General features: G+C 73.7%; 47 protein-coding genes (2 of these 47 running past the window's edge). 17 read left to right on the plus strand and 30 right to left on the minus strand.

Annotated features, from left to right (window positions below; genetic code table 11):
• Nucleotides 1-2,342: the 3' portion of a hypothetical protein gene (locus ACZ6S8_RS26560; protein WP_469459817.1), read on the plus strand. Its footprint begins 1,489 nt before the window's first position; only the last 2,342 of its 3,831 coding nucleotides appear in the window; its start codon lies off the left edge, out of view; the stop codon is at nt 2,340-2,342.
• Nucleotides 2,343-2,416: 74 nt separating this feature from the next.
• Here the strand turns inward: ACZ6S8_RS26560 and ACZ6S8_RS26565 are convergent, their stop codons facing one another.
• Complete coding sequence (locus tag ACZ6S8_RS26565; protein WP_469459819.1) at nt 2,417-2,854, minus strand: hypothetical protein; 438 nt, start codon at nt 2,852-2,854, stop codon at nt 2,417-2,419.
• Nucleotides 2,855-3,008: 154 nt separating this feature from the next.
• Between ACZ6S8_RS26565 and ACZ6S8_RS26570 the strand changes: the two genes are divergently transcribed.
• Nucleotides 3,009-3,731, plus strand: coding sequence for an SIR2 family NAD-dependent protein deacylase (locus ACZ6S8_RS26570; RefSeq protein WP_469459821.1), 723 nt, complete (start codon nt 3,009-3,011; stop codon nt 3,729-3,731).
• 87 nt (nt 3,732-3,818) lie between these two features.
• Here the strand turns inward: ACZ6S8_RS26570 and ACZ6S8_RS26575 are convergent, their stop codons facing one another.
• The 8 genes from ACZ6S8_RS26575 to ACZ6S8_RS26610 all read right to left on the minus strand — a co-directional run bounded on the left by ACZ6S8_RS26575 (nt 3,819) and on the right by ACZ6S8_RS26610 (nt 11,584).
• The gene (locus ACZ6S8_RS26575; RefSeq protein ID WP_469459823.1) at nt 3,819-4,301 is read right to left on the minus strand and encodes a VOC family protein; all 483 of its coding nucleotides are present in this window, start codon (nt 4,299-4,301) and stop codon (nt 3,819-3,821) included.
• 125 nt (nt 4,302-4,426) lie between these two features.
• The gene (locus ACZ6S8_RS26580) at nt 4,427-7,993 is read right to left on the minus strand and encodes a bifunctional glycosyltransferase/CDP-glycerol:glycerophosphate glycerophosphotransferase (protein ID WP_469459825.1); all 3,567 of its coding nucleotides are present in this window, start codon (nt 7,991-7,993) and stop codon (nt 4,427-4,429) included.
• Between the two features lie 204 nt (nt 7,994-8,197).
• Nucleotides 8,198-8,572 (minus strand): hypothetical protein, encoded by a 375-nt coding sequence (locus ACZ6S8_RS26585; protein WP_469459827.1) that lies wholly within the window; start codon nt 8,570-8,572, stop codon nt 8,198-8,200.
• A gap of 123 nt (nt 8,573-8,695) precedes the next feature.
• Nucleotides 8,696-9,127 (minus strand): roadblock/LC7 domain-containing protein, encoded by a 432-nt coding sequence (locus ACZ6S8_RS26590; protein ID WP_469459829.1) that lies wholly within the window; start codon nt 9,125-9,127, stop codon nt 8,696-8,698.
• Between the two features lie 95 nt (nt 9,128-9,222).
• Nucleotides 9,223-10,020 carry a transcriptional regulator gene (locus ACZ6S8_RS26595; RefSeq protein ID WP_469459831.1) on the minus strand — a complete coding sequence of 266 codons (798 nt, stop codon included), beginning with the start codon at nt 10,018-10,020 and terminating at the stop codon, nt 9,223-9,225.
• Nucleotides 10,017-10,427, minus strand: coding sequence for a hypothetical protein (locus ACZ6S8_RS26600; RefSeq protein ID WP_469459833.1), 411 nt, complete (start codon nt 10,425-10,427; stop codon nt 10,017-10,019). The genes ACZ6S8_RS26595 and ACZ6S8_RS26600 overlap by 4 nt, the downstream gene beginning before the upstream one ends.
• Before the next feature lie 161 nt (nt 10,428-10,588).
• Nucleotides 10,589-10,831 carry a helix-turn-helix domain-containing protein gene (locus tag ACZ6S8_RS26605; protein ID WP_383925215.1) on the minus strand — a complete coding sequence of 81 codons (243 nt, stop codon included), beginning with the start codon at nt 10,829-10,831 and terminating at the stop codon, nt 10,589-10,591.
• 192 nt (nt 10,832-11,023) lie between these two features.
• Nucleotides 11,024-11,584: a TetR/AcrR family transcriptional regulator gene (locus ACZ6S8_RS26610; protein WP_469459836.1), complete on the minus strand. Its 561-nt coding sequence runs from the start codon at nt 11,582-11,584 to the stop codon at nt 11,024-11,026.
• Nucleotides 11,585-11,753: 169 nt separating this feature from the next.
• Between ACZ6S8_RS26610 and ACZ6S8_RS26615 the strand changes: the two genes are divergently transcribed.
• Nucleotides 11,754-12,989, plus strand: a complete 1,236-nt coding sequence (locus ACZ6S8_RS26615) for a PucR family transcriptional regulator (protein ID WP_469459838.1) — start codon at nt 11,754-11,756, stop codon at nt 12,987-12,989.
• Between the two features lie 44 nt (nt 12,990-13,033).
• On the opposite strand, the gene ACZ6S8_RS26620 is transcribed toward ACZ6S8_RS26615, so the two are convergent.
• A complete protein-coding gene (locus ACZ6S8_RS26620; protein ID WP_469459840.1) occupies nt 13,034-14,974 on the minus strand; it encodes an APC family permease in 1,941 nt (646 codons plus the stop codon).
• Nucleotides 14,975-15,111: 137 nt separating this feature from the next.
• On the opposite strand from ACZ6S8_RS26620, the gene ACZ6S8_RS26625 reads away from it, so the two are divergent.
• Nucleotides 15,112-15,525, plus strand: a complete 414-nt coding sequence (locus ACZ6S8_RS26625; RefSeq protein WP_469459842.1) for an SHOCT domain-containing protein — start codon at nt 15,112-15,114, stop codon at nt 15,523-15,525.
• Between the two features lie 119 nt (nt 15,526-15,644).
• Here the strand turns inward: ACZ6S8_RS26625 and ACZ6S8_RS26630 are convergent, their stop codons facing one another.
• Nucleotides 15,645-16,100, minus strand: coding sequence for a (2Fe-2S)-binding protein (locus ACZ6S8_RS26630; RefSeq protein ID WP_469459844.1), 456 nt, complete (start codon nt 16,098-16,100; stop codon nt 15,645-15,647).
• Between the two features lie 21 nt (nt 16,101-16,121).
• The gene (locus ACZ6S8_RS26635; RefSeq protein WP_469459846.1) at nt 16,122-18,458 is read right to left on the minus strand and encodes a xanthine dehydrogenase family protein molybdopterin-binding subunit; all 2,337 of its coding nucleotides are present in this window, start codon (nt 18,456-18,458) and stop codon (nt 16,122-16,124) included.
• A gap of 510 nt (nt 18,459-18,968) precedes the next feature.
• Between ACZ6S8_RS26635 and ACZ6S8_RS26640 the strand changes: the two genes are divergently transcribed.
• On the plus strand, nt 18,969-20,396 hold the full coding sequence (locus tag ACZ6S8_RS26640) for a PP2C family protein-serine/threonine phosphatase (RefSeq protein ID WP_469459848.1): 1,428 nt from the start codon (nt 18,969-18,971) through the stop codon (nt 20,394-20,396).
• Between the two features lie 128 nt (nt 20,397-20,524).
• Here ACZ6S8_RS26640 and ACZ6S8_RS26645 read toward each other — a convergent pair whose 3' ends face one another.
• Nucleotides 20,525-22,021, minus strand: coding sequence for a DNA-binding protein NsdB (locus ACZ6S8_RS26645; RefSeq protein WP_469459850.1), 1,497 nt, complete (start codon nt 22,019-22,021; stop codon nt 20,525-20,527).
• Nucleotides 22,022-22,252: 231 nt separating this feature from the next.
• Between ACZ6S8_RS26645 and ACZ6S8_RS26650 the strand changes: the two genes are divergently transcribed.
• Together ACZ6S8_RS26650 and kstD are read left to right on the plus strand one after the other, a co-directional pair.
• Nucleotides 22,253-23,377 (plus strand): aminoglycoside phosphotransferase family protein, encoded by a 1,125-nt coding sequence (locus tag ACZ6S8_RS26650; RefSeq protein WP_469459852.1) that lies wholly within the window; start codon nt 22,253-22,255, stop codon nt 23,375-23,377.
• A 199-nt stretch (nt 23,378-23,576) separates the two neighbouring features.
• Nucleotides 23,577-25,358: a 3-oxosteroid 1-dehydrogenase gene (gene kstD / locus ACZ6S8_RS26655; RefSeq protein ID WP_469459854.1), complete on the plus strand. Its 1,782-nt coding sequence runs from the start codon at nt 23,577-23,579 to the stop codon at nt 25,356-25,358.
• 26 nt (nt 25,359-25,384) lie between these two features.
• Here kstD and ACZ6S8_RS26660 read toward each other — a convergent pair whose 3' ends face one another.
• The 3 genes from ACZ6S8_RS26660 to ACZ6S8_RS26670 all read right to left on the minus strand — a co-directional run bounded on the left by ACZ6S8_RS26660 (nt 25,385) and on the right by ACZ6S8_RS26670 (nt 29,566).
• Nucleotides 25,385-25,885, minus strand: coding sequence for a hypothetical protein (locus ACZ6S8_RS26660; RefSeq protein WP_150520950.1), 501 nt, complete (start codon nt 25,883-25,885; stop codon nt 25,385-25,387).
• Nucleotides 25,886-26,138: 253 nt separating this feature from the next.
• The gene (locus ACZ6S8_RS26665; protein WP_469459857.1) at nt 26,139-28,994 is read right to left on the minus strand and encodes an ATP-binding protein; all 2,856 of its coding nucleotides are present in this window, start codon (nt 28,992-28,994) and stop codon (nt 26,139-26,141) included.
• Nucleotides 28,995-29,155: 161 nt separating this feature from the next.
• On the minus strand, nt 29,156-29,566 hold the full coding sequence (locus ACZ6S8_RS26670; protein ID WP_469459859.1) for an ACT domain-containing protein: 411 nt from the start codon (nt 29,564-29,566) through the stop codon (nt 29,156-29,158).
• Between the two features lie 26 nt (nt 29,567-29,592).
• Between ACZ6S8_RS26670 and ACZ6S8_RS26675 the strand changes: the two genes are divergently transcribed.
• Nucleotides 29,593-30,783, plus strand: coding sequence for a low temperature requirement protein A (locus ACZ6S8_RS26675; RefSeq protein ID WP_469459861.1), 1,191 nt, complete (start codon nt 29,593-29,595; stop codon nt 30,781-30,783).
• Between the two features lie 115 nt (nt 30,784-30,898).
• Here ACZ6S8_RS26675 and ACZ6S8_RS26680 read toward each other — a convergent pair whose 3' ends face one another.
• The 5 genes from ACZ6S8_RS26680 to ACZ6S8_RS26700 form a co-directional block, all read right to left on the minus strand.
• Nucleotides 30,899-31,126, minus strand: coding sequence for a DUF397 domain-containing protein (locus ACZ6S8_RS26680; RefSeq protein ID WP_469460008.1), 228 nt, complete (start codon nt 31,124-31,126; stop codon nt 30,899-30,901).
• 133 nt (nt 31,127-31,259) lie between these two features.
• Nucleotides 31,260-32,444 (minus strand): thiolase domain-containing protein, encoded by a 1,185-nt coding sequence (locus ACZ6S8_RS26685; RefSeq protein ID WP_469459862.1) that lies wholly within the window; start codon nt 32,442-32,444, stop codon nt 31,260-31,262.
• Nucleotides 32,441-33,508, minus strand: a complete 1,068-nt coding sequence (locus ACZ6S8_RS26690) for a thiolase domain-containing protein (protein ID WP_469459864.1) — start codon at nt 33,506-33,508, stop codon at nt 32,441-32,443. Before ACZ6S8_RS26690 ends, ACZ6S8_RS26685 begins: the two co-directional genes overlap by 4 nt.
• Nucleotides 33,508-34,476, minus strand: coding sequence for a Zn-ribbon domain-containing OB-fold protein (locus ACZ6S8_RS26695; protein WP_469459866.1), 969 nt, complete (start codon nt 34,474-34,476; stop codon nt 33,508-33,510). Before ACZ6S8_RS26695 ends, ACZ6S8_RS26690 begins: the two co-directional genes overlap by 1 nt.
• A gap of 178 nt (nt 34,477-34,654) precedes the next feature.
• A complete protein-coding gene (locus ACZ6S8_RS26700) occupies nt 34,655-35,455 on the minus strand; it encodes a crotonase/enoyl-CoA hydratase family protein (protein ID WP_469459869.1) in 801 nt (266 codons plus the stop codon).
• Between the two features lie 186 nt (nt 35,456-35,641).
• Between ACZ6S8_RS26700 and ACZ6S8_RS26705 the strand changes: the two genes are divergently transcribed.
• On the plus strand, nt 35,642-37,279 hold the full coding sequence (locus tag ACZ6S8_RS26705) for an acyl-CoA synthetase (RefSeq protein ID WP_469459871.1): 1,638 nt from the start codon (nt 35,642-35,644) through the stop codon (nt 37,277-37,279).
• A 108-nt stretch (nt 37,280-37,387) separates the two neighbouring features.
• Here the strand turns inward: ACZ6S8_RS26705 and ACZ6S8_RS26710 are convergent, their stop codons facing one another.
• Complete coding sequence (locus ACZ6S8_RS26710; RefSeq protein WP_469459873.1) at nt 37,388-37,891, minus strand: CAP domain-containing protein; 504 nt, start codon at nt 37,889-37,891, stop codon at nt 37,388-37,390.
• An 83-nt stretch (nt 37,892-37,974) separates the two neighbouring features.
• On the minus strand, nt 37,975-38,190 hold the full coding sequence (locus ACZ6S8_RS26715; RefSeq protein ID WP_469459875.1) for a hypothetical protein: 216 nt from the start codon (nt 38,188-38,190) through the stop codon (nt 37,975-37,977).
• A 278-nt stretch (nt 38,191-38,468) separates the two neighbouring features.
• Here ACZ6S8_RS26715 and paaK point away from each other — a divergent pair, with 278 nt between their 5' ends.
• The 3 genes from paaK (at nt 38,469) to ACZ6S8_RS26730 (ending at nt 43,390) form a co-directional block, all read left to right on the plus strand.
• Nucleotides 38,469-39,770, plus strand: coding sequence for a phenylacetate--CoA ligase PaaK (paaK, locus tag ACZ6S8_RS26720; protein ID WP_469459877.1), 1,302 nt, complete (start codon nt 38,469-38,471; stop codon nt 39,768-39,770).
• Between the two features lie 124 nt (nt 39,771-39,894).
• Entirely contained in the window at nt 39,895-40,749 is an 855-nt protein-coding gene (locus tag ACZ6S8_RS26725; protein ID WP_469459879.1) for a YhjD/YihY/BrkB family envelope integrity protein, read from the plus strand.
• Between the two features lie 193 nt (nt 40,750-40,942).
• Nucleotides 40,943-43,390, plus strand: coding sequence for a penicillin acylase family protein (locus tag ACZ6S8_RS26730; RefSeq protein WP_469459882.1), 2,448 nt, complete (start codon nt 40,943-40,945; stop codon nt 43,388-43,390).
• Between the two features lie 97 nt (nt 43,391-43,487).
• Here ACZ6S8_RS26730 and ACZ6S8_RS26735 read toward each other — a convergent pair whose 3' ends face one another.
• A complete protein-coding gene (locus ACZ6S8_RS26735) occupies nt 43,488-44,627 on the minus strand; it encodes a calcium:cation antiporter (protein WP_469459884.1) in 1,140 nt (379 codons plus the stop codon).
• 285 nt (nt 44,628-44,912) lie between these two features.
• Between ACZ6S8_RS26735 and ACZ6S8_RS26740 the strand changes: the two genes are divergently transcribed.
• Nucleotides 44,913-45,638, plus strand: coding sequence for a hypothetical protein (locus ACZ6S8_RS26740; RefSeq protein ID WP_469459886.1), 726 nt, complete (start codon nt 44,913-44,915; stop codon nt 45,636-45,638).
• Between the two features lie 68 nt (nt 45,639-45,706).
• On the opposite strand, the gene ACZ6S8_RS26745 is transcribed toward ACZ6S8_RS26740, so the two are convergent.
• Both ACZ6S8_RS26745 and ACZ6S8_RS26750 read right to left on the minus strand, forming a co-directional pair.
• Entirely contained in the window at nt 45,707-47,263 is a 1,557-nt protein-coding gene (locus tag ACZ6S8_RS26745; RefSeq protein WP_469459889.1) for an acyl-CoA synthetase, read from the minus strand.
• 39 nt (nt 47,264-47,302) lie between these two features.
• Nucleotides 47,303-48,409 carry an NAD(P)H-dependent flavin oxidoreductase gene (locus ACZ6S8_RS26750; RefSeq protein WP_469459891.1) on the minus strand — a complete coding sequence of 369 codons (1,107 nt, stop codon included), beginning with the start codon at nt 48,407-48,409 and terminating at the stop codon, nt 47,303-47,305.
• A 392-nt stretch (nt 48,410-48,801) separates the two neighbouring features.
• On the opposite strand from ACZ6S8_RS26750, the gene ACZ6S8_RS26755 reads away from it, so the two are divergent.
• Nucleotides 48,802-50,586: a serine hydrolase domain-containing protein gene (locus ACZ6S8_RS26755; RefSeq protein ID WP_469459893.1), complete on the plus strand. Its 1,785-nt coding sequence runs from the start codon at nt 48,802-48,804 to the stop codon at nt 50,584-50,586.
• Nucleotides 50,587-50,621: 35 nt separating this feature from the next.
• Here the strand turns inward: ACZ6S8_RS26755 and ACZ6S8_RS26760 are convergent, their stop codons facing one another.
• Nucleotides 50,622-50,996 carry a hypothetical protein gene (locus ACZ6S8_RS26760; protein WP_469459895.1) on the minus strand — a complete coding sequence of 125 codons (375 nt, stop codon included), beginning with the start codon at nt 50,994-50,996 and terminating at the stop codon, nt 50,622-50,624.
• A gap of 259 nt (nt 50,997-51,255) precedes the next feature.
• On the opposite strand from ACZ6S8_RS26760, the gene ACZ6S8_RS26765 reads away from it, so the two are divergent.
• Nucleotides 51,256-51,516 carry a DUF6924 domain-containing protein gene (locus ACZ6S8_RS26765; RefSeq protein ID WP_469460009.1) on the plus strand — a complete coding sequence of 87 codons (261 nt, stop codon included), beginning with the start codon at nt 51,256-51,258 and terminating at the stop codon, nt 51,514-51,516.
• 46 nt (nt 51,517-51,562) lie between these two features.
• Here ACZ6S8_RS26765 and ACZ6S8_RS26770 read toward each other — a convergent pair whose 3' ends face one another.
• Complete coding sequence (locus ACZ6S8_RS26770) at nt 51,563-52,198, minus strand: TetR/AcrR family transcriptional regulator (RefSeq protein WP_469459897.1); 636 nt, start codon at nt 52,196-52,198, stop codon at nt 51,563-51,565.
• A gap of 82 nt (nt 52,199-52,280) precedes the next feature.
• Here ACZ6S8_RS26770 and ACZ6S8_RS26775 point away from each other — a divergent pair, with 82 nt between their 5' ends.
• Together ACZ6S8_RS26775 and ACZ6S8_RS26780 are read left to right on the plus strand one after the other, a co-directional pair.
• A complete protein-coding gene (locus ACZ6S8_RS26775; RefSeq protein ID WP_469459899.1) occupies nt 52,281-53,498 on the plus strand; it encodes an FAD-dependent monooxygenase in 1,218 nt (405 codons plus the stop codon).
• 74 nt (nt 53,499-53,572) lie between these two features.
• Nucleotides 53,573-54,022, plus strand: coding sequence for a nitroreductase family deazaflavin-dependent oxidoreductase (locus ACZ6S8_RS26780; RefSeq protein WP_469459901.1), 450 nt, complete (start codon nt 53,573-53,575; stop codon nt 54,020-54,022).
• Between the two features lie 93 nt (nt 54,023-54,115).
• Here the strand turns inward: ACZ6S8_RS26780 and ACZ6S8_RS26785 are convergent, their stop codons facing one another.
• Both ACZ6S8_RS26785 and ACZ6S8_RS26790 read right to left on the minus strand, forming a co-directional pair.
• A complete protein-coding gene (locus tag ACZ6S8_RS26785) occupies nt 54,116-55,711 on the minus strand; it encodes a phytoene desaturase family protein (RefSeq protein WP_469459903.1) in 1,596 nt (531 codons plus the stop codon).
• Nucleotides 55,708-56,049 carry the final stretch of a serine/threonine-protein kinase gene (locus tag ACZ6S8_RS26790; protein WP_469459905.1) on the minus strand. The gene runs 1,866 nt beyond the window's last position, so only the last 342 of its 2,208 coding nucleotides appear in the window; its start codon lies off the right edge, out of view — the gene reads right to left on this strand; its stop codon occupies nt 55,708-55,710. Before ACZ6S8_RS26790 ends, ACZ6S8_RS26785 begins: the two co-directional genes overlap by 4 nt.

The raw sequence follows: 56,049 nt of genomic DNA on the forward strand, positions 1-56,049 counted from the left end.
CGGCGCCGGACCGGCGCACGTGTGCCCGGCTGTACGCCGGGCACGGCAACGACCTGGCCGAACTGGGGCGCACGAACGAGGCGCTGCGGGCGGCGCGGCGCGGCGCCGAGCTCTTCCGGGAACTGGCCGCCGATGATCCGCAGACGTACGAGGAGCACGTCGGCCGCACCCTGACCAACGTCGCCGGTCTGCTGCACCGCACCGGCGAGGTCGACGAAGCGGTGGCGGCGCAGCAGGACGTGGTGGACCTCTTCACCCGTCTCGCCCAGGACGATCCGCGCCGCTACGAACCGTACCGGGCGACCGCGCTGGCCAATGTCAGCGTGCATCTGGAGTCGGCCGGCCGGTGGGAGGAGGCGTACCGGGCCAACCAGGAGGCGGCAAGCGCGTACCGCAGGGCCGCCGTCCACGATCCGGAGCAGCGGCGAGGGTTGGCGATCGCGCTGTCCAACGGGGCCGCCCTCACGTTCCGTCCTCCTGCGGAGGACGTCGCCCTGCGCGAAGCGGTCGCGCTGGGACGGGAGTTGGTACGGGAGGGAGCACGCGTCGAGGACACGCCGCTCGTCGCGTCGCTGGAGCGGCTGCGCGAGCACCTGTCCGCCCGCGGCAGGCACGCCGAAGCCGTCGCGCCGGCGCAGGAAGTGGCCGAACTCAACCGGCGCCTCGCCGAAGCCGATCCGCACCGGTACACCTCCGCGTGGACGACGGCGCTGATGAGCCTGCACGGAATTCTGCTCGACGCACACCGCCCCCGGGAGGCCGTGGAGGTCGGCGAGGAGGCGGTGACGCGGTTGCGCCGGCTGGCCGACCGCGCGCCCGCCACCTACCTCTCGTCCCTGGGCAGAGCGGTGTCGCGGCAGAACAGCGCGCTGCGCGCGGCGGGCCTGCCGCCCGAACCGGAGGTTGATGTTCCGCGGCGGGTGCTCGACCCCGGCTCCCTGGGCCGGCGGGTGCCGGCGGCCCGGATCACGGTGGACGGGTGGCTCCCGGAACTGCTGCCCGTGCCGCACGTTTCGGCCGAGGTACGGGAGGGCACGGCGCGCGGGCTCGCGCGTCGGCGGGACTGGCCGGCGTACTGGGAGCTCGTCCGCTCCGCTCCCCTCGCCGACGCGGTGCAGCTCGTGCGCCGGATCCCCCGGCGCGCCGGGGCGCCGGACCACCCGCTGGACGCGGAACTGTTCGGCTGGCTGCGGTCCCTCTCCCCGCGCCGCGTCCGGGACCTCGTGGAGGGGGCGGCCGGCGCGGCCACCCGGACGCTGCCGGAGGACTTCGGCGTCTTCTCCGCGGCGCACAGCGCGTTCGGGCACGGCGGCCGGGTGCTGGCCACCGCGCACGTGACGGACGACCCGGACGAGCAGTCGTGCGAGGTGATCGAAACGCTCGAGCCGGAGTCCGGCGCGCGGACGGTGCTCCTCCGCGGCCCCGTGTGCCACGAGTCGCTCGCCGTCCTGGGTCCCCGGGACGTGGTCGCGCTGCGCCGCAGCGAGGGGTACGCGGCCCGGGCCGAACTGGTCCGGCACACGTCGGCCGGGACGCGGGTGCTGGCGCGCGGCAGCATGCTCACCGGGGCGCACCTGGCGGCCACGGCGTACGGATGCGTGGTCTCGCTGCCCCTCGCGCCGCAGGCCCTGGTCATGAGGACGACCGGGGAGTTGCGCCAGGTCGACCTCGGGCCGTGGGCGCTGAGCACCGGCGGCCCGGTGGCGGTGACCCCCGGGGGCGACCGCCTGGTGCTGTGCGACGGCCACCGCCTGATCGCCGTCCACGCCGCACTCGGCCACGCACTGGACGCAGCCCCGGTACCGGCGGAACACGCGCCGGTACGGGAAATGGTCTTCGCCGGCGAGGACGCGCTCGTGACGGCGGGGCGGCACGGCGGGCTGGTGCTGTGGAGACTGGACGCCGACGGGATGCGGCCGGTGGCGTCCTGCGACACCCCGATGCTGTCGCAGCTGTGCGCGGTCCCGGCCTGGGACGTGGTCTGCGGTCATGCCGGCTCCGAGGACCGGATCCGCTTCTTCGACCCGTGGCGGGATCTCGCCCCGGTGGAAGCCCCGCCCGCGATCGTCGGCTCCGTCCGTCGCCTGCGTGCGGTACTGGCGGCGCCGGGCGGACGTCACGTCGTCTACTCCGGACAGCTCGACGTGGACGCGCCCCCGCGGCGCCGATCCTTCGCGTTCGTGACCCGGGTACACGATCTGCACCATCCCGGTGCGCTGTTACGGAGGCCGCCGACCGGTCTGGACGACGCCGAACGCGCGGCTCTGGCCCGGGCCGACGGGGACGATCCGGGCGTGCGCGAACTGCTGCGCCTCGCCCACGTGATGGCCGCCCGCCACTGAGGCCCCGGGGAACGTGCGCAGCGAGGGCGCGTACGCTGCCCTGCGCACGGCCTCCCGGGGCCGCGGCCCGTGGGTCAGCCCGCGCAGATCACGTCGTCGAGCCGGATGGGCAGGGAGTCCAGGCGCACGTACGCGGTGAAGGTGTCGGTGGCGTCGGCAGACCAGTGGGTGGTGACGGTGGCCCAGCCGACGCCCGCCGACTGGGCCACGGTGACGGGGCCGACGGCGACGTCCAGCGGCCGGTTCTGGGAACAGAGCAGGACGTCCGCGTCCGGGGTCGCCGCCTGCTTGTCCTTCAGCACCTGCGAGACCCGGTACTCGCGGTCGTACGCGGTGGGGCCGTGGTCGCCGTAGAAGGAGCCGAGGAACCGGCTGATCTGGGTGGCGGTGTGGTGCCGCGCGGCCCCCCGGTCCGGCGGGGCGGCGAGGGCGGGTCCGCAGGCGAGGGCTGCCGGCAGCGCGAGCAGGACGAGCAGCAGGGCGGAGCGGGGGCCGTACGGCGTGAGTCTCATGTCCGGTTTGTAGCCGCCGGGGCGGGTCCGCCGGGAGGGGCGCGGCCCGGACTCACTCCTGTGGGGGGCGGGATTCACCGGAGCGCCCGGGCACCCGGCGCCCGGCCCGGTAATGCGGTCGCGGGCGGACGGGCCGCGTACGTAGGGTCGGCCCATGGGAAAGCCGCTCGTCGCCGTGTTCAGTGGGGCCGGGATGTCCACCGATTCCGGGATTCCGGACTACCGGGGCCCGCAGGGCCTGTGGCGGCGGGACCCCGGGGCCGAACAGCTCGTCACCTACGCCCCGTACATGGCCGATCCCGAGGTCCGGCGCCGGTCCTGGCGGATGCGCGCCGAGATGGGGGCGCTCGGGGCGCGGCCCAACGCGGCGCACCTGGCGGTGGCCGAGCTGGAGCGCGGCGGGACCCCGGTGCGGGTCATCACCCAGAACGTGGACGGGCTGCACCAGCTCGCCGGGGTTCCGGACCGCAAGGTGTTCGAGCTGCACGGAACCGCCCGGTCGGTGGTGTGCACGGGCTGCGCCGCCCGCTCGGACATGGACGGGGCGCTGGCCCGGGTCGCGGCGGGAGAACCGGATCCGGACTGCCGGGCCTGCGGCGGGATCCTGAAGGCGGCGACCGTGATGTTCGGCCAGCGGCTCGACCCGGACGTGCTGGGACGGGCGATGGCGGTGGCCAAGGGGTGCCAGGTGTTCATCGCCGTCGGATCCACCCTCCAGGTCCAGCCCGCCGCCTCGCTGGCCGGCCTGGCCGCCGGGGCCGGCGCCCGGCTGATCATCGTGAACGCCGAGGAGACCCCGTACGACTCCCTCGCCGACGAGGTGATCCGCGACCCCATCGGCACGGCCCTCCCGGCCCTGCTGACCCGCTTCGCCTGACACCCGGCCGCCGCACCCACGGCCCGGCCGGCCCCGAGCGGCCGGGCGTCCGCGGGGTGCGGGCGTCCGCGGGGTGCGGGGCGGGGTTCAGGCGGCGTCGGCGGCTCGGCGCATCTGCTCCACGTCGAGCTTCTTCATCTGCATCATGGCGGCGGTGGCACGGGCGGCCCGCTGCGGGTCCGGGTCGGCGATCAGCTCGATCGCCTCGACCGGGGTGACCTGCCAGGAGAGCCCGAACCTGTCCTTGACCCAGCCGCAGGGCCCCTCCTGTCCGCCGTCCCGGGTGAGCACGTCCCAGTAGTGGTCGGCCTCGGCCTGGTCGGCGCAGCGGATCTGGAAGGAGACCGCCTCCGTGAACGGGAACTGCGGGCCGCCGTTGAGGCCGATGAACTGCTGTCCGTTGATCTCGAACTCGACGACCATCACCGTGCCCGCCGGCCCGGGGCCCGCCTCGGTGTAGCGGCCGATCCGCCCGAGCTTCCCGTCCTTGAAGACGGAGAGGTAGAAGTCGGCCGCCTCCTCCGCGTTCCCGTCGAACCACAGGCACGTGGTGAAACCCTTGCTGGTCATGACTGCCTCCAGGCCGTTGCGCGGGCGGTGGGTACCCGTCCTCACATACAGACCGGCCCCGGGCCCGCATCTCATCGGTGGGCCCGGGGCCGGTCTGTGTCCAGCCTGGAATTCGCTCGTACGGGCTACTTCCCGGGCGTCCCGGTGACGCCGAGCATGCGGTCGACGACCCGCTTCGCGGCGTCGCCGTCGTCGAGGTCGCAGAACTCGGCGCGGAACGCCGCCCGCGCCCCGGCGTACTCGGCCGCGACGGACTCCGCGTTGCGGACGGCCGCGATCAGGCTCGCCGAGTCCGCGAGCAGCGGGCCGGGCGCCTTCTCCTCCAGGTCGAAGTTGAAGCCGCGCAGCGTGCCCCGGTAGTGCTCCAGGTCGTACGTGAAGAGCAGGATCGGCCGGTCGGTCACCGCGAAGTCGAAGATCGCGGACGAGTAGTCCGAGATCAGCACGTCGGCGACCAGCAGCAGGTCGGTGGCGTCGGGCCAGCGCGACACGTCGACGACGAAGCCGTCACGGACGCCCTCGCGGACCTGCTCGCCCACGTTGTGGTGGCCGCGGACCAGCAGGACGTGGTCCTCGCCGAGCTCGCGACGGGCCTCGTCGAGGTCGATGTTCAGGTCGAGCTTGTAGCCGCCGGAGAAGCCCTCGCGGTTCTCCCGCCAGGTCGGCATGTAGAGGACGACCTTCTTGCCCTCGGGGAGGCCGAGCCGGCGGCGCACCTCGGCGACCCGCTTGGGGTCGGGCTTGACCAGCGCGTCCGTGCGCGGGCTGCCGGACTCGACGACCTCGCCGGTGTAGCCGAGGGCGCGCTTGAGGACCGGGGTGGCGTAGGAGCTCGGGGAGGCGAGCAGCGTCCACTGGGCGCTGTCGTGCTCCAGGCCCTCCAGCACCTCGGGGCTCGTGTAGTAGTCGTGGACGTAGTCGTGGCCGATCTGCTTGATCGGGGTGCCGTGCCACGTCTGGACCACGGTCTGGCCGGAGCGGCGCAGGAAGTTCCGCGGCACGTTGGAGTTCACCACGTAGTAGCGGGCCCGGGCCAGCACGTCCCAGGACTCGACGCTGTCGTACTGGACGGCGCGGGCGGTCTCGGGGACCTCGGCGCGGCCGTCGCGGACGAGCCAGATGTGCTCCAGCTTCTCGCCGCGGCGCAGGAGTTCCTCGTGGATGGCGCGCGGCGAGTCGCCGGCGCCGTTCCCCTGGAACGTGTCGTAGACGACCATGTCCTTGACCGGGAGGGCGCGCTGCGCCGGGTAGGTCTCGTAACGGGCCACGCGCTGGGCGAAGTTGGAGCGGTCGTGCGGGCTGAGCAGCGGGTCCGAGACGATCACCATGCGGTCGTGGAAGCGGGCCTCGACGCGCATCCGGCGGCCCTGCACGGTGAGCGGGTGGGGACCGGCGAACAGCAGGCCGGGACCCATCTGCACCGGGGCGCCGCGGTCGACGCCGAGCAGGCCGGCGGTGGTTCCGCCCTGTGCGACGGGGCGCAGGGTGGGCCACCAGCGGCCCTCGGGCAGCGTGGTGCGGCCCGCGTACGCCTCGGGGAGGGTCGGGACGAAGGTGGTCTCGAAGGAGTCCCCGTCGCGGGTGACCGGGTAGCTGAACTCGACGCCGTGCACGTTGTGCAGGACCAGCTCGTAGGGCTCGTCGGCCGGTGCGAGGAAGCGGCCGCGCAGGGTGATGGCGCCGTCCTTCGCGGTGACGGCGTCGACCAGCGGCGGCGAGGGCTGCGCGGAGAGGATCAGGTGGCCGGTGTTGCCGCGCTTGGCGAACAGGGAGCGCCCCGGGTCGCCGCCGGACAGCGGGACGACGAGGCCGGTGAAGCCGCCGCGCTCGTCGTGGGCCAGCGGGTGCTCGGTGCCGTCGGCGCCGGTCACCGTCAGGGTCCAGGGCTGCGGGGTCCACTCGCCGGGCAGGCACTCGGCGTCCGGGACGGCGGCGAGCCCGGCCAGCGGGACGCGCGCGGTGAAGGGCACCCGGCCGCCCGCCGCGGCGGAGGTCTCCAGCGGGAAGGACAGGGCGGTCGCGGTGGTGGTGTGGACGGCCCGCAGGGTGGCGCCGGCGCCCACTTCGGCGGCGAGTTCGCCGGTGATCTCCAGGGCGTCGTCACCGGCCGGGCGGACGTCCAGCGCACGGGCGCGGACGGTCTCGACCTGGACGGTGAGGGATCCGGCGACGATCGGCAGGATGCGCACGTCGGGGGCGACCCAGTGCGCGGGCGGGTTCTGGCCGGTGTCGTGCTCGCCGCCGCGCAGCCGGGCGCGGTGCAGGCCGCCGGCGCCGGTGACGGCGACGGAGGTGGTCCAGACGCCGTCGCGCCAGGTGCCGCCCGACTGGAAGATCGAGGGGTCGACGACGGCGGTGAAGCCGGCCCAGTCCGCGTGGCGCAGGGCCAGGTGCGGGGAGTTGACGGTGGCCATCGGGGAGGCGACCGTACGGGCGCTGACGACGGCGCGGCGGCGCTTGCCGCCCTCGCGGAACACCAGCATCTTGCGGGAGCCCAGGCGGCTTTCGGCGCCGAGGTGTCCGGGCAGGGCGTAGCCGCGCAGGAGCAGCTTGCCGTCGGCCCAGACGGCCTGCTCGAGGCGGCTGACGACGCGGCGCTCGCGCGGGCCGAGGGTGAGGATCCGGGCGGGCACGGGCGGACGGCCCTGGAGGAAGGGGTAGTCCGCCTGCGGGCGGGCGAGGCCCTTGACCGGGACGCTGTAGTGGTAGTCCCGCTGGTGGTCCTGGAGGGCGATGAAGTCCTCGACGCGGCCTTCGCGGGCCAGGAACGCCTTCAGGCGGTCGGCCACGGTCAGGTCGGACCAGGGGCCGGTGCCGATCTCGCGGACGAGACCGCCGACCTCCTTGACGAACGCGTCGCGGAAGTCCTGTCCGCCCTCGCCGACGTACTTGTAGATGAGCGGCAGTTCCTCGCTCAGCACGTTGTAGTCGTAGTCGCGCAGGTAGCGGGCGTACTTGGCGCCCTCCTTGCCCTTGAGGGCCTCGCGGACCAGGCGTACGGAGGTCACGCGGTCGATCAGGGAGACCGGGTCGGTGGAGCGCTGGGTGATGGAGCGCTCGCCGGTCTCGCGGACGCGCCAGTGGTAGACGCAGTCGCTGATGATGTCGACGCTGGACGCGAAGTAGTGCGCGGGGATGCTGACGGGGGCGTCCTCGTAGAGGATGCCCTCCGGGTACTGGAAGTCGTGCTCGTTCCAGAAGCTGCGCCGGTAGACCTTGTTCCACGCGGTGCGGTCGGTGACCAGCGCCGGGAACTTGGAGATGTGGGTCTTCAGCTGGGTCTTGGCGAACGCCGCCCGGTGGCCCCACGACTGCTGCATGCCGACGGAGCGGAAGCGCTTGACGTTGCCGCCCGCGAAGTCCGAACCCGTCTCGTCGAGGGCCGCGATGAGCCGCTCGTAGGCGTACGTGGGCATGGTGTCGTCACTGTCGACGAAGGCCAGGTACTCGCTGTCCTCGTGCGCGTGCCGGGCGCCCACGTTGCGGGCGGCCCCGAGGCCTGCGTTCTCCTGCATGACGACCCGGAAACGCTTGTCCCGCGCGGCGAACGCCTTCGCTATGACGGCACTGGTGTCCGTGGATCCATCGTCGACGAGGATGGCCTCGAAGTCGGTGAAGGTCTGGGCAGCAAGGGACTCCAGGCACTCGTCGAGGTAGAGCTCGACGTTGTAGACGGGGACGACGATGCTCAAGCGCGGGGGCATGGGTGGCGAATTCTCCAGCGTTTTATGCTTTATCGATGATCGGCTGATTACAGCATCCTACTCTGTAACAGATTCATAAAATCCCACCATCTTGGACATATCCTGCCTGATCGCCGGGGCGGACGGCAAAGAATTAAGCCGCCCGCCACCTTGACGAAGGCCTCCGGAGCAGGTCCGGGAAGGGCTCGGGGGTCAGACCTCCAGCTCGCTCTCGATCTTCTTCAGCTGGTGGCGGGCCATCGCCAGGTTCGCCCGGCCCCGGTCGAGGGCCAGGTAGAGGAAGAAGCCCGTGGTGCCCCGGCCCTTGAGCAGCCGGATGAGGTGGTACTGCCCTCCGAGGGTGATCAGGATGTCCTCGATGTCGTCGTTCAGACCGAGCATCTCCATCGTGCGGACCTTGGCGCGCACGACGTCGGTGTTGCCCGCGGCGGCGACGGCCAGGTCCAGGTCCTTGCCGCCGCCGACGGTGCCGAGGGCCATGCCGCTGCCGTAGTCGACGAGGGCCGCGCCGATCGCGCCCTCGATCGTGGTGGTCGCTTCCTTGAGTGCGGTCTCCACGTTGGCCATGTGAGGTTCCTCTTTCTCGTTCGCTGGTGTGACGTTCGGGTGCACCGCTCTCGCGGTGCGGGTGTACGGGTGTACCGAGGTGCGGGTTCGGAGCCGACGGGCGTGACGCCGCCGGTGTGGGGGCTACGTCGGCGGGTACGCCGGCGGACTGCCGGGACCGCGCCGTCCGAGGCTGTGGTCTATGAGGTCGGCTATGCGCAGGCTGGAGCGCCGGGCCTCCAGGTGGAGGCGCCCGACGTTGACGCGGGGCTCCGCGAGCAGGGTCAGCACGGCGGCCTCTCCCGCCGCGTACGTCGCCACGTATCCGTGTTCCCCGCGCACGAGCAGCTCGCGGAACACGCCCTGGCCGGTGCTGTCGCTGAGCCGCTGGGCCACCCCGAGGGCGGCCGCGGTCAGGGCGGCCACGGTCTCGGCCTCGGTGGCGGCGCTGTCGTGCGCCAGCACGAGGCCGTCGACGCTCGCGGCGAGCGCCCCGGTGAGCTGGGGAACGCGGGCCCGGAGCCTGCGGAGCTCTGCGAGTATCTCGGCCTCCGCCTCGGCGGGCACCGTGCTCATGTCGGCCTTTCTCCTTTCGGACGGCCCGTCGGGCTGCCGCTCGGGCAGCCTGCGCTCGGAGCGGTCGGCGCGAAGGGCCGGTCGCAGCGGGAGCCTCACAGGCTTGCCTCCAGTGCGTCGCGTAACCGGCGGAGCAGTGCCACGTCCGGGGATTGGGCCTGGGTCATCCAGTCGGGCAGCGGTTCCACGACCGGGGCGGGAGCCGCGGCGTGCGGGGTGTCGACGAGGCCGGCCGCCGCGAGGCGCCGTACGTCGAGGAGCGTGTGGAAGGCGGGCCGGCCCAGCACCCATGCCAGGTCGGCGGGGGTGCGGACGCCGTCGGCGTGGTGCAGCAGGAGGCGCTGGCGGGGCGTGACCGTCTGGCCGGGCGCGGCGGCCCGGGGCACCACCGGGGCGGTGTCCAGCAGCGGGTAGGGCCAGACCGCGTCGAGCAGTTCCCGGCGCCGGCGGGTCTCGCGCTCGACGGCCGCGGCCGGGACGGAGCGCACGGACCCGATCCAGTGGGTGGCCCCGCGGCGGAACCGGGAGGGGCCGCTGCCGGGGGACAGGGCGAAGAAGGCGGCGTCGAAGATCGCGGCGAGGTGGCAGATCTCCAGTTCGCCCCCCGCGAGCCCGCCGCTGTCGACGAGGAACCGGGCGACCTGGCGGCGGGCGCCGGCCCGGTCCAGGGCCTCGCGCCAGCGCTCGGGGGCCAGGCCGCCGCCGGTGGTGAGCAGGACGTCGAGGCCGGGTGTGGCGGGGCTCTCGGCGTGGACTATCCGGCCGTCCTCCAGGAAGAGGGTGCCGCGGTCGCGGAGCAGGGCGCCGGTGGCGCGCTCGGCCGCGAGGCGGGTGAGGAGCGGGGAGACGGCGGTCATCGGGGCCGGCAGCGGCACCGGGGCGGGAGCGGTCATCTGAGCACCAGCTCCTCGGCCAGGCTGCGGAGTCTGTGCCGGGCGAGGGCGAGATTGCCCTCGGTACGGTCGAGCCAGAGGTGGAGGAAGACGCTGCTGTCGAAGCTGGTCTCGACGAAGCGGAGCACGTGGTAACCGGTGCGGGTGGTGACGATCAGGTCTTCCACGGGCGGCCCGGCGGGTGCTCCGCCGCCGGATATCTGCTCGGACTCGGACGGGGCGAACGACTCGTACTCGGCGGCGGCCCGGGCCAGCTCGGCGGTCTCGGCGGCGGTGGTCTCGTGGTCGCCCACGGGCGAGTCCCCGGCGGTGCCGAGGGCCAGTCCGCTGCTCCAGTCGACCAGCGCGGCCCCCCGCGCACCAGGCAAGGCCATGGCTTCGAGCAGGCATTCGTCGATCCCGGGCACGCGGGGCTCCCCTCCCGGCCGGACGTGCGGGGTGCACGGTCGTACGGCGCGACAGGAGGGAACCTACTCAACTTCCGCAGGGCGAAAAGGCGTTCTGGCATTTTCCGCGGGAACATGCGCCGAAGCGTGTAACACCTTGGCCGGAACCCGTCACCTTCTGATCAGGAAGCGAGCGGAAGATCGTCGGCGAGCCGGAACGACCCTCCCTCGTGCCGGACGTAGCCCTCGTGGCTGAGGGTGCGCAGCAGGTGGTAGACGGTGGGCAGCGGAATGCCGGTGACCCGCGCGAGGCGTTTGGCCGTGGCCCCGTTCTCCGCGTGCATGGCTTCCACGAGGCGCAGCGCGCGCTGTACGGAACCGATCAGAGTGGGCGTGGTGTCCTTCTGGCTGTGTTCGGTGCGCATGAGTGATCCCCCTGCTCCGGTACGAGGCCTGGCCGACCCATCAAAGTCCTTCACCGGCTCCAACACCAGCTGACTCGCGTAAACCTGAGCATAAGATCACCGCCCGTCCGGCCCGAGCGTTCCGTTTCCGGGCCCGCGGGGCGTCCCTTCGGTCTCTCTCTCCTCATCGAACTCCACGACCTCACCCGTCACTTACGCACCACCCTCCGGCACGAGCCGCTCGGCCATCGCCCGGATGAGCCCCTCCACCGGGTAGGGCTCCAGCAGGGCGGGCACGGTGAGGTCGTCCACGATCAGTCCCAGCATCGCGAGGTACAGCAGGACCACGCCCTGCCGGTCCCCCGGCAGGCCCGACTCCAGGTGCCAGGCGACGTTCGCCTCCAGCTCGGCTCCCTGGAACCTGGCCAGTTCGGCCTGGAGTTCGGGGCGCCGGGTGGCCTCCAGTCGCAGTTCCAGGGAGGCGACGTGCACGCTCCGCTCGCGCCGCATCCGGTCCAGGAGCTGCCCGAGCAGCACCGCGGTGTCCAGCGGGCCGCCGAGGTCGGCGGGGTCGGGGACCAGTCGCTCGCGCGTGCGGTGCAGGATCTGTACGAGGAGCTGCGCCCGGTTGGCGAAGTAGTTCGACGCGGTGCCCGTCGGCACGCCCGCCTCCGCGTCCACCGCGCGCAGCGTCAGTCCGCGCGAGCCCTCGCGCGCCAGGACTTCGATCGCGGCGTCGAGCAGCGCGGTGCGGCGCTCCGGATTCTGGCGCATGGATGGTCCTCGGGATCGGCGCCGCAGCGGGGCCCGGCGCGGGGAACCCCGGGCGGGCGGCGGCGCGCAGCGCGGTGAGCACTGCACGTGCAGTGCTTCGGTCACGGTAGCGGATGCACCGCGTCCCGGCCCTCCCCAGCGCCCCCTCCCCCGTGTCAGGCTGCGCGTCATGGAGCGGATCATCGAGGAGATACGCGAGGACCTGTCCCGCAGGCTCGCCGCGGCCGCGGACCGGCTCGCCGAGCGGACCCTGGCCGAGGACCCCGCCTACGCCGCCCTGCTCGGCCGGGCCGAACTGCGCGAGCGCATCGACCACAACCTCCGCCAGGCCGTCGACGGCCTGGTCCGCAGCTCCCGCGGTCTGCCGGTCGAGCTGACCGACGCGCGGGCCACCGGGACGCTCCGGGCCGAGCAGGGGCTGCCGCTCGCCTCCCTGCTGCGCACCTATCGCCGGGGCGGGCGGCTGCTCTGGCTGACCCTCACCGAGGCGGTCACCGCGCACGACCGGGCCGCGCTCCCCCGGCTGCTGCCGGGCGCGACGGCCCTGTGGGACGTACTGGACCAGATGACGGACGCCGTCGCCGAGTCGTACCGGACCACGGAGGCGGCCCGTACCGACCGCGACCGGGAGCGCCGCGCGGCCCTGCTCGACGCGCTGCTGGACGGCGCGGCCGCCGTCGACGGCCCCGCCGCCTCCGAGGCCGCGGCCCAGCTGGGGCTTCCGGAGCGGGGCCGCTTCGCGGTGGTCGTCCTGGCCGCCGGGAGCGCCGATACCGCGGGCCCCAGACCCGGGGCCGCCGGTGCGCCGCGCGTGCTGTGGCGGATCCGCGCGGACGGGGAGAGCGGCCTGGTGCACCTGGGCCACCACCCGCTGGAATCCGTACGGGACCTGCTGGCGCCGCTCGGGGTGCGGGCGGGGGTCAGCCCGGTCGTGGAGGCTGCGGCCGAGGTGGCCCGGGCGCACCGGCTGGCGGTCCTGGCCCTGCGCACCGCCCCTGCGGCGGGCGGGCCGCGCACCGCCCTGCTCGACGAGCGGCTGCCGGCGGCGCTGGTCGCGTCCCAGGCCGAACTCGCGGGCCGGCTGCGCCTGGTGGTGCTGGGTCCGGTCCTGGCGCTGCCCGCCGAGGACCGCCGGGTGCTGCTGACCACCCTCGGCACCTGGCTGGCCTGCCGGGGCTCGACGACGCACGCCGCCCAGCGGCTGTACTGCCACCGCAACACGGTCTCGAACCGGCTGCGCCGTCTGGAGCAGCTCACCGGCCGCGCCCTCTCCGATCCGGCGCACGTGGTGGAACTGGCCCTGGCCCACGCGGCGGTCGTCCAGCGGGGCGGCGCGGAGGGCGCCGCCTCCCGGCCGAAGCCGCCGGGCCACGGGCGCCGTCCGGGCGGCGGCCCGGCCTCCTGACTCCGGCGGTCCGGGACGCGCCCCCGGTCCGGCACCGGCTCCGCTCAGTCCTCGCCGCGCACCCGCTCCGGCGGCCGGGCGGACTCCGACAGGTACGGCACGTCGATGACCGCGACGCCCGGCGTGAACAGCAGCCGCGCCTTGAGCCGCAGCGCGTTCTGGTTGTGCAGGGGCTGCTCCCACCAGTGGCCCACCACGTACTCCGGGATCACCACCGACAGCACGCCCTTGGCGTCGTCGGCGGCCAGTTCCTGCACGTACGTCAGGACCGGGCCCACCACCTCGCGGTACGGCGAGTGGAGGATCTTCAGGGTGATCCCCGGGTCGTGGGCGGCCCAGGCCTCGCGGAGCCGGGCGGCGTCCTCCTCGTCGGCCGCCACGGTGACCGCCGTCAGCCGGTCGGGACGCAGGCCCTGGGCGTAGCCGAGGGCCTTGAGCGTCGGGGCCTGCATGGAGGCGACGAGCACCAGGACGTGGTGGCGGGCGGGCTTGCGCGGTCTGGCGTCGGGTGCGACGGCGACCTGCCGGGCGACCTGGTCGTAGTGGCGGCGCACACCCTTCATGCCGAGGAAGAGCAGGGGCATGGCGATGACCACCAGCCAGGCTCCGTGCGTGAACTTGGTGAGGAGCACGATGACGAGGACCAGGGCCGTCATCACCGCGCCCACCGCGTTGATGGCGAGGCGGCGGTGGATGTGGACGCGCTCCTCGCGCGGGGTGGCGGGGGAGGCGAGTTCCCTGCGCCAGTGCCGGACCATGCCCGACTGGGAGAGGGTGAAGGAGACGAAGACGCCGATGATGTAGAGCTGGATCAGGCGGGTCAGTTCGGCGTCGAAGGCGACGATGAGCGCGATGGCGGCGAGCGCGAGGAGCACGATGCCGTTGGAGTAGACGAGCCGGTCGCCGCGGTTGAAGAGCTGGCGGGGCGCGTACCGGTCCCGGGCCAGGATCGAGGCGAGCATCGGGAAGCCGTTGAAGGCGGTGTTGGCGGCGAGGATCAGCACGCCGGCGGTGACGGTCTGGAGCAGGTAGAAGAGGAAGTGCCAGCTCCCGAAGGTGGCCCGGCCGATCTGGGCGAGGGCGGTGGACGTCGGGGTTCCGGGGGCGAGTCCCAGTTCGGTGGGGTCGGCGGCCACGTGCACCTGGTAGGACATGGCGAGGACGGTGATGCCGACGAACATCGTCACCGAGAGCACGCCCATCGCGGCGAGGGTGGTCGCCGCGTTCCTGGCCTTGGGCTTCTGGAAGGCGGGGACGCCGTTGCTGATCGCCTCGACGCCGGTCAGGGCCGTACAGCCGGAGGCGAAGGCGCGCATCGCGAGGAACACCAGGGCCAGGCCGGTGTAGGTGCCCTCCGGGGTGATGGGGAGGTCGGCGGATTCGGCGCGGATGGTCTCGCCCGTCGCCAGCCGGACGGCGGCGAACGCGAACATGACGTAGATGACGAGGACGAATCCGTAGGTGGGGATGGCGAACACCCGCCCCGACTCCCGGACACCGCGCAGGTTCATCACCGTCAGCAGCGCGACGAAGGCGACCGAGAGCACCACCTCGTGGTCGTTCAGCGCGGGGATCGCGGAGGTGATGGCGGCGACGCCGGAGACGACGGAGACCGCGACGGTCATCACGTAGTCGACGAGCAGTGCGCTCGCGGCGGTGAGGGCGGCGGTGGGCCCGAGGTTCTCCGCACTCACGACGTACGCCCCGCCGCCGCCGGGGTAGGCGTGGCAGGTCTGCCGGTAGGAGGCGATGACCACCACGAGGAGGAACACGATGGCGGCGGCCGCGTACCAGGTGAGGTGGAGCAGCGCGACTCCGCCGAGGGCGAGGATCAGCAGGATCTCCTCGGTGGCGTAGGCCACGGAGGAGAGCGGGTCGCTGCAGAAGATCGGCAGGGCGAGCCGTTTGGGCAGCAGTGTTTCGCCCAGGCGCGCGGTGTCCAGGGGCTCCCCGACCAGCACGCGTTTCGCATTGATACGCCTCATTCGAGGATGATCGTCCATTTGGTTCGGGTTTACGGCGCTCTGCCGCCTGTGTCATGCCGCGAACCCGCCCCGGCCCCGGCCAGTGGCGATCTTGAACGGGCACTGCGATGGTGATCGGGTACGGAAGGAGGACGGCCATGGACCTCTCTGTCTACCTGGCCTACGACTACCCGGTGCTGGGCGCGTTCTGGACCGTGATGTGGATCTTCCTGTGGGTCATGTGGCTGTTTCTGCTCTTCCGGATCATCGTGGACGTGTTCCGCGACCACGAGATGAGCGGCTGGCTCAAGGCCCTGTGGGTGCTGTTCCTGATCCTCATCCCGTTCCTCGGCGTACTGGTGTACGTGATCGCCCGGGGCAAGAACATGGGCAAGCGCGAGGTCCAGCACGCGCAGGAACGCCAGGACGCCTTCAACGCCTACATCCGGGAGACCGCGAAGGATCCCGGCCGGGCGGGCGCGGACGACCTCGTACGGCTCTCCGAGCTGAAGGCGAAGGGCGACCTGAGCGAGGAGGAGTTCCAGCGGGCCAAGCAGAAGCTCCTCGGCTGACTCCCCACGGCTGGACGGCTCCACGGGCCCGGGCCGGAGCGGCGACCACCGCTCCGGCCCGGGCCCGCGCGCGCAGCGGCCCGGCTCGGGCGGCGGACCGGCTCACACAGCGGTCCCGCTCACATCCTGGCGGCCGCGCTGCGGATGGCCTCACGGATGCGGAAGTACGTGCCGCAGCGGCAGATGTTGGCGATGGCGTCGATGTCCGCGTCGGTGGGGGCCGCGGTGCGCTTCAGCAGCGCGACGGCCGCCATGATCTGTCCGGGCTGGCAGAAGCCGCACTGGGCGACGTCCTGTTCGAGCCAGGCCTCCTGGACGGGGTGGAGGTCGTCCCCGTCCGCCAGCCCCTCGATCGTGGTGACGGTCTTCCCGGCACAGGCCGAGACGGGCACGACGCACGGGCGGACGTCCACGCCGTCGAGGTGGCTCGTGCACGCCTTGCAGACGTCCACGCCGCAGCCGTACTTGGGGCCGTTGACGCCCAGCATGTCGCGGAGCACCCACAGCAGGGGCAGGTCGTCGGGCGCGTCCACGGTGACGCTCCGCCCGTTGACGGTGAAGGTGTGCGAGGGCACGGCGCGGCTCCTGGCTTCCGGCTAGCGGGGGTAGGGGGTGAAGTCGACGTCGAAGTCGAGGGGGAAGCTGCGCGGCTTGGACCCGGTGGCCCGGGCCCAGGCGTTGGCGATGGCGCCGACCGCGGCCGGCACTCCGAGCTCGCCCGCGCCGCCCGGCTCCTCACCGGTGGCCGGCAGGACGAACACCCGTACGTCCAGCGGGGTGTCCCGCTGCTGCGCCCAGTGGAACTGGCTGTAACTGCCTTCCAGCGGGAGTCCCTTGTCCAGGTGCAGCCCGGCCCGCAGGGTGGTCGAGACGGCGTCGGTGAGACCGCCGATCATCTGGGCTTCGAGCCCGCGCGGGTTGACCGGCAGGCCCACGTCCACCGCGATGACCGCCTTGGTGACGCGCACGTGCCCGGGATCGCGGGTGTCGATCTCCACCAGGCACGCGGTGCGCGACTTGTACTCCTCGTGGAAGGCGATGCCCTGGGCCCGGCCCGTCCCCATCGGCCGGCCCCACCCGCCCTCCGCCGCGACCTTGTCCAGGACCGCGCGCTGGGCGTCGTTCTTCAGGAAGGCCCGCCGGAAGCGGTAGGGGTCCCTGCCGGTGGCGGCCGCCAGCTCGTCGACCACGATCTCCTCGGCGCCGCGGGTGTTGGCGGAGTACACCGAGCGCCAGGAGGCGGTGGGGACGCCCGTGGGCACCTCGGTCAGCGCCTGCGTGGTGAGCCCGAAGTGGTACGGGGACTTGACCGTGGTGAGGAAGAGCGTCTGGGCGAGCGTGGCGTTGCCCAGGCCGAGCGGCAGGTTCGCCGCGGTGGCGGTGATGATCTCGCCCAGCCCGTGCCGGAAGTCCGTCTCGGCGGCGGCGACCCGGTGCTCGAAGCTGAGGACCTCGCCCAGCAGGTGGGTGGCCCGGATCTTGTGGTGCGTGGCGGGACGCATCCGGCCGTGCCGGGTGTCGTCGACGCGCGTCCACATCAGTTTGACGGGGCGGCGGCAGGCCTTCGAGACCCGGGCCGCCTCCAGCGCGGCGTCGAAGAAGAGCCGGCGGCCGAAGGAGCCGCCGGCCTGCACCACGTGCACGTCGACCTTGTCGACCGGCAGCCCGAGGTCGGCGGCGATGGTCTGGCGGGCCACGATCGGGGACTTGAGCCCGGACCAGATCTCGGCGCGGTCCTCACGCACGTCGGCGATGGCGGAGTTGGTCTCCATCGGCGCGTGGCTGACGAAGGCGAAGTCGAACTCGGCGTCCACGTACGGGGTCAGCAGCGGCGGCACCAGCAGCGGCGGGGTGGCGGCGCGCAGCTTCGTGCGGACCTGCGCGTCGGAGAGCCCGTCGGCGGGGCCCGGCCCCCAGGTCACCTGGAGCGCGGCCTTGGCGTCGAGGGCCTGGCCGAAGGTCTCGGCGACGACGGCCACCCCGGTCGGCACGGTCACCACGTGCAGGACTCCCGGCATGGCCCTGACGGCGGCGAGGTTGACGACGGCGCGGACGCCACCGCCCAGGGTGGGCGGGCGGCGCACCACGCAGGGCTTGGCGCCGGGCACGTCGAGGTCGAGGGTGTACCGCAGGGCGCCGGTGACCATGGCGCGGGCGTCGACCCGGTTGGTGGGCGTGCCGACCAGGGTGTGCCGGGCGGTCTTCTTGGGGGCGGCGCCGAGCACGACGAGCGCGGGGTCGGCGGCGTCCGCGGCGAGGGATCCGTAGCCGGCGGTGCGCCCGTCGGGAGCGCGGACGACGCCGTCCGCGGTGGTCAGCGAGGCCGGGGCGAGGCTCCAGCGCCGGGCCGCGGCGGCGACCAGGCGGGCCCGGGCGGTCGCGGCGCACTGCCGGACCGGGCCGTAGAGGGAGCGGACGGAGTTGGACGAGCCGGTGAGCTGGTTGAAGAGCAGCTCGGGCCGCGCGTCGTCCAGTTCCACGCGTACGGAGGCCAGCGGTGCGTCGAGCTCCTCCGCGACGAGCATGGCCACGGCGGTGGTGAGGCCCTGGCCGACCTCCTCGCGCGGCAGCCGGAACCGGACGGTGCCGTCGGCGTCGACGACGAGGGCCAGCAGGGCGGAGGTGGGGGCTCCGGCCAGGATGAACAGGTCGCCGAGGTCCACCAGGTCGGCGATGGCGGGCAGCGACGGCACCACGGCGTGGGCGGGCTGCGGTGCGAGCAGGTCGGCACCGGCGCGGGTCACCAGGGCGAGGGTCGGCGCCACCACCAGGCTGGTGAGGAACGAGCGGCGGCTCCGCCCGGCGGCGGCCCCGGCTCCCCCGGCGGCGTCCTCGCCGGACGCCCCGGCCTCCCGGGGCGCGCGCCCGCCGTCCGCCGCGTCGCCCTCCCCGGCGGTGTGGCGCCGTCCCGCGGTCCCGCGCTGCCCGGTCATGTCGTGGTGTCCCCAGCCCTGCGCGGGCCCGCCCGCGCGGACCTCCCCCGTTCATTACCGGCACGTAGCGTAGCGATCACGGAGGGGGCTGGGAAGGCCGGGGACCGCTCGGCCGGGGGCTCCGCGGGCGCCGCGTTGACCAGCGGCCCGTACGGGTGGACCGGGCGGTGCCACCTCGCACGCCTCGGCCGTACGATCGACCCCCGCCCGGCGCCTGGCCGGATTTCCCGGCTCCGGCGGACCGCTCTCCGGGGCCGCGGGAGCAAGGAGCTCCAGGCAGGCCCGGCCGGGGGCGCGCACCGGCCGTCGGGAGGCGGCGGAAGGCGCCCGGGACGCCGCTGACCGGATTCGTTCGTACGGCGCGAAGACCCCGGATGGCCTCGGGCATATGCCGGAAGCAAGAGGTGGGCGGATGTTGCCAAACGACTTACACGCCGTCGTGGCCTGTGCCACAGTCGATACCGGTCCTTCCATCAGACTTGGCCGTGCCGCGCCTGTATCGGAGTGCTCATGCCGTCCCACCTCTTCGCGGACCGCTCCGCGCAGCCCCACGAACCCGGGTCGGTGGACGCGCTGATCTCGCGGACCCGCCGCCTCCGGGGGGACGTGGACGCGGTCCGCCGCGACACCGTCGCGGACGACGAAGCCCAGGGCCGCTGGCAGCGCGCCCTCTGCGATCTGGCCGTACACCACCTCGACGACCTCGGCCGGCACCTCGGCCAGCTCAAGGAGGGCCTGCCGCCCGCCTCCGAACCCGCCCGGCCCCCGGAGACGACGCCCGGAGCGAGCGTCGGCGCCGACGACCGGCGGACCCGGGTCGGCACCGCCGAATGGAACCTGCTGACCGACGAGGTCAGTTGGTCCGACGAGCTGTTCCAGATCTTCGGCCGGCCCCCCGGGTCCGGCCCGCTCCCCCTCGACGAACTGGGCTCCACCCTGTTCTCCGAGGACCAGCCGCTGCTCACCGCCTGGGTCACCGCCTGCCTCGTGGACGGCCGTCCGATCGACGGGGAGTTCCGCATCGTGCGGGCCGACGGCCGGGTCCGGACCCTGCACATGAGGGCCGAGCCCGTCCTCGACCCCGACGGCTGCACCGCCTCCATGTGGGCGGTGCTCCGGGACGTGAGCGAACTGCGCCGCAGCCGGCGCGCCGTGACCGAGTCGCACGACACCCTCCAGCGCCGGCAGGACATCGCGCGGACCGAGCACCGGCTGGCGGTCGAACTGCAGGAGGCCGTGCTCCCCCCGTGGCGCGGCTCCCTGCGACCTCCCCCCGGCAGCCCGGACACCCTGGACGTGGCGGCGCACTACCTGCCGTCCGCGACGCGGAACCTCATCGGCGGCGACTGGTACGACTCCCTCGAACTCCCCGGCGGCCGTTCGATGCTGACGGTCGGCGACCTGACCGGACACGGGGTCACCGCCACCTCCGGAATGGCGATGATGCTGGGCGCGCTGCGCGGCATGGCAATGGCCGGGATCGAGCCCGGCCCCCTGATGGGCTGCCTCAACCAGCTCCTCGAAAGCTCCGTCCAGCCCGCCCTCGGCTCGGCCGTGTGCTGCAGCTACGACCCCGCGCGCCGCGTCCTGTCCTGGGCGCAGGCCGGCCATCCCGCCCCCCTCCTCTTCCGCGGCGGTACGGGCCGCTCCCTTCGGCCGCCGGAGGGCGTGCTGCTCGGCGCGACGTCGGGAGCCGCGTACGGACAGGCCGAGGAACACCTCCGGCCCGGCGACGTGCTCGTCCTGCACACCGACGGACTGACCCCGCCCGGCTTCGACTTCAGCCGTGCGGACGGTACCGGGCGGCTGCTGGCCCTCGCGCCCCGGCTCTCGGCGGCGCCGACGGCGCAGGACTGCCTCCGGCTGGTGATCGAGGAGTTCGGCGAAGGCGAGCGCGAGGACGGCACCTGCCTGCTCGTGGCCCGGGTCGGCGGATAGCCGACGGCGGACGGCGCGCAGGAGGGTACCCGCACGGGCTTCGCGGCCGCGCCGAACGGCGCGGCCCTTCTCGTCTCCGTACGCGGTGCGCGGGGACCGGAGGAGGGGCGCGGTGACGACTGCGCCCCCTACACCTCCGTACCGCGCGGGCTGCGCGGCGCGGGGCTGTCGGGAAGGGCGCGCTCGATCTCCTCGCGGAGGTCCTCGATCTTCGGGTACCCGGCGTACTGGCCGGTGAGCCGGTACATCTCGCGCAGCCGGTCCCAGGTGCGGTGCGAGGAGGTCTCGTTCATCGACACCAGGGCGAGCCGGGCGTAGCGGTCGGCCTGCTCCGGATCGTCCGCGATGAAGCAGGCCGAGGCCAGCGAGATGTAGTCGAAGATCTGCGAGCGCTGATGGCCCTCGCCGCGCAGGCGCAGGGCCTCCTTGGCGTGCCGGGCCGCGACCGGCGCCGCCGCGGCGTCGTGGTCGGCCAGCGTCCGGTACGCCAGGGCCTGCATGCCGTGCAGGTCGGCCTCGTCGAAGTGCTGCATCCAGCTCGGCGGCGGCACGTCGCCCTTGTCGGAGACGAACAGCTCCTCGGCCTCGCCCAGCGTGCGGCGCATGGCCTGCCCCTTGCCCATGGCCGCCTGCGCCCACGCCTCGATGGTGTGCAGCATGGCGCGGGTGCGCGGGAGGGTCTGCTCGCCGGAGCCGGACTTCGCCAGCTTCATCAGGTCGAGGGCCTCGTTCGGCTTGCCGAGGTGGACCATCTGGCGGGCGGCCCGGGACAGGGCCTCGCCCGCGCGCGGCCGGTCACCGCCCTCCCGGGCGGCGTGCGCGGCGATGACGAAGTACTTCTGCGCGGTGGGTTCGAGGCCCACGTCGTGGGACATCCAGCCGGCGAGCACCGCGAGGTTGGCCGCCACCCCCCAGAGCCTGCGCTGGAGGTGGTCGGCATGGTGGTAGGCGAGCATCCCGCCCACCTCGTTGAGCTGGCCCACCACGGCCTTGCGCTGCAGTCCGCCGCCTCTGGAGGCGTCCCAGGCGCGGAACACGTCCACCGAGCGTTCCAGGGCCTCGATCTCCTGGGAGCCGATCGGGGCAGCCTCGTAGCGGTCGTAGCTCGCGGGGTCGGCCTTGAAGGCCTCCCCGAAGCCCGCCGCCTGCTTGGCGAGGGCCGGGTCGGTGTGGAGCCAGTCGTGCATGGCGTTGGTGAGGGCGGAGCCGGCGGTGAGCACGGCGCCCGCGCCCATCAGACCGCGTCGGTTGAGCATGAGGTCCATTCCCGTGAATTCGGTGAGGACCGCGGCTGTGCGTTCGGGCGCCCAGGGCATCCCGTCGGGGTTCTCCTGAACCCCGTCCGGCTGCCGTTTGGTGGAGCGCCGCTGCCGTACGAACCCGAGGTCCTCAATGGTCACGACACGACCGAGCCGCTCGGTGAACAGTGCTGCCAGTACCGTGGGAACCGGTTCGCGCGGGGATTCCCCCATGTCGATCCAGCGCCGCACCCGTGAGGTGTCGGTGGCCAGCTGCGGGTGGCCCATGGCCGCCGCCTGCCGGTTCACCATCCTCGCGAGTTCGCCCTTCGACCAGCCGGCCAGGCCGAACAGGTCGTTCAAGCGGGTGTTCGGACCTTTGCTCACGTCAAGCCCCCAGGTTCTCGGCTGAGTTGACATTAACCCGGCGTCAGATGCCCGGCGACTATTCGCCAGGCTTCGCCAGGGCACGCTTCGTGGTCCGCCACCCACGCCCGGGTGTCAGGTAGGAATGCGCCTCCCCGACCCGGTTCACCGGCGGAACTCCCCAGGGTGAAGCACGGGATCCGGCGGGGTGGCGTACGCAAACCGTCGGCGCACGAAGGGATCCGTAACGCCATGTACGCAGCAACGACCTCCGTGTCCGCACCGGTCCGGCCGCACCGCACGCTCCAGGCGGGTGGCGGCCCCTACCTCGAACCCGGCCGGCCGGCCGCCCCGGTACAGGGCGCCCTACGGGCCCGGCGGCTACCCGGTACCGGATCGCAGCCGCTGAGCGGAAGAATCGACCTCTCGGGACCGCAAGGCGCGCAACTGCGCACCGCCCTCGCCTCGGTGCAGCGGATCTGTCCGGAGTTCGCGCCCGTGCAGGTGCTGCGCCGCAGCGGCCGCTCGGTCCTCCTGGTGGGAACGACCGGACGAATGACCGCCGTCGCGAAGGTGTTACTGGATCATTCGCCCGAGTGGCGCGAGCGGTACCGGCACGAAATAGCGGCGTACCGGGCGTTCGTCCGGCACCGCCCGCCGGTCCGGGTCCCGCGGCTGATCGCCGCCGACCCGGAGAACTGCACCCTGGTGGTCGAGCGGATGGCGGGCCGGGTCGCGGCGCTGCAACGGCACCCGGTGGAGGCCCCGCCGCGGGTCGACCTGCGGGCGGCCCTGGGCGCGGTCTGCCGGGTCAACCAGTGGCGTCCGCCGGCCGATCTGTTCGGGACCCCGCTGAACTACGCGCGGCGGATCGCCCGGGACTACGAGCTCGGCCTGCTGACCGACCGGGACCTCGGCGACCTGCAGAAGCTGCTGCACGGCGCGCGGCAGTCCGGCGCCGGGCTGCAGTTCAACCACGGCGACGCCCTGCTGTCGAACCTGCTGCTGTCGCCCGCCGGTCCGGTCCTGCTCGACTGGGAGCACGCGGGCTGGTACCTGCCGGGCTACGACCTGGCGACCCTCTGGACGGTCCTGGGCGACGCCCCGGCCGCCCGCGCGCAGATCAGCCGGCTCGCCCAGTCCGCCGGTCCGGCCGCCCGGGACGCCTTCCTGGTCAACCTGATGCTGGTGCTGACCCGGGAGATCCGGATGTCCGAGACGGCCATCCAGCGCTCGATGACGGCGAGCTCCGCGGCCCAGCCCCTGCCCGCGGGCGCCCTCTCCTCCGGGGAGGAGCAGCGGCTGCTGCTCCGCCGCCTGCACGACGACGCGGGAATGGCCCGCAGGGCCGTCCGGGCGGCGGTCGGCACCCGCTGAGCGGTGGCCGGCGCCCGCCGGCCGCCCCCACCTACGCGAAGCCCCGTGGCCCCCACCGCCGCGGGGCTTCGCCCTGTGCGCGCACGGCGGTCCGGGCTGCCGCATGCCTTGACATCACATGATCCCCCGAACACCTTTTCTGACTCAGCATCAGACATGCTGGAGCCGGACCTCCCTCCCTCATCGCTGGAGCCCGCCCATGTCCGCAAGCGCTTCCCGCACCACTCCCGAAAGCCTCCCCTCCAGACGGACCGTGCTCGCCGGAACGGGCGCGGGCGTCCTCGCCGCGACCGTGCTCCCGGCCTCCGCCCGGGCCGCCGACGGCCCGCCGCTCGGTGAGTACGACGTGGTCGTGGTCGGATCCGGGGCCGCAGGGATGACCGCCGCGCTCACCGCCGCGAAGCGCGGTCTGAGCGTGCTGGTGGTGGAGAAGGCACCGACGTTCGGCGGATCGGCCGCGCGGTCCGGGGCGGGCATCTGGCTGCCCAACAACTCGGTGATCCTGGGTGCCGGGGTGCCGGACACCCCGCAGAAGGCCGCCACGTACCTCGCGGCGGTGGTGGGGCCCGGCGTCCCGGCCGACCGGCAGGCGGCGTTCCTGTCCAACGGCCCGCGGATGCTGGACTTCGTGATGGCCAACAGCCCCTTGAGGTTCCGCTTCATGGAGGGCTACAGCGACTACTACCCCAACCTGCCGGGCGGGTTGCCGAACGGCCGGTCCATCGAGCCGGACCAGCTCGACGGGAACGTCCTGGGGGCCGAACTGGCCCGTCTGAACCCGGCGTACATGGCGGTGCCGGCCGGGATGGTGGTGTTCAGCCAGGACTACAAGTGGCTGAACCTCGCGGCGGTGAGCGCGAAGGGCCTGGCGGTGTCCACCGAGTGCCTCGCGCGCGGTACGAAGGCGGCGCTGCGCGGGGAGAAGCCGCTGACGATGGGGCAGTCCCTGGCGGCGGGCCTGCGGGCCGGACTCCAGCGGGCGGGGGTGCCGGTGTGGCTGAACAGCCCGCTGGTGGACCTGGTCCAGGAGGGCGGCGCGGTCACGGGCGTCGTGGTGGAGAAGGACGGCGTGCGGGGCACGGTGCGGGCCCGCAAGGGCGTGATCGTCGGCTCGGGCGGCTTCGAGCACAACGCGCAGATGCGGGCGCAGTACCAGCAGCAGCCCATCGGCACCCAGTGGTCGGTGGGCGCGAAGGAGAACACGGGTGACGGCATCCGGGCCGGACAGCGGGCCGGGGCGGCCCTCGGGCTGATGGACGACGCGTGGTGGGGGCCGTCGATCCCGCTGCCCGGGGAGCCGTACTTCTGCCTCGCCGAACGGACCCTGCCGGGCGGGCTGATCGTGAACCGCAACGGCGCGCGGTTCGTCAACGAGGCCGCTCCGTACAGCGACGTGGTGCACGTGATGTACGACCGCGACAGGGGCGCACCCGGGTCGCACATCCCGGCGTGGCTGATCGTGGACCAGAACTACCGCAACAAGTACCTGTTCAAGGACATCCTGCCCACGCTCCCCTTCCCGGACGCGTGGTACGCGTCGGGTGCGGCGAAGAAGGCCTGGACGTGGGACGCCCTGGCGGGCCAGATCGGGGTCCCGGCGGCCGCCCTGCGCGCCACGCTGGGCCGGTTCAACGCGCAGGCGTGGACGGGCGACGACGCGGACTTCCACCGGGGGGACACGGCGTACGACCACTACTACACGGACCCGAACGTGCACCCGAACTCGTGCCTGGCACCGATCTGGGCGCCCCCGTTCTACGCCTTCAAGATCGTTCCGGGCGACCTGGGCACGAAGGGCGGCATCGTGACCGACGCGCGGGCCCGCGCCCTGCGGGCGGACGGTTCGGTGATCCGGGGCCTGTACGCGGCGGGCAACGCGAGCGCGGCCGTGATGGGCCACAGCTACGCGGGGGCCGGGTCGACGATCGGTCCGGCGATGACGTTCGGCTACGTGGCGGCGAACGACATCGCGGACGCGTGACGCGGGCGTACCGGTGACGCCCCTGCCTAGCCCTGCTGGAAGAGCTCGGCGGGGAGCGGCTTCAGGAGGGCGTAGAGGTCATCGGTGATCGGGCGGTCCCAGCTGGCGATGGTGACCAGCACGTTGTCGCTGCGGTCGAACTGCACGCAGGAGATGCGGGACTCCGACAGCTTGATCTTCCGGACGATGAGGAGGTTGTCGCCCTGCATGACGGGGCAGTCCTCGGCGCCGGTGACCTCGACGTCCTCGTCGTTCTCCAGCGCGTCGAGGAGCTGGGCCACCTCGAAGGGGACCTGGCCCTCGGAGAGGTCCCGGGCGGGGGAACCCTCGGGAAGGTTGCCGATGATCATCGCGGGGCCGCGGCCGCCGAAGAGGTCGTAGCGGAGGAAGACACCCTGACAGCTGCCGTCGGGGGCGGGCAGCAGCCCGGCCCCGAGGTTGCCCGGCCAGTCCCCCGGGTCCATGGCCAGGACGTCGAAGTCCGGGCCGGCGGGTGTGGCGGCGCGGTGGCGGCGGAGGAAGGACATGCCGCCATGGTACGTGGCCGGAGGAGTTTTCCGGGCCCGGGGCCCCCATCCCGCCCGCCCGGAGCCCGTCCCCCGCCCGGGCCGCCGGGGAGCGCCGCGGACACCGGCCCGAGCGCCCCCGGCGGCGCCCCCGGAGCCGGCGCCCGGGCCGCCCCGGGCGGCACCGGTTCGGGCGGGGCGGGAGCCGGCCGGCCGGCGCGCGTTCGCGTTCCGTGTGCGGGGCGGGCGCCGCTCCCGCCACCGGCCGCCCCGGTCACCCCGGGGTGCGGGCGTACGCGTCCAGCGCGGCGCGCAGGCCCGCGCGGTCCGTGCCCAGCTTGCGGCAGGCCGCCGACAGTGCCGGGTCGGGGACCCGCACCCGGTCGGGGCCGGGGGCCGCCCCGTCCTCGCGGGCGGCGAGCTCCGCCGCCCGGAGCTCCTCCTCCGTCGGCTCGTCCTGCCAGGACGAGGCGCACGGCAGGGGCCCGCCCAGTCCGATCAGGCTCCCGGCGGCCTCCGCGGCCAGCCCGTCGGCGCCGCAGTCCCGGGCGGTGACGACGGCCTGGGTCAGCAGGTCCCGGTCGCGCAGCTCGGTGCCCGCGGCAGCCAGGGCGCGGGCGAGCTCGTATCCGGCGGGGGACGCCGACAGCACGGCCACGGCCTCCCGCAGCAGTTCCGGCCGGTCCTCGGGGGCCGCGACCTCCGCCGCCACCCGCAGGGCCTGCCCGATGCCCGAGGGGGCGCCGAAGGCGCGGGCCCCCCGCACCGCGGCGGCGGCCAGCTCGCGCGCCCGCCCCGGATCGTCGGCGGCCACCGCCCGGGCCAGGTGTAGCTGCCACGGGCACCAGGCGGGGTTCTGGATGCCGCGCGGGGTCAGCCGCCGGTCCACGGCCTCCAGCTCGATGACGGCGGCCGGGGCGTCTCCGCGGGCCAGGAGCAGTTCCGCGTACACGGTCTGCGAGTCGGGGAAGACGACGGCAGCCGGGAAGGGCTTGCCGTAGTCGTGTTCCTGTGCCAGCTCCCAGGCCTCGTCGCTCTTCCCGCGCGCGAGCAGGGTGGTGACGAGGATGGCGATGGCGTACCAGTGCACGGGCGTGCGGCGGCCCACCCGCTCGGCGAGCCGCAGCCCGGCCCGGGACAGCTCCTCGGCCTCGGCCAGCCGTCCGCGCCGGTAGCGGATGTAGCCGCGCAGGCTCTGGGCGAAGGACAGGTGCGCCCCGCGCCACCCCTGCCGTTCGAATTCGGCGGTGCCCGCGGCGAAGAGCTCCTCCGCCTTCCAGGGCCGGTCGGCGTACAGGTGGACCATGGCGGTCAGGACGGGGACCTCGAAGCCGCGGTCGGCGTACGCCCAGCTGAAGGGCTCCCGCAATACCCGTCCGGCGTGGTGGAGGACCACGTCGACGGGTTCGCCGCGCAGACAGGCGTCCCAGGTGCGCAGTCCGATGACGTACCGCTCGGTGAGGTCGCGGCCGGTGAGCCGGTCGGCGAGTTTCGCCAGCCGCCGGGAGCGGGCCGGGGAGTCGGGCTCGGCGGCGTTGAAGGCGTCCCACATGAACTGCTCGGACTGCAGCCGGAGCCGGGCGCGGGCGTCCTGGGCCTGCGGGATCTCGCGGGCCAGCAGTTCGGAGGCCTCGAAGAGGTGGTCGCTGTGGGCGAGGACCTGGGCGAGGCGGGTGACGATGCCCTGGCGCAGGACCGGGTCGTCGAAGGGTTCGTCGAGGGCGGCCGTGAGGTGGTTGACGGTGTTGGCCGGTTCGGTGAGGAGGGAGGCGCAGCCGAGTTCGTAGAGGACGGCGGCGCGCTCCTCGAAATCGGGGGGTTCGCGCAGGGCGCGGGCGAGCTGCCGGCGGGCGGCTTCCGGCGCGCCGGCGCGGAGGTTCTCGGCTGCGGCCCGGCGCAGGGTCCGCACCACCCACGGGTCGTTGTCGGGGTGGGTCTCCAGGAGGTGGCGGGCGGCGGCGGAGGAGCCGAGCCCGGCGTCGACGACGGCGACGGCGGTCTTGCCGTGCAGCGCGACCCGCAGGGCCTCGGGGATGGCGCGGTAGATGGCGGTGGCGACGAGCGGGTGGACGAACTCCAGTCCGGCGTCGGGTCCTTCGCCGGCGGCGGACAGGATGCGGGCGTCGCGCAGCCGGCCGGTGGCGTCGACGGCCTCCTCGGTGCCGAGGGCGGCGACGCGGGCGGCGAGTTCGCCCGGGATGTCGGTGCCGAGGACGGCGCAGGCCCAGGCGAAGCGGACGGTCGAGGGGCCGAGGCGTTCCAGGCGGGCGACGAGACCGCTGCCGCGCTGCGCGGCGGCGAGGTCGCGCAGCAGCGGCGCGTTGGCCTCGATCGGGAGCAGCCCCTTCTCCCGGACCCTGGCGGTGAGTTCGACGGCTTCGAACGGGTTGCCGGTGGTGACGACCCAGGCCTCGCGGCAGAACGCGTCCTCGGCGTGGTCGCCGAGCGCTTCGCGGACCAGTGCCGTGACGGCGGCGGGGGTGAGCGGGGCGAGGGCCAGGGGGCGCTGTCCCGCGCGGCCGGGCAGCGTACGGAAGGCGTCGGCGTGCGCGGGCAGTTCGTCGGGGCGGTAGGCGGCGACGAGGAGCAAGGGGAGGTGCTCGGCGCGCGGGGCGTAGGCGGCGAGCCAGCCGAGGGATTCGGGGTCGGCCCAGTGGGCGTCGTCGAGGACGAGGACGACCGGGGCGCGCTGGACCACGAGGTGGGTCAGGACCCAGTCGAGGCCGTCGCGCAGGCCCTGGGGGTCGGGCGGGGCGCCCTGTTCGGGGGCGCACAGTCCGAGGGCCGGGCCGACGATGGAGTACCAGCTGCCGAGGGCCGCACGGAGCGCCTCCTCGGGGGTCCCGGCCAGCTGGGGCTGGATGAGCTGGCGGGCGACGTGGAAGGGCTGGCTCTGCTCCTGTTCGCCGCCTCGGGCGGACAGGACGGTGCAGGAGCGGGCGCGGGCGCGGCGGCGCAGTTCGGACAGGAGGGTGGTCTTGCCGAGGCCGGCCGGGCCAGAGAAGGCGAGCAGGGCGCCGCGGGCGCCGGGGCCGGGTCCGGTGAGCTGGTCCAGTGCGTCGTCCACGATGCCGAGTTCGGCCTCGCGCTCGATCATCGTGCGCCGTGTGCGGGTCCGGCGTTCCGTCATGGCGGGTACCCCCAAGGCCTGTTCGGGGGCCTCAGCGTACGCCCGCGCGGAACCGGAGGGAGCCTGCTCCGGGAAAGAACCTGATCTTCATATCGTGGCTCGTTCCGGGGGTGTAAGGACCTTCGTGCGCCGGTGGTGTCCGTCCCGTACCGGAAGGGCCGTCAGTCCTGTGCGGAGCGTGCCGCGAGGCCTTCGAGGACGGCCACGGCCTCGGCGGCCCGGTCGGCGGCGACGAACAGGTGGTCGTGGTGGTAGCCGGCGATGACGTTGCAGCTCAGACCGTGTGCGCCGAGCTCCGTGGCGAAGGCGGCGGTGAGGCCGACGGCGTCGAGGGCGGAGTGGACGCGCAGGGTGATCCAGCCGGCCGTGTAGGCGTAGGCGAGGCCGGCCGCGTCGGCGTCCTCCCGGCGCAGCACCAGCGTGAGGCCCTCGGGTTCCAGGACGGTGGCGACGGGGGTGATCCCGGCCGGGACGGGGGCAGTGGCGGGGATCGTGCAGAAGACGTAGTGCCCCTGGTTCAGTTCGGGGCGCATACCGCTCAGCAGTTTCCGCAGGTCGCTCTCTCCAGTCATGCCGCCACCCTACCTATCATCCCGATATGACCGATTCAACGCCCCCGGCGGAGCCCGCGCGGGGCGAGCGCCACGCCTCCTGGCTGGAGCTGTTCTTCGACCTGACGGCGGTCGCGGGGGTCGCCCAGCTGGCGCACCTGCTGCACGGCGGCCCCGGGTGGGACGACCTCGGCCTGTACGCGGTGATGTTCCTGGCCTTCTGGACGGGCTGGATGCTGTTCACGGTGTACGGGAACGTCACCGGGGACGAGGCCCGCGTCCGGACGGTGCTGACCGGGATGTTCGGGCTGGCGGTGATGGCGGCCGCGGTGCACGGCGTGCGCGGGGACCGGGCGACGGCGTTCGCGCTCGCCTACGTCCTGGTGCGGTCCCTGGCGGGCAAGGCGTGGGGGCGGCGCGGACAGTACGTGGCCGGGCTGCCGCTCGGCCAGGTCGGACTCGGGCTGGCGCCGTGGATCGTGTCGCTGTGGTGCGAGGGGCCGCTGCGGTTCGGGCTCTGGGCACTGGGGCTCGCCATCGACCTGGTCGTCATGTTCTCGGTGTCCGACGGGAGGCTGACGTCCCGGGTGGAGGCCGAGTACGAGGAGGAGGCGGCCCGGCGGCACCGGCCGGCCCCGCGGCCCGTCGCGGTGCGGATGGACACGCCGCACCTCGGCGAACGGCTCGGCCTGTTCGTGCTGATCGTGCTGGGCGAGGCCATCGCCCAGATGGTGTCCGCGGCCTCGGAGGCGGAGTGGGACTGGCCGCTCTACGGGGTCGGCACCGGGGCCTTCGTGCTGCTGCTCCAGCTGTGGTCGATGTCGCTGCGCAACGGGGCGTTCGGGGTGCCCCTGCTGGCGGTGGACGCCCTCCCGGTGCGCCTCGTCCTGCCGCTGCACTGCTTCACGGCCGGCTCGGTGGCGGCGCTCGCGGCCGCGCTCGGCGACTCGGTGGCCGACGCGGAGGGCGCGGTCCCGGACGCGGTGCGGTGGCTGCTGTGCGGGAGCCTCGCGCTGTACCTGCTGATCGCGGGGGTGGCGGCGCTGTGCTCGGGGCGCGGCGCGGGCCGCGCGCTGCTCCTGGTGGGCCCGGCGCTCGCGGTGGTCGCGGCGCTGGGCGCGGCGGCGGGCGGCTGGGGTCCGGTGGGGCTGGTGTGGCTGCTGGTCCTGGCACTGCGGTGGCCGCTGCTGGTGGAACGGGCCCGGCCTTCCCGGGCGGCGGCGGGGGTCCCCTCGTAGTCCCGCCGGAGCGGGGCTCGGGGCGCGGACGCGGGCGGGTCCGGGACGGGCGTGCGCACCACCGGGGCTGCGGCTCCGCGCCCCGGTGGTGCGCCGCTTCCGTACGGTCGGGGCGCTACGTGAGGTCGAACTCCCCGCCCCGCGCGTCCAGGACGAACTTGCGCCACTCGTCCGGCGCGAAGATCAGCGAAGGGCCTTCGGGGCGTTCGCCGTTGCGCATCGCGATGAAGCCCTCGACGAAGGCGATCTGGACGTCACCCGCTCCCCGGCTGCTCGACCGCCACTGCGCCCCGGTGAGATCGAGGTCCGGCTTGCCCCAGCCGGCCAGGGGCTGCGAAGTCATGCTCTCGGCCACGTGTGTGCTCCTCCCGGTACGTCGTCCGGGGGCCAGGTTATCCACCGCGCGGGGTGCCGCACAGGCCACGGTGCGTCACCCGTGACCGGTCCGGCACTCCCCGCGCGCCATCCGGCCGTGCTCAGGAGGTCGGTTCCTCCGCTCCCACCAGCCACATCGCGAAGAACTGCGCGCCGCCGCCGTACGCGTGGCCGATCGCCCGGCGGGCGTCGGGGACCTGGTGCTCCCCGGCCTGTCCGCGCACCTGCAGCGCCGCCTCCGCGAAGCGGATCATGCCGGAGGCGCCGATCGGATTGGTGGACAGGACCCCGCCGGAGGGGTTCACCGGGAGGTCTCCGTCGAGTTCGGTGACCCCGGCCTCGGTGAGCTTCCAGCCCTCGCCCTCGGCGGCGAAGCCGAGGTTCTCCAGCCACATCGGCTCGTACCAGGAGAACGGCACGTACATCTCGACCGCGTCGATCTCCCGGCGCGGGTCGGTGACCCCCGCCTGCCGGTAGACGTCTGCCGCGCAGTCCTTGCCCGCCTGCGGGGACACGAAGTCCTTCCCGGCGAACAGCGTGGGCTCGCTGCGCATCGCCCCGCCGTGCACCCAGGCCGGCGGCCTCGGCGAACGGGCCGCCCCGGCGCGGTCGGTGAGGATCATCGCGCAGGCGCCGTCCGACGAGGGGCAGGTCTCGGAGTACCGGATCGGGTCCCACAGCATCGGCGAGGCCTGGACCTTCTCCAGGGTGATGTCGTGCTCGTGCAGGTGCGCGTACGGGTTCTTCAGCGCGTTGCGGCGGTCCTTGTAGGCCACCAGGGAGCCCACGGTGTCCGGGGCGCCGGTGCGCCGCATGTACGCGCGGACGTGCGGGGCGAAGAAGCCGCCGGCTCCGGCGAGCAGGGGCTGCTGGAAGGGGACGGGCAGCGACAGCCCCCACATCGCGTTGGATTCGGACTGTTTCTCGAAGGCGAGGGTCAGGACCGTCCGGTGGACGCGGGCCGCGACCAGGTTGGAGGCGACGAGGGCGGTGGAACCGCCGACGGAGCCGGCCGTGTGCACGCGGAGCATGGGTTTGCCGACGGCGCCGAGGGCATCCGCCAGGTACAGCTCCGGCATCATCACCCCCTCGAAGAAGTCGGGGGCCTTGCCGATGACCACCGCGTCGATGTCCGCCCAGGTCAGCTCGGCGTCCGCGAGGGCGCGGGCGGCGGCCTCCCGGACCAGTCCGGCGATGGACACGTCGTGGCGGGCGGCCACGTGCTTGGTCTGGCCGATCCCGACGACGGCCACCGGTTCCTTGCCCGTCGTGCTCGTCGTACTCAACGGGGGTCCCCTTCCAGGACGGCGACCAGGTTCTGCTGGAGGCAGGGGCCGGAGGTCGCGTGGGCGACGGCCCGGTCGGACTCGCCGCGGTGGATGCGGGCGGCCGCCTCGCCGATCCGGATGAGGCCGGCGGCCATGACCGGGTTGGCCGCGAGGGCGCCGCCGGAGGGGTTGACGGACACGCCGTCGCCGAGGCCGAGGACCTTGCGGAGCACGACCTCCTGGGAGGAGAACGGCGCGTGCAGTTCGGCCGTGTCGACGGGTCCCTCGAAGACCCCCGCCTGCTCGGCGGCGATCCGTGTGGACGGGGAGTCGGTGAGGTCGCGCAGGCCCAGGCCGTGGGCCTCGATGCGGTGGTCGATGCCGGTGATCCAGGCGGGCCGCTCGCACAGCCGGCGCGCCGTGTCTCCCGCGGCCAGGATCACCGCGGCCGCGCCGTCGCCGATCGGCGGGCAGTCGCCGGTGCGCAGCGGGGCCACCAGGTAGTCGCCCTGGGGCACCGCCCCGGTGAGCTGGGCGTACGGGTTGCCGGTGGCGTCGGCGCGGCTGCGGGCGCCGATGGCGGCCAGCGCCTCCTCGTCGGTCTCCCCCGCGTCGACGAGGGCCTGCGCCTGGAGGGCGGCGAGGGCCACCGAGTCGGGCCAGAGCGGGGCGAGGTAGTACGGGTCGAGCTGGCGGGTGAGCACGTCGCGCACCGACCCGGGCGAGGACTTCCCGTACCCGTAGACGAGCGCGGTGTCGGCCTCGCCGGTCTGGATCTTCACCCAGGCCTCGTACAGGGCCCACGCCCCGTCCATCTCGACGTGCGACTCGGAGATCGGCGGCCAGGCGCCGACTCCGTCGAGGGTCATCGTGAACGAGAAGGCCCGGCCGGCGAGGTAGTCGCTGGATCCGGAGCAGGTGAATCCGATCTCGCCGGCCTTCAGCCCCGTCTGGGCCAGGACCTGGTGGAGCACCGGCATGACCATTTCCACTTCGCTGAGCTCGTCGGTGCGGCGCAGGTGGTCGCTCTGCGCGAAGGCGACGACGGCGACTTCCCGTGCGTGCCTGCTCGTCCTGGCCATCAGATGAGCTCCTTGTACGCGTCGTAGTCCGCGTCCGGCTCGCCGGTGGGGCGGTAGTGGTCGGGGTGGCGGCCGCCTTCGGTCCACACCGGTTCGACGCGCAGGCCCATGCGGACCTGGTCGTACGGGATCCCGCCGATCCGGCCGTGGAGGGCGAGTCCGGCGCCGTCGAGGGCGATGTGGGCGTAGACGTAGGGGACTTCGATGTCGAGGCCCCGGGCCTTGATGTTGACGATGCAGTACGTGGTGACGGTCCCGGCCGGGCCGACCTCCACGCGGTCGGTGGTCGCGACCCCGCAGGTGGGGCAGGCGCCGCGGGGCGGGACGTAGACCTTGTGGCAGGAGGGGCAGCGCTCGCCGACGGTCTTGCGGTCGGCGAGGGCGTTGATGTAGGCGGTCTGGGCGCGGCCCGGGCTGTACGTGTAGTCCAGGCGGGCCTCGGCGACGATGCCGGTGACGGCGTCCGCGAACACCCCGTCGTGCGGGGCGGCTTCCCCGTCCCCGGCGTCAGGGGCGCTCTCGTGGGGCTCGAAGCAGGCGATGTCGGTGATGGCGCCGACCCGCTCGGCGGCCCACCGCACCCGTACCCGCATGCCGGTGCGCACGGCTTCGGGGCCGGGGGCATCGAGGGCGTGCAGGATCGCGGTGTCCGCGCCGTCGAGGGTGACGAGGACCCAGGCGAAGGGGGTGGCGAGGGGCTGATGGGGGCGGGGGGCCTGGTTCCAGGCCCAGGTGGTGACGGTGCCGGTGGCGGCCACCTCGACGAGGTCGCGGATCTCCTCGGCGGTGACGGGGTCGTACTCGGCCGGCGGGACCATCACCCTGCCGTCGGAGGTCCGGACGCCGAGCACGACGCCTTCGCGCAGGCCGGTGAGGAAGGCGCTCTGGACGGGCCCGAGGGACCGGGTGAAGGGGAACTCGACGACGAGGGGCGCGCGGAGCAGTTCGGGTGGGGAGGCGGCTGTCATGGCTGGCAACTCCGATGCGGTTGTTCCGGTACGGACGGACGACGAACGCGGACCCCGGCCGGGAGGTCCCGGTACCGCGGGAGCCCCGCTCCCGGGTCCCGGCCGGGACCGGGGCGGGGGCCGCCGGGGCGGGGTCCGGGGCCGGGACCGGGGCCGGGTCCGGGGCGGGGTCCGGGGGCTACTCGCGGCGGTACACCGCGGGCCGTTTCTCCGCGAAGGCCCGCGCCCCCTCCTTGGCGTCCGCCGTGTCGAAGACCGGCCACCCGCGGAGCAGTTCCGCGGCCAGCCCATCCCGCTCGGTCATCTCGGCGGTCTCGTACACGGAGGCCTTCACCGCCTCGACCGCCAGCGGCCCGCAGGCGTTGATCCGTTCGGCGATCTCCAGCGCCGTCTCCAGCGCCGTGCCGTCCGGGACCACCCGTCCGACGAGACCGATCCGCGCGGCCTCGTCCGCCGCGTACGGGCGCCCCGTCAGCAGCATCTCCAGGGCGTGCGTGCGCGGGATCTGGCGGGGCAGCCGCACCGTGGAGCCGCCGATGGGGAAGAGCCCCCGCTTGACCTCGAAGAGGCCGAAGGTGGCTCCCTCGCCCGCCACCCGGATGTCGGTGCCCTGCAGGATCTCGGTCCCGCCGGCCACGCAGTAGCCCTCGACGGCCGCGATGACCGGCTTGCGCGGCCGGTGGTGGCGGAGCATGGCCTTCCAGTGCAGGTCGGGGTCGGCCCGCAGACGGTCCCGGTACTGATCGCCCGCCATGCCCTTCCCGGCGAGCGCCTTGAGGTCCATGCCGGCGCAGAAGTCGCCGCCGGCTCCCGTCAGCACGACCGAGCGGATCCCGTCGTCGGCGTCGGCCTCCAGCCAGCCGTCGTACAGCCCCACCAGCAGCGGCAGCGAGAGCGCGTTCTTCGCCTCGGGCCTGTTCATGGTGAGCACCAGCGTGGCGCCGTGGCGATCCACGGTCAGGTGTTCCGTCCCACCCATTGCCGTCCTCCCGTCTCAAGACCTAGAACAGGTTGCAGTAGGGGCGGGTGCAGTTCAATAGTTTTCTGACACTCAGTCAGTTTTCTTGGGCGGCTCCCTTCCCAGTTGCGCCGGGCGGCGCTCTAATGACCGCCGAGCAGCCGGCCACGGGTCCGGCCATGGGAACTGTCAGGGTCAGGAGGAACGGTGGAGTACAACCTTGCCGACCTGTTCGAGTCGGTCGTGGACGTGGTCCCGGACCGCGAGGCCCTCGTGTACGTGGACCACCCGGGCACCGGCGCCGAGCGCCGCCTCACGTACGCGGAGCTGGACGCGGCGGCGAACCGCATCGCGCACCACCTGCTGGACAGCGGGCTGACGGCCGGCGAGCACCTGGGCCTGCACCTCTACAACGGGGTCGAGTACCTGCAGACCGTACTGGCCTGCCTGAAGGCCCGGCTGGTACCGGTGAACGTCAACTACCGCTACGTGGAGGAGGAACTGGCCTACCTCTACAACGACGCGGACCTCGCCGCCCTCGTCTTCGAGGGCGAGTTCACCGCGCGCGTCGCGGCCGCGCTGCCCCAGGCGCCGAGGCTCCGTCACCTGATCCGGGTGGGCGAGGCCCCCGAGGGCGCCCCGGAGCCGTCGATCGCCCCGGTGACGTACGGGGACGCCGAGGCGTCGGGCTCGCCCGCGCGCGGCTTCCCGTCCCGCAGCGCGGACGACCTCTTCATCATCTACACCGGCGGCACGACCGGAATGCCCAAGGGCGTGATGTGGCGCGCCGAAGACCTCTTCTTCGCGGGCCTGTTCGGCGGCGAGCCGACGGGCGAGCCGGTGAAGCGGCCGGAGGAGCTGGCCGAGCGGGTGGCCGCGCGCGGCGCCGGGCTCACCTTCTTCCCCGCTCCCCCGCTGATGCACGGCACCTCGACCCTGACCTCGTTCATCGCCTTCAACTACGGCCAGCGGGTGGTCATCCACCGCAAGTACGCGCCGGAGGAGGTGCTGCGCACCATCGAGAAGGAGAAGGTCTCCAGCGTGTCGCTGGTGGGCGACGCGATGCTCAGGCCCCTGATCGACGCCCTGAACGGCCCGCTGAAGGGCACGGACCTGTCCTCGCTGTTCAGCGTCTCCTCGTCCGGCGCGATCATGTCGGAGACCGTGCGCGCCGAGTTCCAGCGCCTGGTCCCGAACGTGATGCTCCTGAACAACTTCGGCTCGTCCGAGTCCGGTTCCAACGGCCGGGCCACGGACGACTCGGGCCCGGAGAAGGGCTTCCGGCTGGAGGTCAACGAGCGGACGCAGGTGGTGGATCCGGTGACCTACGAGCCGGTCCCGGTGGGCGTTCCGGGCCGGCTGGCCCAGCGCGGGCACGTCCCGCTGGGCTACTACAACGACCCGGCGAAGACCGCCGAGACCTTCTTCCGCAAGGGCGCCGAACGCTGGGTGCTGCTCGGCGACATGGCGACCGTGGACGAGGCGGGCATCGTGACCGTCCTCGGGCGCGGCTCGCAGTGCATCAACACCGGCGGCGAGAAGGTCTATCCGGAGGAGGTCGAGCAGGCGCTGAAGTCCCATCCGGACGTGTACGACGCCCTGGTCGCGGGCGTCTCCGATCCGACGTGGGGCAGCCACGTGGCCGCGGTGGTCCAGGTCCGGGCGGGTGCGCCGGAGCCGACCCTGGACGAGATCCAGAACCACTGCCGCACCAAGCTGGCGGGGTACAAGATCCCGCGCCAGCTGGTCATCGCCCCCGCCATCCAGCGCTCGCCCAGCGGCAAGGCGGACTACCGGTGGGCCAAGTCGGTGGCGACGGACGCGGATTCCGCACCCGCGGGGTAGGGCGGCCCGCACCCTGCGGGACGGACGTCAGCACACGAAGCGCCCGGGAGGCCGGTGGACCGGCCGACCCGGGCGGTGACGGTTGCGGAAGGCGGGGATCCCTACGGCCTAGCGCGGGGTCGCGAAGACCTGGACCGCGCGGTCGCCGGACACCGCGACGCCGGTGTCGGTGTAGCTGCACCTCAGCATGTCGGCCTTGTGCGGGGCGCTGTTCAGCCAGCCGTCGACGTGGCCCTTCGAGCTGTCGTATCCGCTGGAGACGTTCTCGCCCCAGGAGCCCCAGGTGTAGCCGGCCTTTTCGATCCGCTGCGTCACGGAGGAGCCGTCCGATCCGGCGTGACCGTTCAGGTTGTTCTTGGCCATGTCGTCCGCGTGGGCCTGGGCAGCCTGGGTGAGCTGCGCGTTCTCCGCGAGCGGCTGACAGCCGGCCTTCGCGCGCTCGGCGTTCACGAGCGAGAGGATCTCGCTCGCGCTGGCCTGCTGGACGACGCCCTGGGCCGCGGGATGCGCGGCCGTGGCGACCGCGCCGGCGGCGCCGGCTCCGGCCAGCAGCAGGGGGGCCGCGCAGGCGGCCACGGCGATGCGGCGTATGCGGTGGGACCGGGTCTTCATGATGCTCCCTCGGGGTAGGCGGCAGTGGAGGGCGACCCGTCTCCGCACGACGCGGAGGCAGGGTCCTGCCCGGAAACAGGCGGCTAGAGGCCGGCCCTCAGTTCGGCGGCCAGGGAGCGGCACCATTCGGCCAGCTCCCGGCGGTCCGTGCCCCGGCCCAGCAGCTCGGCCTGTGCCTCGGTCAGGCGCAGCGGGCCGGGGTCCTCCAGCAGCTGCGCGACCTCGGCCAGCATGCCGACCAGGCGCCGGGCGCCGGAGGCGCTCAGGCGCACCGATACGGCGGGATCGACTACCGACATGACCGCCGCTCCCTTCACCGTACGGCCGCGGGGCTCTCCTTCGACCGTACGCCGGTCCCGGGTGGCCCGCCGCCCGGGACCGGGGACCCGCGCGCACACCGGCCGCGGAGCGGCCGAGGACCGGATCAGGACCCGATCAGGACCGGGTCAGGACCGGCTGAAGTCCGGTCGGCACGGCTCCCGGAAGAGACGCTCACTCGTTCGAGTCATTGATTTACCCGGCAGGGTCCGGCAATGTACCGAATGATCGGTCGGTTGGTTTCGGATGAGGTGACGGCATGACGGCGTACGCGGATCTCCACGACGAGGGCGAGCGGCTCGGCCGCGACGAGCTCGCCGCGCTCCAGCTCGAACGGCTGCGCGCGACGCTGCACCGGGCCTACGACCGGGTGCCCTTCTACCGGCAGGCCTTCGACAAGGCCGGGGTGCATCCGGACGACTGCCGCTCGCTCGCGGACCTCGCCCTGTTCCCCTTCACCGCCAAGACCGACCTCCGCGACCAGTACCCCTTCGGGATGTTCGCCGTACCGCGCGCGGACGTCCGCCGGATCCACGCCTCCAGCGGCACCACCGGACGCCCCACCGTCGTCGGCTACACGGACGGGGACCTGGCCACCTGGGCCGACGTGGTCGCCCGGTCCCTGCGCGCCGCGGGCGGCAGACCCGGTCAGATCGTCCACATCGCCTACGGCTACGGCCTGTTCACCGGCGGCCTGGGCGCGCACTACGGCGCCGAGCGGCTGGGCTGTACGGTCGTGCCCGCCTCGGGCGGGATGACGGACCGCCAGGTCAGGCTGATCCAGGACTTCCGCCCCGAGGTCATCATGGTGACCCCTTCCTACATGCTCACCCTGCTGGAGGAGATGGAGCGCCAGGGCATCGACCCGCGCGCGACCTCCCTCAGGACCGGCGTCTTCGGCGCGGAGCCGTGGACCGAGGAGATGCGCCGGGAGATAGAGGAGCGGCTCGACATCGACGCGGTCGACATCTACGGCCTGTCCGAGGTCATGGGACCGGGCGTGGCGCAGGAGTGCGTGGAGACCAAGGACGGCCTGCACGTCTGGGAGGACCACTTCTACCCGGAGGTCGTCGATCCGCTCACCGGCGCGGTGCTCCCGGAGGGCGAGCCGGGCGAACTGGTGTTCACCTCCCTCACCAAGGAGGCCATGCCCGTCATTCGCTACCGCACCCGGGACCTGACCCGGCTGTTGCCCGGGACCGCCCGGCCGGCGTTCCGGCGGATGGAGAAGGTCACCGGCCGCACCGACGACATGATCATCCTGCGCGGGGTGAACCTGTACCCGACCCAGGTCGAGGAGATCCTGCTGCGGACGCCCGCCCTGGCCCCGCACTTCCAGCTGCGGCTGACCCGGGAGGGCCGGATGGACGCCCTGACCGTACGGGTCGAGGCGCGCCGGGAGGCACAGGCCGGACAGCGGGAGGCCGCGGCCGCCGCCGTGGCGCGGGCCGTGAAGGAGGGCATCGGGGTTTCGGTGCGGGTCGAGGTGGTCGAGCCGGAGACCCTGGAGCGGTCGGTGGGGAAGATCAAGCGGCTGGTCGACCTCCGCGGCGCCGGGTAGGCGCCGGGTAGGCGCCGGGCAGCCCCTCCCGCGTTCCGCCTCCGGGCGGGCGAAACCACCCCTTCGGGTCCAATCAGGCCGGGCGTCCGGGAGCGGGCGGGCCCCCGCGGGTAGTGCATGAGGCGTGACCTCGATCCTCCGGCGGCTCTACGACCGGCTCCAGGGCTCCCAGGCCGGCCTGGCGTGGAGCCGCGGCCGGGAGATCGAGCTCATGCACCGGGCGATGGGCTTCGCGGCCCTCGGGTTCCTCACCCTGGTGCCGCTGCTGGTGGTCGTGGCGGCCGCCGCACCCGGCAGCGGCTCGGGCTTCGGCCGCTGGCTCGGCCAGGCCCTGGGGGTGGCCGAGTCCTCGCGGGCCCGGGTCGAGATGGTCTTCGGCGCGGCGGACCTGGCGCTGGAACGCACCACGGCCTTCGGCCTGGCCGCGCTCGCCGTCTTCGGCCTGACGTTCGGCTCGGCCGTGCAGACCGGATACGAGAAGGTCTGGGACGTACCGACCGCCCGATGGCACACGATGTGGCGGCACGTCATCTGGCTCGCCATGCTGGTCTGCTACCTGGCGCTGCTCGTGGTCATCCCCGCCCCCTCGAACCACCCCCTCGGCACCCTCCTCGGCACCGTGGGCGACCTCACCGGCACCTGTCTGTTCTTCGTCCTCTCCCAGCGGCTCCTGCTCGGCGGCCGCGTCCGCTGGCGCGCCCTGGTGCCGGGGTCGGTGGCCACCAGCGTCGGCCTGCTGGGACTGCGGGTCTTCTCCCAGCTGGTGTTCTCCCCGCTGATCGCCTCGAACGCCGTGACCTACGGCCCGTTCGGCACCCTGCTGGTCGTCCAGTCCTGGCTGGTCGGCGTGGGCTTCGTGGTCTACGGCGGTGCGCTCGTCGGCCGCCTCCTCCACGAACACCTCACCCTGCGCCGCCTGCGCCGCGACGGAGTCCTCCCCGCCGAGGACCGGCCCGCCCCCGGCGCCGCGGCGGCCTGACCGCGCCGGGCCTCCGGATCCGCGGCACGGCCACGCCCCCGACCCGCGTTCCCCCGTACGTCCGAGGCCACCGCCCGGGACGCCCGACGGGCCGTTGACAGATCATCGGCGTACCTGCATGAGTGTGGGTGCACGGACGCACCGCCTGCATCAGGGGCAACCACGCCCGCTCGCAGGCCACTTGGGAGGTACGTTGCGCTCACACGATGGTCCTCGCCGCACCCGGCCGCCGCTGCGCCGGATCGCGCTGGCCGGATTCGCCCTGCTCGCCACGACGCTCGCGTTACCCCCGTCCGCGGCGGCCGCCACCGACACCGGCCCGTCCGGCGGTGGTCTGTCCGCCGTCATCCGTTACACCGAGAACGGCATCCCGCACATCCTCGCCCGGGACTACGCCCACCTCGGCTTCGGCACCGGCTGGGCGCAGGCGGCCGACCAGGTGTGCGTGCTCGCCGACGGGTTCGTGACCGTCGCCGGTGAGCGCTCGCGCTGGTTCGGCCCCACCGCGGCGCCGGACGGCTCCCTGTCCTCCGCCACCGACAACCTCTCCAGCGACCTGTACTTCAAGGGCGTACGCGACTCCGGCACGGTCGAGAAGCTCCTGGCCACGCCCGCGCCGGCCGGCCCCAGCCGGGACCTCAAGGAGCTGATGCGCGGCTGGGCCGCCGGATACAACGCCTGGCTCGCCCAGAACAAGGTCGGCGACCGCGCGTGCAAGGGTGCCGGCTGGGTCCGCCCGGTCACGGCCACCGACGTGGCGGCCCGCGGCTTCGCCGTCTCGGTCCTCGGCGGCCAGGGGCGTGCCGTGTCCGGCATCACCTCCGCGCAGCCGCCGGGTTCCGCCGCGGGCGGGCTCACCGCCGCGCCGCGCGAGCCGGACCCGGCGGCCGCCGCCGAGGCGGCGAGGGCGTTCTTCGACACCACCCGCTACGACATGGGGTCCAACGCGGTGGCCTTCGCCGGCTCCACCACGAAGAGCGGCAGCGGACTGCTGCTCGGCAACCCGCACTACCCCTGGCAGGGCGGGCGCCGCTTCTGGCAGTCCCAGCAGACCATTCCCGGCGAGCTGAACGTCTCGGGCGGCTCCCTGCTGGGCACCGCCGTGGTCAACATCGGCTTCAACGAGAAGGTCGCCTGGAGCCACACGGTGGCCACCGGCACCCCGGTCAACCTGCACCAGCTCACCCTCGACCCGGCCGACCCGACCGCCTACCTGGTCGACGGGAAGCCCGAGAAGATGACCCGGCGGACCGTCACCGTCCCGGTCGCGGGCGGCGAGCCGGTCACCCGCGGCCAGTGGTGGACCCGCTACGGCCCGGTGGTGTCGAACCTCGGCGCGGGCCTGCCGCTGCCCTGGACGGCCGGGACGGCGTACGCGCTGAACGACCCCAACGCGGCGAACCTGCGCGGCTCCGACACCGCGCTCGCGATGGGCCGGGCCCGCTCGGTGGCCGGGATCCAGGATGCCCTGAAGCGCACCCAGGGCCTCCCGTGGGTCAACACCGTGGCCGCGGACTCCGCGGGCGGCACCCTCTTCACCCAGTCCCAGGTGCTCCCCCGGATCACCGACGAGCTCGCGGCCCGCTGCTCGACGCCGATCGGCCAGGCCACGTACCCGGCCTCGGGCCTGGCGGTGCTGGACGGCTCGCGCGGCGACTGCGCGCCGGGCTCGGACCCCGACGCCGTGCAGCCGGGCGTGTTCGGCCCCGGCAGGGCGCCGACGCTGCGCGACGCCCCGTACGCCGAGAACTCCAACGACAGCGCGTGGCTCGCCAACGCGGACCGTCCGCTGACCGGCTACGAGCGCGTCTGGGGCAACGTCTCCACCCCGCGTTCGCTCCGGACCCGGGGAGCGGTCGAGGACGTGTCCGCGATGGCGGCGAAGGGCCGGCTGACCGTGGCCGACCTGCAGGGGCAGCAGTACGCGAACCGGGTTCCGGCCGGCGACCTGGCGGCCGCCGACGCGGCGAAGGCCTGCGCGGCGCTGCCCGGCGGCTCGGCGGCGGGCAGCGACGGCTCGCCGGTGGACGTGTCGGCGGCCTGCGCGGTGCTGGCGGGCTGGGACCGTACGACCGACAGCTCCAGCCGGGGCGCGCTGCTCTTCGACCGGTTCTGGCGGAAGCTGACGGCGACGACGGCGGCCAGGGACCTGTGGCTGGTGCCCTTCTCGGCGGCGGATCCCGTCCGCACGCCGCGCACGCTCAACCAGGCGGCGCCCGGGCTCGGACGGGCCCTGGCGGACGCCGTCGCCGAGTTGCGGGCGGCGGGGATCGCGCTGGACGCCCCGCTCGGCGCGCACCAGTTCGTGGTCCGCGGCGGGCAGAAGCTGCCCGTGGGCGGCGGCACCGAGGCCCTCGGTGTGTGGAACAAGATCGAGGCGCCGTGGAACGCCGCGGCCGGCGGCTACCCCGAGGTGCTGCACGGCTCCAGCCACATCCAGGCGGTCGGCTGGGACGGCGGCCGCTGCCCGGTGGCGCGCACCCTGCTGACGTACGGCCAGTCCTCGGACCCGGACTCCCCGTACTCCGCGGACCAGACGCGGCTGTTCTCGCAGGAGCGCTGGGTGACCTCGCGGTTCTGCGAGCGGGACATCCTCGCCTCGCCGCGGCTGAAGGTGGTGTGGCCGCGCGAGCGCCGGTGACCCGGTGACCCCCTGACCGGGCCCGGTGGAGGAACCTCGCGCGGACGCGGGGACCTCCGCCGGGGCCGGTCGGGGGCGGGCGGCTACGGGCTGACGGCTACGGGCTGACGGCGAGGAACAGGAAGCCCGCGAACAGCACGAGGTGGACGCCGCCCTGGAGCAGGGTGGCGCGGCCCGGGACGATGGTGAGGGCGCTGACCACGACCGTCAGCGCGAGCAGGACCATGTGGATCGGGCCGAGGCCGAGCAGCAGCGGTCCGGACAGCCAGATCGAGGCCAGGGCGATGGCCGGGATCGTCAGGCCGATGCTCGCGATGGCGGAACCGTAGGCGAGGTTGAGGCTGGTCTGCACGCGGTCGCGGCGGGCGGCGCGGACCGCGGCCAGGGTCTCGGGCAGCAGCACGAGCAGCGCGATGATCACACCGACGACGGCGTTGGGCAGGCCGGCGCTCTCCACGCCCCGTTCGATGGTCGGGGAGACGGCCTTGGCGTTGCCGACGACCGCCACCAGGGCGACCAGCAGCAGACCGAGGCTCATCAGCGCGGCCCGGGAGCTGGGCGGCTCGGCGTGCTCGTCCTCCTCCCCGGCGGCGGCCGCGGCGGCGGCCTGCGCCGCCTCCTTGCGGATCCGCTTGGTGTCCACGGGCAGGAAGTAGTCCCGGTGACGGACCGTCTGGACGGCGATGAACAGACCGTAGAGGGCGAGCGAGGCGACGGCGGCGAAGGTCAGCTGGGCGGTGGAGAACTCGGGGCCGGGCTTGCTGGTCGTGAAGGTCGGCAGGACGAGGCTGAGCACGGCGAGCGTCGCGACGGTCGCGAGGGCCGCACCGGACCCCTCGGCGTTGAAGACGGCCACCCGGTTGCGCAGGGCGCCGACCAGCAGGGACAGGCCGACGATGCCGTTGCACGTGATCATGACGGCGGCGAAGACGGTGTCGCGGGCGAGGGAGGAGGTCTTGGGCCCGCCGTCGGCCATCAGGGTGACGATGAGCGCCACTTCGATGACGGTGACGGCCACGGCGAGGACGAGGGAGCCGAAGGGTTCCCCGACCCGCAGGGCGACGACCTCCGCGTGGTGGACGGCCGCCAGCACCGCGCCCGCGAGGCAGAGGCAGACCAGGGCCACCGCGATCGAGGGCAGCTCGCGTCCCCAGCTGAAGACGAGCGCGATCAGCGCCACCACGGGGACCACGACGGTCCAGTCGGTCAAGGGGGATCTGTGCGTTGCCGTACTCATGTCTGCAAAGTTGCCAGAACTGGTCGCCTGGTGCGGCGAAGGGCGCGCTTCCAGGAGGCTGACGTGGGCATTCTCACGAAATTGCCGGGCGCGGCGGCGGGGCGGCCGGCCGTCGCCGCGCGTCCGCGGCCGAGGTGCGCCGCCGGGTTCGGCCGAAGAACGGCTGGCCCCGGACGGCCGGTAGCAGATGGAATGCCGGTGTTGCCGCCGATCGGGCGGTATGCGATGTCGCCTCACCCCCCGGCCCGCCCACCGGCGCCGGGGCCGACGACCAGGAGTTCCGCCTTGCGCAGCACATCCCGCTCACGCACCGCCCTCCTCGCCCTGACCGCCGCACTGGCCACGGCCGTGACCGTCGCCGCACCGGCCGGAGCCGCGCCCGCCGCCGGCCCGGCCGCTCCCGCTCCCGCCGCGTCCGCCTCCGTGGGACCCGTGAACGTCCACCTCACCGGTGTCGGCGGCGGCCCGCAGAACATCGCGGCGGCCGCGGCCTTCGACGCCGTCAACCGGCAGGCCGCCGAGTTCGGCTTCTCGGGTTCGCAGTGCCGGGTGACCGCGGGGCCCGTCTACCAGCAGATCACCGTGGTCTACTGGCAGGCCATGGTGAAGGCCACCTGTAGCGGCGAGCCCGCGGTGGGCGCGCCGACGCGCAGCCTGAACCGGCTGATCGGCCCGAACGGCGAGCACATCAGCACCGTCTGGAACGTCCCGCCCGGCTACACCGTCGAGGGCAGCCTGGGGCAGCTCTACACGACCCCGCGCGAGGGCACGGTTCCGCTGTACCACTGCGTCGTCCGCAAGGACAACTTCCTCTCCGGGGACGTCAACTGCGAGGGCCAGACGTACGTCTCGCGGCTCGGCTGGTTCCACCCGGGGCAGCCCTCGGACGTGGGCACGCTGCCGCTGATGCGCTGCATGGTCGGCAAGCAGCGCGAGTTCTTCGAGTCGAACACAACGAACTGCGAGGGACAGGCGCACGGCGGCCAACTCGGCTGGATCTTCACGGGCTGACCGGGCGCGGTTTCCCGTACGCGCCCGCGCGGGCGTACGTTCCCGTACGCCCGCGCACCGGCCCCGTGTCACATCGCCCGGTCGTGGCCCTCCCAGTACGGTGCGCGCAGACGGCGCTTGTAGAGCTTGCCGTTCGGGTCGCGCGGCATCGTCTCGATGAAGTCGACCGTCTTGGGGCGCTTGTAGCCGGCCAGTTGGCGTTCGCAGTGGTGCAGGATCTCCGCGGCGAGGGCGTCACCGGCCTCGAAGCCCTCGGCGGGCTCGATGACGGCCTTGACCTCCTCGCCCCAGTCGGCGTGGGGGATGCCGAAGGCGGCGGCGTCCGCGACGGCCGGGTGGGTGAGCAGGGCGGACTCGATCTCGGCCGGGTAGATGTTCACCCCGCCCGAGATGATCATGTCGATCTTGCGGTCGCGGAGGAACAGGTAGCCCTCCTCGTCCATCAGTCCGAGGTCGCCGACCGTGAAGAAGTCCCCGATGCGGTTCTTCTTCGTCTTGCCCTCGTCCTTGTGGTAGCTGAATCCGCCGGTGTTCATCTTGATGTAGACGGTGCCCAGTTCGCCCGGCGGGAGGCGGTCGCCGTCGTCGTCGAAGACGGCGAGTTCACTGATGGGCCAGGCCTTGCCGACGGTTCCCGGCTTCTTCAGCCAGTCCTCCGCCGTGGCGAACGCGCCACCGCCCTCGCTCGCCGCGTAGTACTCCTCCACGCACCGGCCCCACCAGTCGATCATGGCCCGCTTGACGTGGTCGGGGCAGGGCGCCGCCCCGTGGATGGCGTGCCGCATCGAGGAGACGTCGTACGCGTCCTTCGTGTCCTGCGGGAGGGCGAGGAGCCGGTGGAACTGCGTCGGGACCATGTGGGTGTGCGTGCAGGCGTGCCGGTCGATCAGGCGCAGCATGTCCTGGGGGGTCCACCGGTCCATCAGGACCAGCGGGTGCCCGATGTGCAGGGCGGCGCCCGCGAACTGCAGGACGGCCGTGTGGTAGAGCGGCGAGCACACCAGGTGGACGTTTCCGTCGAAGGGCCGGATGCCGAAGATGCCGAGGAAGCCGCCGAGGTAGGTCTCCTCCGGGAGCTTGCCGGGCAGCGGCCGGCGGATGCCGCGGGGGCGGCCGGTGGTGCCGGAGGTGTAGTTCATGACCCAGCCGAGGGTGCGCCCCTCCGGGGGCGTCGCGGGCTGCCCGTCGAGGAGTTCGGCGTACGGGCGGAAGCCGTCGACGGCGCCGACGGCGTACCGCCGGGCCGCCGGCAGGGCGGCCTCGTCGGCCGCGGCGGTGGCGGCGTCCGCGAAGCGCTCGTGGGCGATGAGGACCTTGGCGCCGGAGTCGGAGACGATCCAGGCGATCTCGGGGCCGACGAGGTGGTGGTTGACGGGCACGAGGTAGAAGCCGGCCTGGGCGGCGGCGAGGTAGGCGGTGAGGAACTCGACGCCGTTGGGGAGGACGACGGCGAAGACGTCCCCTTCTTCCAGCCCGGCGGCGCGCAGGCCGTGGACGAGGCGGTTGACGTCCGCGTGCAGGCGGCCCGCGGACCACTCCCCGCCCTCGGGGGTCACCAGGACGGTGCGCTCCGGGTCGGCGGCGGCCTGGGCCCAGAAGCCGTTGGGGGGCTGCTTGTCGGTCATGCTGCTGCTCGCTCCTCTGGGTCCGGTACGGCCGCCCGTTCAGGCGCGGCCGGCGATGCGGGTGATGCGGTCGATGGCCTGCTCGAAACCGCCGGTGAGCTCGTCGAAGACGGACTGGACGCTGCGCTCGCTGTTCATCCGCCCGACGATCTGGCCGACGGGGGTGCCCAGCAGCGGCTGGACCTCGTACTTCTGGATGCGCGAGACGGCCTCGGCGACGAGCAGGCCCTGGAGCGGCATGGGCAGGGCGCCCGGCCCGTCGGGGTCGTCCCAGGCGTCGGTCCACTCGGTGCGCAGCTGGCGGGCGGGCTTGCCGGTCAGGGCGCGGGAGCGGACGGTGTCGCCGGAGCCGGCGGCGAGGAGCTTCTCGGTGAGGGCCCGCGAGTGGAGGTCGGCCTCGGTGGTGGTGAGCCAGAGCGAGCCGAGCCAGGCGCCCTGGGCGCCGAGGGCGAGTCCGGCGGCGATCTGCCCGCCGCTGCCGATGCCGCCGGCGGCGAGGACCGGGAGGGGGGCGACGGCTTCGACGATCTCGGGGACCAGGACCATCGTGGCGATGTCTCCGGTGTGCCCGCCGGCCTCGTAGCCCTGGGCGACGACGACGTCGATGCCCGCCTCGGCGTGGCGGCGGGCGTGTTTGGCACTGCCGGCGAGGGCGGCGACGAGGACACCGTGGTCGTGGGCGCGGGCGATGACGTCGGCGGGCGGGGAACCGAGGGCGTTCGCCAGCAGCTTGATGGGGTAGTCGAAGGCGACGTCGAGCTGGTTGCGGGCGACCTGTTCCATCCAGCCGGTGATCCGCCAGCCGGAGGCCTCGCCCTCGGCGAGCTCGGGCACGTGGTGCTTGGCGAGGGTGTCGCGGACGAACTGACGGTGCCCGGCCGGGATCATCGCCTCGATGTCGGCCTCGCTGATGCCGTCGACGGCCTTCTTGGCGGGCATCACGACGTCGAGGCCGTAGGGCTTGCCGTCGGTGTGCTCCTGCATCCAGTCGAGGTCGCGCTTGAGGTCGTCGGGCGCGGTGTAGCGCACCGCGCCGAGCACGCCGAAGCCGCCCGCACGGGTGATGGCGGCGGCGACCGCCGGGAAGGGAGTGAAGCCGAAGATCGCGTGCTCGACTCCCAGTTTCTTGCTCAGCTCCGTCTCCATGGGCGGCAGGATGCCGCAGCCCGGCATCCGAGGGAAGAGCTTTTCTGATGCAGTGTCAGATTCTTTGCGGGCCGGTCGGTGCGGAGGTTGGGCGGCGGGCGGGCAGATACCCACTAGCGTGCGGCGCAGCCACGAACAGGAGGCCGGACATGGGCGGTACGGGGGACGAGACGACGGACCGGCCGATCCGGCCGGCGGCCGGGGCGGCCGGGGCATCGGGGGCTGTGCGGGCGGTGGGGGCTGCCGGTGACACAGGAGCGGGCCCCGGCGCGCCCCAAGGCACGGGCACTCCCGAAGGCACGGGCACGGCCGAGGGCATGGGCACGGCCGAGGGCGCGGGGGCCGGCCACGACACTCCGGGGCGGGCCGAAAGGGGTGGTGGCGGGGGTGGGATGAGCCGGCGACGGCTCGGGGCCCGGCTCCTCGCGCTCGGCGGAGTACTCGTCCTGCACGCGGCCCTCCCCGGGGCCACCGGGGCCGCCGGGGCCGCCGGCAGCCCCGGCGAGCGGCGCGCGCTGCAGGGACTGCGGCTGCGCTACGGCTCCGCGCGTCAGGCCGGACTGCTGGAGAAGCACCTCGAAGGGGTGGCGGACGAGGCACGCCGGTTCCTGGGCCCCTCCCCCGAACACCCCTACTACGCGGGCGCCGTGGTCCTCGCCGGCCGCGGCCGCACCATCGCCCTGCACCGTGCGATGGGCGACGCCGTCCGGTACTCCGACTACGACGGGCGGACCGACCGGGTCCGGGAGTTCCCGGCCGCCGAGCGGATCGCCATGACCGAGGACACCGTCTTCGACCTGGCCTCGCTCACGAAACTGTTCACCTCCGTCCTGGCCGTCCAGCAGATGGAGCGGGGCCGGCTGGAACTGGAGGCACCCGTACGGCGCTACCTGCCGGAGTTCACCGGCGGCGGCAAGGAGATCATCACCGTCCGCCAACTCCTCACGCACACCTCGGGGCTGCGTTCGTGGGCGCCCTTCTACCAGGAGTCCACACGCGAGGGTCAATTGAGACTGCTGTGGTCCGTGCGGCCGCAGGAGACTCCCGGGACCGTGTACCGGTACTCCGACCTGAACCTGATCACGCTCCAGCTGCTCCTGGAACGGATCACCGCTCGCACCTTGGACGTCCTGCTCCGCGACGAGATCACTGCTCCGCTCGGGATGCACCGCACTCGTTACAACCCACCGCTCTCCTGGCGGCGGGTGACCGCCGCCACCGAGGTCCAACGCCCGCCCTGGTCCGGCCTGGACCGCGGGCTGGTGTGGGGCGAGGTCCACGACGAGAATGCGTACGCCCTCGGCGGCGTCGCGGGCCACGCCGGCGTCTTCGGCACCGCCTGGGACCTGGCCGTCCTCGCCCGCACCCTGCTCGACGGAGGCGCGTACGCCGGCCGGCGCATCCTGCGTCCCGCCTCCGTCGAGCTGCTCTTCACCGACTACAACACGGCCTTCCCCGGCGACGACCACGGCCTGGGCTTCGAGCTCTACCAGCACTGGTACATGGGCGCGATGGCCACCCCGCACTCCGCCGGCCACACCGGCTTCACCGGCACCTCCCTCGTCCTCGACCCCTCCACCGACTCCTTCCTGATCCTCCTCGGCAACTCCGTCCACCCCGTACGCACCTGGCGGGCCGGCAGCGCGCCGCGCGTAGCCGTCGGCAACCGCTTCGCCCGCGCCGTCCCGGTCCGTACGCGACACGGCGGCGCGGCCTGGTTCTCCGGCACCGCCCCCGGCGGCTCGGGCACCCTCACCCTGCCGCCGCTCACCCCGGCCACGGACGCCGCCCGGCTGCGGTGCGCCGTGTGGTGGGACACCGTGCCCGGCGAGGGTGCGCTGCACCTGGAGGCCTCGCCCGACGGACAGGCCTGGCAGGCACTGCCGTTCAGCACCGTCCGCTCCACCGGAGGAGGTCCCGAACAGTGGCCGCGCGGCTCGGTGAGCGGCTGGTCCGGGCGCGTCTGGCACCGCCTGGAGGCCCCCCTCGCGGCGGAATGGGCGGGCCGGGAGGTACACCTCCGCTTCCGCCACACGTCCACCGGCCGGTACGTCGGGCGGGGGATCTACGTGGACGTCCTCCGCGTGGCGGAACCGTCCCGCCTCCTCTTCACGGAAGACCGCCCGGCGGACGCCGCCCGCCTCCGGGCCACGGGCTGGACCCGCTCGCCGGACTGAGGGGCGGCCGGCCGCTCGCGTGGGGACGGGGGCCCCTACCCGAGGACGGCGATCTCCTCGTCGACGGCGCCGGCCTCCTCCGCCCGTCCCATCAGGACCAACTGCTCCTTGTAGGCGGCCAGCGCGGCCACGAGGAGCGCCACCCGCCCGGGCTCCAACCCGTACATGCGCCGGGCAGCCGCGACGGACTCGGCCCGGAGGGCCAGCGCCGTCTCCGGCAGGTGCGCGAAGTCCTGACGGCTGTAGTCGTACAAGGCGACGGCCAGCAGGGGCAGATACGCCAGCGGGCTCACCTGGGCGAGCACCCGATAGGCGGCCACCTGCTGCCGCACCGGCAGCGCCTGCGATCCGAGGAGGGCCACCCGGGCCCGCAGCACCGCGTCGTGATTGATGTTCGCCATGGGATTCATGACGTTGATTCTGAGAGCCGCACGGGTACCCGAACAAGGCCGAACAGCTGTGCCCTTGGTCCTACGAAAACGGCCTCTGACCTGTCATGATGGAGTCACCTTCACCCCTGCGCCGGCCTCGGGACCCCCCTCCGGCCCCGCCGACGACAGCTCCGGACGGCCTCGCCCGCCGGCGCCCACACCCCCGACCGGAGACGCATCGCGGCTCCGCCTACGATGATCGTGGGGGCAACGCCCCGGACGGCGGAGCGGTAGCCACATAGCCGGACGTGGCGAGTTCGCCGACCACGTCACGATGCGGTCCGGGCACCGCGCGTTGCTCGCCGTCGGTGCCGAGGACGAGGATCTCGATCCCGCCTACTACCAGGACCTCGTCGACTCCGCGTCCCCCCGCGCGTTCCAGACCGTTCCAGCCGGTGTCCACTGCGCGCACACGAACCTCTCGCTCGCGAACCTGGACTTCGAGGTCTACGCCGAGGTGGCGATCACGGATCCCGAGGGCGTCTTCCGCTCCTTCTGAGGCCCGCGTCCGAGGCGTGCTGATGAACCCACTCAGCGGTCACGGGTCAGACGGTGGGCCGGGCGCCGCTGCTCAGCGCCGCGTTCAGCATGCGGCGGGTGGTGCGGGTGAGTTCGGCGGGGTCCGGGGCCGGGCGGGAGTGGGACGGGGCTCCGGCCAGGCGGTCGTAGAGGATGCCGTCCGTCCAGGCCGCCAGCAGCTCGGCGGCCTCCTCGGGGTGTTCCGCCCCGAGGGCGGCAAGGACGGTCGCGGCGCGGGCGCGCGCCGCCCGGCCCGCCCGCTGGAGCTCGGGGGCAAGGTCGGGGTTCCGGGCGGCCTCCAGGCTGAGTTCGAAGCGGGCCAGGTGGCGCTCGCGGCCCACCGTGAGCCAGCGGTACAGCAGTCCCGCGAACTGCTCCACGGCGGCCTCCAGGTCCGGCGGCGCCGGTGTTCCGGACCCCGCGAGGGGCGCATCCGCACCGGCGCCCGGCTCCGCGAAGTCGAGCTCCACCAGACGGTGGTAACAGGCGCCGATCAGCGCCGTCCTCGTACGGAAGTAGTACGAGGTGCTGCCTGCCGGGAGTCCCACCGCGCCGTCGACGGCGCGGTGGGTGAGGCCACGGAGGCCGGCGGCGGACACGAGGCCGATCGCGGCGTCCGCAATCAGCGTCCGGCGGTCGGGGGCACGGGAGGAACGGGGCATGCCGCCACTCTACAGGTGTAGAGTGCGCAGGCGTACGGCCTCTACAAACGTAGAGGCCGGCGGCGGCGGGCAGGAGCGTGTCATGGCAGAGGGACGGCGTCATGCGGTCGTGGCGGGTGCCGGGATCGGCGGGCTCACCGCCGCGCTCGCCCTCCACCGCACCGGCTGGCGGGTCACCGTCTGCGAGCGGGCCCCCGGCCCCACCGCCGTGGGCGCCGGGATCGTGCTCGCCCCCAATGCCCTGCGCGCCTTCGACGTCATCGGTTTCGACGCCACCCGCGCCGCGGGCAGGGCCGTCCCGGCCGCCATGGGACTGCGGCGCCCGGACGGCCGCTGGCTGAGCCGCGCCGACACCGCCTCGATGGCGGCCCGGTACGGCCGGCCGCCGCTCGCCGTGCACCGGGCCGCGCTCACCGACGCGCTGGCGGCCGCACTGCCCGACGGCACCGTCCGGTACGCGACCGCAGTCACCGGCGTCGACCGCGCGGACGGCAGTCCGGTGGTCCGGACGACCGCCGGCGAACTCGCCGCCGACCTGGCCGTCGCCGCCGACGGCATCCACAGCCCGCTGCGCCGCCGGTACTTCCCGGACCACCCCGGCCTGCACTACAGCGGCGAGACCGCGTGGCGCACGGTCCTGCCCGCGTACGGCGCCGCCGACGCGGACGCCGCCGAGACCTGGGGGCGCGGCGAGCGCTTCGGCATCGTCCCCCTCACCGACGGGCGCACCTACGTGTTCGCCACCGCCGTCACCCCGGCCACAACAGCCACCCCCGCCACCGGCTCCGGGGACCGGCAGCCGCCGCCGGACGCGCGCGCCGAGCTCCTGCGCCGGTTCGGCGCCTGGCACGACCCCATCCCCGCGCTCCTGGAGCGGATCGACCCCGACGCCGTGCTCCGGCACGACCTCTACGACCTGGCCGCGCCGCTCCCCCGCTACCACCGGGGCCGCCTCGCCTGGCTCGGCGACGCCGCCCACGCCATGACCCCCAACCTCGGCCAGGGCGGCTGCCAGGCCGTCGAGGACGCCGTGGTCCTCGCGCACCTGCTGAGCGGAGCCGGCGCGTCCGGCGTCCCCGCCGCCCTGGCCGCCTACAGCGCGGCCCGCTGCGCGCGCACCGACGCCGTCCGCGTCCGGTCCCGCCGGGCCGGCCGGGTCGCCGCCGTCGCGCACCCCCTCGCGGCGGCCGTGCGCGACCTCGCCGTGCGGGCCGTCCCGGCCCGGGCCTCGCGCCGGGCGATGGACGACCTCTTCGACGGATTCACCCTTCCGGCCGTGACCGCCCCGACCGGGGCATAGACGCCGTGCCCGCGGGCGTTCCTACTCGTTGGTGAAGTTCGTTGACCGTTCAACACGAAGGCAGGGCGAGCCGTATGACGACCGACATCGACTGGGACCACCCGACCGACCCCAAGCCGGGCAGCTGGCAGCTCGACCACGTGAAGCTGTACGTGGGTTCGAACGGGGCGGACGGACACCACTGGAACGGCACACAGACCCTCCTGCTCACCACCATCGGCCGGGTCTCCGGCAAGCCGGTGCGGACCCCGCTCATCTACGGCGAGGACGACGGCCGCTACCTGGTCGTCGCGTCCAAGGGCGGCGACCCGGCGGACCCCCTCTGGTACCGGAACCTCACCGAGCACCCCGAGGTCCGCGTCCAGGTCGGCCCGAAGGTCCTCCAGGGCAGGGCCCGCACCGCGACGCCGGCGGAGCGGGAGGCGTACTGGCCGCTCATGGTCGGGCACTGGCCCGCGTACGACGAGTACCAGGCCAAGACCGACCGCGAGATCCCCGTGGTCGTCATCGAACCGACCGACTGAGCGAGCCGCGGCACCCACCGGCACCCAGCGGTGGCGGCCCCCGGACCCCGTCCGGCGGTCCCGCCACCGCCGGGTGCCCCCCCGCCCCCCGCCTCAGCGTTCCAGCAGCGCCATCGCCGCGTTGTGTCCGGGGACCCCGCTGACGCCGCCGCCGCGCACCGCCCCCGCGCCGCACAGCAGGACGTTGTGGTGGGCGGTCTCCACGCCCCACCGGCCGGCGCCCTCCGCGCCGGACGCGTACGGCCAGGAGAGGTCGCGGTGGAAGATGTGGCCGCCCGGCAGTCGTAGTTCGCGCTCCAGGTCCAGCGGGGTCTTCGCCTCGATGCAGGGCCGGCCGTCCGCGTCGAAGGCGAGGCAGTCGGTGATCGGTTCGTCGAGGTGGCTGTCCAACTGCGCGAGCGTCGCGGTCAGCAGCACCTCGCGGGCCTGCTGGTTGTCCTTCCGGAACAGCCGCGCCGGCGCGTGCAGTCCGAAGAGGGTGAGCGTCTGGTACCCCTGCTCCACGAGCTCCGGGCCGAGGATCGTCGGGTCGGTCAGCGAATGGCAGTAGATCTCCGAGGGCGGTACGGACGGGAGTTCGCCGGCGGCGGCCTCCGCGTACGCCCGGCCCAGCTCCGTGTACCCCTCGGCGATGTGGAACGTGCCGCCGAAGGCCTCGCGCGGATCGACGGCGGTGTCCCGCAGCCGGGGCAGCCGCCGCAGCAGCATGTTGACCTTGAGCTGCGCCCCCTCGGGGGCCCGCGCCGACGTCCGGTCCTCGCCGAGGAGTTCGGCGAGCGCCTGCGGCGAGGCGTTGACCAGGACGGTGCCTGCGACGACCCGGCCCTCCCCCGTCGCCGTACGGAACACCACCTCGGCCGGCCCGGTTCCGTCCGTGTCGATCCGCAGGACCTCGTGTCCGGTGGCGATCTCGGCCCCGGCCGCGCGCGCCGATCCCGCGAGGGCCTCCGTCAGGGCGCCCATGCCGCCCACGGGGACGTCCCAGTCCCCCGTCCCGCCGCCGATCACGTGGTAGAGAAAGCAGCGGTTCTGGGCGAGCGAGGGGTCGTGGGCGTCCGCGAACGTGCCGATCAGCCCGTCCGTGAGGACGACGCCACGGACCAGGTCGTCGTCGAAGTGCCGCTCCACCGCCTGCCCCAGCGGCTCCTCGAAGAGCATGCGCCAGGCCGCTTCGTCGTCGACGCGCGAGCGCAGCTCCTCGCGGGAGGGCAGCGGCTCGGTCAGGGTCGGGAACACCTTGCCGGCGACCCGCCCGGTGGTCTCGTAGAAGGCGCGCCAGCTGTCGTACTCGCGGTCCGAGCCGGTCAGCCGCGCGAAGGACTCCCGGGTACGGGTGTCGCCGCCGCCGACGAGGAGACCGCCGGGCCGGCCGCCGCGCGCGGTCGGCGTGTACGAGGAGACCGTGCGACGGCGGACCGAGAACCTCAGGTCCAGGTCGCGCACGAGCTTCGGCGGGAGGAGGGAGACGAGGTAGGAGTAGCGCGACAGCCGGGCGTCCATGCCGGTGAAGGGGCGGCTGGAGACCGCGGCGCCGCCCGTGTGCCCGAGCCGCTCCAGGACCAGCACCGAGCGGCCCGCCCGGGCCAGGTAGGCGGCGGCCACCAGGCCGTTGTGCCCGCCCCCCACGATCACCGCATCGTAGACGGCTTTGTCGAACACGGTCCGGCCGGAGCTCCGCGAGGTCGTCATGGCTCTTGGTAGCACACCTGCCCGAGCCGCTCCAGACAGTACGCCTCGTCGGCGTGGGCCAGCGCCGTGTCGGGATGCTCGTCGCCCAGCGACCGTTCGCGGATGCCCGCGAGGTCCCGGTAGACGGGCAGCGCCTCGTCCCAGCGGCCCAGCCGGCCGAGGCCCGCGGCGAGTTCGCGGCGGCTGACCAGGGTGTCCGGGTGCTCGGCGCCCAGCGCCCGGGCCCGCGCGTCGCCGACCTCCCGGGCCTCGGCGACCGCTTCCTCCCAGCGGTCGAGGCGGCCCAGGTTGACGCCGAGGACGTGCCGGGCGCGCAGCGTCTCCGGGTCGGCGGCGCC

It is taken from the genome of Streptomyces sp. NPDC048461, assembly GCF_055587105.1.

What these genes read in the sequence shown, in the direction of transcription:
- ACZ6S8_RS26565 (WP_469459819.1), bottom strand. Translation starts at nt 2,854, where the DNA reads ATGAGACTCACGCCGTACGGCCCCCGCTCCGCCCTGCTGCTCGTCCTG.
- ACZ6S8_RS26570 (WP_469459821.1), top strand. Translation starts at nt 3,009, where the DNA reads ATGGGAAAGCCGCTCGTCGCCGTGTTCAGTGGGGCCGGGATGTCCACC.
- ACZ6S8_RS26575 (WP_469459823.1), bottom strand. Translation starts at nt 4,301, where the DNA reads ATGACCAGCAAGGGTTTCACCACGTGCCTGTGGTTCGACGGGAACGCG.
- ACZ6S8_RS26585 (WP_469459827.1), bottom strand. Translation starts at nt 8,572, where the DNA reads ATGGCCAACGTGGAGACCGCACTCAAGGAAGCGACCACCACGATCGAG.
- ACZ6S8_RS26590 (WP_469459829.1), bottom strand. Translation starts at nt 9,127, where the DNA reads ATGAGCACGGTGCCCGCCGAGGCGGAGGCCGAGATACTCGCAGAGCTC.
- ACZ6S8_RS26595 (WP_469459831.1), bottom strand. Translation starts at nt 10,020, where the DNA reads ATGACCGCTCCCGCCCCGGTGCCGCTGCCGGCCCCGATGACCGCCGTC.
- ACZ6S8_RS26605 (WP_383925215.1), bottom strand. Translation starts at nt 10,831, where the DNA reads ATGCGCACCGAACACAGCCAGAAGGACACCACGCCCACTCTGATCGGT.
- ACZ6S8_RS26610 (WP_469459836.1), bottom strand. Translation starts at nt 11,584, where the DNA reads ATGCGCCAGAATCCGGAGCGCCGCACCGCGCTGCTCGACGCCGCGATC.
- ACZ6S8_RS26615 (WP_469459838.1), top strand. Translation starts at nt 11,754, where the DNA reads ATGGAGCGGATCATCGAGGAGATACGCGAGGACCTGTCCCGCAGGCTC.
- ACZ6S8_RS26620 (WP_469459840.1), bottom strand. Translation starts at nt 14,974, where the DNA reads ATGAGGCGTATCAATGCGAAACGCGTGCTGGTCGGGGAGCCCCTGGAC.
- ACZ6S8_RS26625 (WP_469459842.1), top strand. Translation starts at nt 15,112, where the DNA reads ATGGACCTCTCTGTCTACCTGGCCTACGACTACCCGGTGCTGGGCGCG.
- ACZ6S8_RS26635 (WP_469459846.1), bottom strand. Translation starts at nt 18,458, where the DNA reads ATGACCGGGCAGCGCGGGACCGCGGGACGGCGCCACACCGCCGGGGAG.
- ACZ6S8_RS26640 (WP_469459848.1), top strand. Translation starts at nt 18,969, where the DNA reads ATGCCGTCCCACCTCTTCGCGGACCGCTCCGCGCAGCCCCACGAACCC.
- ACZ6S8_RS26650 (WP_469459852.1), top strand. Translation starts at nt 22,253, where the DNA reads ATGTACGCAGCAACGACCTCCGTGTCCGCACCGGTCCGGCCGCACCGC.
- kstD (WP_469459854.1), top strand. Translation starts at nt 23,577, where the DNA reads ATGTCCGCAAGCGCTTCCCGCACCACTCCCGAAAGCCTCCCCTCCAGA.
- ACZ6S8_RS26660 (WP_150520950.1), bottom strand. Translation starts at nt 25,885, where the DNA reads ATGTCCTTCCTCCGCCGCCACCGCGCCGCCACACCCGCCGGCCCGGAC.
- ACZ6S8_RS26665 (WP_469459857.1), bottom strand. Translation starts at nt 28,994, where the DNA reads ATGACGGAACGCCGGACCCGCACACGGCGCACGATGATCGAGCGCGAG.
- ACZ6S8_RS26670 (WP_469459859.1), bottom strand. Translation starts at nt 29,566, where the DNA reads ATGACTGGAGAGAGCGACCTGCGGAAACTGCTGAGCGGTATGCGCCCC.
- ACZ6S8_RS26675 (WP_469459861.1), top strand. Translation starts at nt 29,593, where the DNA reads ATGACCGATTCAACGCCCCCGGCGGAGCCCGCGCGGGGCGAGCGCCAC.
- ACZ6S8_RS26680 (WP_469460008.1), bottom strand. Translation starts at nt 31,126, where the DNA reads ATGACTTCGCAGCCCCTGGCCGGCTGGGGCAAGCCGGACCTCGATCTC.
- ACZ6S8_RS26690 (WP_469459864.1), bottom strand. Translation starts at nt 33,508, where the DNA reads ATGGCCAGGACGAGCAGGCACGCACGGGAAGTCGCCGTCGTCGCCTTC.
- ACZ6S8_RS26695 (WP_469459866.1), bottom strand. Translation starts at nt 34,476, where the DNA reads ATGACAGCCGCCTCCCCACCCGAACTGCTCCGCGCGCCCCTCGTCGTC.
- ACZ6S8_RS26700 (WP_469459869.1), bottom strand. Translation starts at nt 35,455, where the DNA reads ATGGGTGGGACGGAACACCTGACCGTGGATCGCCACGGCGCCACGCTG.
- ACZ6S8_RS26710 (WP_469459873.1), bottom strand. Translation starts at nt 37,891, where the DNA reads ATGAAGACCCGGTCCCACCGCATACGCCGCATCGCCGTGGCCGCCTGC.
- ACZ6S8_RS26715 (WP_469459875.1), bottom strand. Translation starts at nt 38,190, where the DNA reads ATGTCGGTAGTCGATCCCGCCGTATCGGTGCGCCTGAGCGCCTCCGGC.
- paaK (WP_469459877.1), top strand. Translation starts at nt 38,469, where the DNA reads ATGACGGCGTACGCGGATCTCCACGACGAGGGCGAGCGGCTCGGCCGC.
- ACZ6S8_RS26735 (WP_469459884.1), bottom strand. Translation starts at nt 44,627, where the DNA reads ATGAGTACGGCAACGCACAGATCCCCCTTGACCGACTGGACCGTCGTG.
- ACZ6S8_RS26745 (WP_469459889.1), bottom strand. Translation starts at nt 47,263, where the DNA reads ATGACCGACAAGCAGCCCCCCAACGGCTTCTGGGCCCAGGCCGCCGCC.
- ACZ6S8_RS26750 (WP_469459891.1), bottom strand. Translation starts at nt 48,409, where the DNA reads ATGGAGACGGAGCTGAGCAAGAAACTGGGAGTCGAGCACGCGATCTTC.
- ACZ6S8_RS26755 (WP_469459893.1), top strand. Translation starts at nt 48,802, where the DNA reads ATGAGCCGGCGACGGCTCGGGGCCCGGCTCCTCGCGCTCGGCGGAGTA.
- ACZ6S8_RS26760 (WP_469459895.1), bottom strand. Translation starts at nt 50,996, where the DNA reads ATGAATCCCATGGCGAACATCAATCACGACGCGGTGCTGCGGGCCCGG.
- ACZ6S8_RS26770 (WP_469459897.1), bottom strand. Translation starts at nt 52,198, where the DNA reads ATGCCCCGTTCCTCCCGTGCCCCCGACCGCCGGACGCTGATTGCGGAC.
- ACZ6S8_RS26775 (WP_469459899.1), top strand. Translation starts at nt 52,281, where the DNA reads ATGGCAGAGGGACGGCGTCATGCGGTCGTGGCGGGTGCCGGGATCGGC.
- ACZ6S8_RS26780 (WP_469459901.1), top strand. Translation starts at nt 53,573, where the DNA reads ATGACGACCGACATCGACTGGGACCACCCGACCGACCCCAAGCCGGGC.
- ACZ6S8_RS26785 (WP_469459903.1), bottom strand. Translation starts at nt 55,711, where the DNA reads ATGACGACCTCGCGGAGCTCCGGCCGGACCGTGTTCGACAAAGCCGTC.